The sequence below is a fragment of the Thermosynechococcus sp. M3746_W2019_013 genome (assembly GCF_015296045.1).
Lineage (GTDB): Bacteria > Cyanobacteriota > Cyanobacteriia > Thermosynechococcales > Thermosynechococcaceae > Thermosynechococcus.
The window spans coordinates 54,849-96,002 of the sequence record NZ_DVDW01000051.1; the positions used below are offsets into that span (position 1 = coordinate 54,849).

30 protein-coding genes (1 of these 30 cut by a window edge) are annotated in these 41,154 nt (G+C 54.6%); 14 read left to right on the plus strand and 16 right to left on the minus strand.

Features of this window, described 5'->3' with window-relative positions; translation table 11 throughout:
• The 3 genes in view from IGQ16_RS09555 to gyrA are tightly spaced (at most 49 nt apart) and all read right to left on the minus strand, a layout consistent with a single transcriptional unit that may run on beyond the window.
• Window positions 1-639, minus strand: partial view of a class I SAM-dependent methyltransferase gene (locus tag IGQ16_RS09555; protein WP_024124237.1) — the 5' portion only. Its footprint begins 444 nt before the window's first position; 639 of the gene's 1,083 nt are visible here — the first part of the coding sequence; its start codon is at window positions 637-639; the stop codon falls past the left edge of the window.
• 49 nt (window positions 640-688) lie between these two features.
• Window positions 689-1,678: a hopanoid-associated sugar epimerase gene (gene hpnA, locus IGQ16_RS09560; protein ID WP_297061222.1), complete on the minus strand. Its 990-nt coding sequence runs from the start codon at window positions 1,676-1,678 to the stop codon at window positions 689-691.
• Window positions 1,675-4,236, minus strand: coding sequence for a DNA gyrase subunit A (gyrA, locus tag IGQ16_RS09565; RefSeq protein ID WP_297061223.1), 2,562 nt, complete (start codon window positions 4,234-4,236; stop codon window positions 1,675-1,677). Before gyrA ends, hpnA begins: the two co-directional genes overlap by 4 nt.
• Window positions 4,237-4,613: 377 nt before the next feature.
• Here gyrA and IGQ16_RS09570 point away from each other — a divergent pair, with 377 nt between their 5' ends.
• The 11 genes from IGQ16_RS09570 to IGQ16_RS09620 all read left to right on the plus strand — a co-directional run bounded on the left by IGQ16_RS09570 (window position 4,614) and on the right by IGQ16_RS09620 (window position 19,678).
• Window positions 4,614-9,239, plus strand: coding sequence for a glutamate synthase-related protein (locus tag IGQ16_RS09570; protein ID WP_297061226.1), 4,626 nt, complete (start codon window positions 4,614-4,616; stop codon window positions 9,237-9,239).
• A gap of 56 nt (window positions 9,240-9,295) precedes the next feature.
• Window positions 9,296-12,484, plus strand: a complete 3,189-nt coding sequence (locus tag IGQ16_RS09575; RefSeq protein WP_297061229.1) for an ATP-binding protein — start codon at window positions 9,296-9,298, stop codon at window positions 12,482-12,484.
• Window positions 12,484-12,918: an urease accessory protein UreE gene (gene ureE / locus IGQ16_RS09580; protein ID WP_297061231.1), complete on the plus strand. Its 435-nt coding sequence runs from the start codon at window positions 12,484-12,486 to the stop codon at window positions 12,916-12,918. Before IGQ16_RS09575 ends, ureE begins: the two co-directional genes overlap by 1 nt.
• Window positions 12,908-13,603 (plus strand): urease accessory protein UreF, encoded by a 696-nt coding sequence (locus IGQ16_RS09585; RefSeq protein ID WP_297040635.1) that lies wholly within the window; start codon window positions 12,908-12,910, stop codon window positions 13,601-13,603. The genes ureE and IGQ16_RS09585 overlap by 11 nt, the downstream gene beginning before the upstream one ends.
• Before the next feature lie 11 nt (window positions 13,604-13,614).
• Entirely contained in the window at window positions 13,615-14,790 is a 1,176-nt protein-coding gene (locus IGQ16_RS09590) for a molybdopterin molybdotransferase MoeA (RefSeq protein ID WP_024124230.1), read from the plus strand.
• Between the two features lie 5 nt (window positions 14,791-14,795).
• Entirely contained in the window at window positions 14,796-15,761 is a 966-nt protein-coding gene (moaA, locus tag IGQ16_RS09595) for a GTP 3',8-cyclase MoaA (RefSeq protein ID WP_024124229.1), read from the plus strand.
• A 4-nt stretch (window positions 15,762-15,765) separates the two neighbouring features.
• Window positions 15,766-16,824 (plus strand): cyclic pyranopterin monophosphate synthase MoaC, encoded by a 1,059-nt coding sequence (moaC, locus tag IGQ16_RS09600; RefSeq protein ID WP_024124228.1) that lies wholly within the window; start codon window positions 15,766-15,768, stop codon window positions 16,822-16,824.
• Window positions 16,808-17,071, plus strand: coding sequence for a molybdopterin converting factor subunit 1 (moaD, locus tag IGQ16_RS09605; RefSeq protein WP_041428977.1), 264 nt, complete (start codon window positions 16,808-16,810; stop codon window positions 17,069-17,071). Before moaC ends, moaD begins: the two co-directional genes overlap by 17 nt.
• A 7-nt stretch (window positions 17,072-17,078) precedes the next feature.
• Window positions 17,079-17,525 (plus strand): molybdenum cofactor biosynthesis protein MoaE, encoded by a 447-nt coding sequence (locus IGQ16_RS09610; protein WP_024124226.1) that lies wholly within the window; start codon window positions 17,079-17,081, stop codon window positions 17,523-17,525.
• Window positions 17,526-17,733: 208 nt separating this feature from the next.
• Window positions 17,734-18,645 carry a LysR family transcriptional regulator gene (locus tag IGQ16_RS09615; protein ID WP_024124225.1) on the plus strand — a complete coding sequence of 304 codons (912 nt, stop codon included), beginning with the start codon at window positions 17,734-17,736 and terminating at the stop codon, window positions 18,643-18,645.
• Complete coding sequence (locus tag IGQ16_RS09620) at window positions 18,626-19,678, plus strand: anthranilate phosphoribosyltransferase family protein (RefSeq protein WP_297061234.1); 1,053 nt, start codon at window positions 18,626-18,628, stop codon at window positions 19,676-19,678. Before IGQ16_RS09615 ends, IGQ16_RS09620 begins: the two co-directional genes overlap by 20 nt.
• A 119-nt stretch (window positions 19,679-19,797) precedes the next feature.
• On the opposite strand, the gene IGQ16_RS09625 is transcribed toward IGQ16_RS09620, so the two are convergent.
• The 10 genes from IGQ16_RS09625 to bchB all read right to left on the minus strand — a co-directional run bounded on the left by IGQ16_RS09625 (window position 19,798) and on the right by bchB (window position 32,894).
• Window positions 19,798-20,253, minus strand: a complete 456-nt coding sequence (locus tag IGQ16_RS09625) for a nitrate reductase associated protein (RefSeq protein ID WP_297061236.1) — start codon at window positions 20,251-20,253, stop codon at window positions 19,798-19,800.
• Between the two features lie 33 nt (window positions 20,254-20,286).
• Window positions 20,287-22,458, minus strand: a complete 2,172-nt coding sequence (locus IGQ16_RS09630; protein ID WP_297061239.1) for a molybdopterin oxidoreductase family protein — start codon at window positions 22,456-22,458, stop codon at window positions 20,287-20,289.
• Window positions 22,459-22,465: 7 nt separating this feature from the next.
• Complete coding sequence (locus IGQ16_RS09635) at window positions 22,466-23,281, minus strand: nitrate ABC transporter ATP-binding protein (RefSeq protein WP_297061242.1); 816 nt, start codon at window positions 23,279-23,281, stop codon at window positions 22,466-22,468.
• 28 nt (window positions 23,282-23,309) lie between these two features.
• The gene (locus IGQ16_RS09640) at window positions 23,310-25,304 is read right to left on the minus strand and encodes a nitrate ABC transporter ATP-binding protein (protein ID WP_297061245.1); all 1,995 of its coding nucleotides are present in this window, start codon (window positions 25,302-25,304) and stop codon (window positions 23,310-23,312) included.
• A gap of 63 nt (window positions 25,305-25,367) precedes the next feature.
• Window positions 25,368-26,213, minus strand: a complete 846-nt coding sequence (ntrB, locus tag IGQ16_RS09645) for a nitrate ABC transporter permease (protein ID WP_297061247.1) — start codon at window positions 26,211-26,213, stop codon at window positions 25,368-25,370.
• A 25-nt stretch (window positions 26,214-26,238) separates the two neighbouring features.
• Entirely contained in the window at window positions 26,239-27,558 is a 1,320-nt protein-coding gene (locus tag IGQ16_RS09650) for a CmpA/NrtA family ABC transporter substrate-binding protein (protein ID WP_297061250.1), read from the minus strand.
• Between the two features lie 73 nt (window positions 27,559-27,631).
• A complete protein-coding gene (locus tag IGQ16_RS09655) occupies window positions 27,632-29,191 on the minus strand; it encodes a ferredoxin--nitrite reductase (RefSeq protein ID WP_024124217.1) in 1,560 nt (519 codons plus the stop codon).
• A gap of 372 nt (window positions 29,192-29,563) precedes the next feature.
• The gene (ahcY, locus tag IGQ16_RS09660) at window positions 29,564-30,838 is read right to left on the minus strand and encodes an adenosylhomocysteinase (protein ID WP_367116127.1); all 1,275 of its coding nucleotides are present in this window, start codon (window positions 30,836-30,838) and stop codon (window positions 29,564-29,566) included.
• A gap of 65 nt (window positions 30,839-30,903) precedes the next feature.
• Window positions 30,904-31,284 carry a hypothetical protein gene (locus IGQ16_RS09665; protein ID WP_024124215.1) on the minus strand — a complete coding sequence of 127 codons (381 nt, stop codon included), beginning with the start codon at window positions 31,282-31,284 and terminating at the stop codon, window positions 30,904-30,906.
• An 83-nt stretch (window positions 31,285-31,367) separates the two neighbouring features.
• A complete protein-coding gene (bchB, locus tag IGQ16_RS09670; RefSeq protein WP_297061253.1) occupies window positions 31,368-32,894 on the minus strand; it encodes a ferredoxin:protochlorophyllide reductase (ATP-dependent) subunit B in 1,527 nt (508 codons plus the stop codon).
• A 198-nt stretch (window positions 32,895-33,092) separates the two neighbouring features.
• Between bchB and IGQ16_RS09675 the strand changes: the two genes are divergently transcribed.
• Both IGQ16_RS09675 and gatB read left to right on the plus strand, forming a co-directional pair.
• Window positions 33,093-34,241: a citrate synthase gene (locus IGQ16_RS09675; RefSeq protein ID WP_297061256.1), complete on the plus strand. Its 1,149-nt coding sequence runs from the start codon at window positions 33,093-33,095 to the stop codon at window positions 34,239-34,241.
• A 128-nt stretch (window positions 34,242-34,369) separates the two neighbouring features.
• Window positions 34,370-35,890, plus strand: coding sequence for an Asp-tRNA(Asn)/Glu-tRNA(Gln) amidotransferase subunit GatB (gene gatB, locus IGQ16_RS09680; protein ID WP_297061278.1), 1,521 nt, complete (start codon window positions 34,370-34,372; stop codon window positions 35,888-35,890).
• Here the strand turns inward: gatB and IGQ16_RS09685 are convergent.
• Genes IGQ16_RS09685 through IGQ16_RS09695 form a run of 3 tightly spaced genes read right to left on the minus strand, consistent with a single transcriptional unit; the run spans window position 35,846 to window position 40,270 of the window.
• Window positions 35,846-37,390: an NAD(P)H-hydrate dehydratase gene (locus tag IGQ16_RS09685; RefSeq protein ID WP_297061259.1), complete on the minus strand. Its 1,545-nt coding sequence runs from the start codon at window positions 37,388-37,390 to the stop codon at window positions 35,846-35,848. The genes gatB and IGQ16_RS09685 overlap by 45 nt on opposite strands.
• On the minus strand, window positions 37,387-38,526 hold the full coding sequence (locus tag IGQ16_RS09690) for an anhydro-N-acetylmuramic acid kinase (protein ID WP_041428972.1): 1,140 nt from the start codon (window positions 38,524-38,526) through the stop codon (window positions 37,387-37,389). The genes IGQ16_RS09685 and IGQ16_RS09690 overlap by 4 nt, the downstream gene beginning before the upstream one ends.
• A 19-nt stretch (window positions 38,527-38,545) precedes the next feature.
• Window positions 38,546-40,270 (minus strand): ABC transporter permease subunit, encoded by a 1,725-nt coding sequence (locus IGQ16_RS09695; protein WP_297061265.1) that lies wholly within the window; start codon window positions 40,268-40,270, stop codon window positions 38,546-38,548.
• Window positions 40,271-40,419: 149 nt separating this feature from the next.
• Between IGQ16_RS09695 and IGQ16_RS09700 the strand changes: the two genes are divergently transcribed.
• Window positions 40,420-41,154 (plus strand): pyruvate kinase (locus tag IGQ16_RS09700; RefSeq protein WP_297061268.1); only part of this gene is annotated, 735 nt, incomplete at its 3' end.

Here is a 41,154-nt window from a genome sequence, read left to right on the forward strand (position 1 = left end):
TGGGAAAGCGTAGCGCAGTTGTTTTAGGGTGCGACCGGTGCCACAGGCAACATCGAGAATGCGCAGGGGTGGCGCGGGGGGATGAGCAACAAAATGTTGGGCAATGGGGGCAATCACCCGCCGCCGCATTGCATCTGCCGTGCCACCAAAGAGCAGTTCCACTTGGACATCGTAGAGGTTGGCGGAGGTTTCACTGAGGTAGCCATCGGTTTGGTAGTGGAAGTTCTGCCGATAGTACTGCGGATAGTCCTCAAGGCGCAGGTTTTTAGCAAACTCCTGAAATTGGCGCGATCGCGCCCGCTGCCACATCTGCGGCAAGTCTAGCAACAGCAGGGGATAAAAGCGGAGGAACTCTTCCCAAGGGGCATCAAAGAGCAGGGCAGCAGGATAGAAACCTGCGGCGGCGTCCTGCCAATCTTGCTGGAGTAGAGTTTCGTAGCGTTCCTTGAGCCAGGCTTGCAATTCGGGGCTGAGGGGTTGCGTCCGTTCTTCCGTGGGAAAGACCGTATTCAAAAGCCGCGCACTCAGGGTTTTGTGGGCGATCGCAAAAATGTTTTTACCCCATTGCAGGGCTTGATAGCTACTGTGAAGCGTCTCTTCCACAAAGGGCAACTGAGAGGCAAAGGGCGCAACCAACATAGCTCTTAACTAAACTTCATAATTTCCATTCCCCACTATATCGCAAACCCTAGGGGCAGTACCCCCGTTCGCGGTACCAAGTCACAGCGTCCCGCAGTGCCTCATCAATCGGCGTCTGGGGCAAACCCAATTCAGCCACAGCTTTGCGGGCATCGTAAAACATTTTTTGCTGGGCCATGCGCACCCCATCCACAGGAATCGCGGGGGGTTTGCCCAAAGCCCCCAGCACCACTTCATCCAACCAAGCCACCACTAAGGGAATCCCAATGGGAATTTCGCCAAGGGGGCGCGGCAGCCCAGTCATCGCGGCTAATCGTCCCAGAATGTCTGCCAGCGTTAGGTTTTGGTGACCGAGGATGTAGCGTTCACCCGTTTTGCCTTTTTCTAAGGCCAAAAGATGACCGATCGCCACATCCCGCACATGGATCAGGTTCAACCCCGTGTTGACGTAAAAGGGCATCTGTCGCCGTAAAAAGCGCAGGATGATTTCACCGGTGGGGGTGGGCTTTGCATCCCCAGCACCAATGGGGGTACTGGGGTTGACAATCACAATATCTTGGCCTTGGGAGATTGCCTCGTGAGCCACCTGCTCTGCCCAGTACTTGGAGCGCTTGTACTCGCTGATCAGCTTTTCGGGGGGGCTTTGGTAGGCTTCGGTGGTGGGTTGGCCACTGGGATCAACACCAATGGCGGCGACGGAACTGGTGTAAACCGTGCGCTCAATACCAGCCTCACGGGCAGCGGCCAAGATGCGACGGGTGCCCTCCACATTAACGGCATAGAGAAGGCGGCGATCGCGCCGCCACAGACTGTAATGGGCTGCAACATGGAAGAGCACTTGGCACCCCTCCATCAAGGTGACGAGGTCGCTAGTGCATAAATCCCCTTGCACCAGCTCCACATCCCATGGCTTGAGATGATCGGCCCGCTGCGGTTGTCGCACCAGGGCACGGACACGATAGCCCCCTTCTGCGAGAACCTGAGCCACATGGGTACCGACAAAGCCACTGGCACCCGTGAGAAAGGCGGTAGTGCTCAATCTGCCGCTGCCTCCATGCTACCGGGGGGCAGGACCGCTGCCGTGACAATTGCATCCTCCTCATCTAGCCGTTGCAGACGGACGCCCGTGGCCGATCGCGACTGTGAGGAAATGTCCATCACCTTTTGGCGAATGATGATGCCGCGACTGGTAACAATCATCAGTTCATCCTCGGCATTGACAATCCGCAGCGCCGCCAGTTGATCCTCATTGCTTTTGGCTTTGAACTTGGTGGCGGTAATGCCCATGCCAGCGCGGTTTTGCAGCCGGAACTGTTGCACCGGTACCCGCTTGCCGTAGCCATTGGTGGTGATCACCAGTACCCAAGGGCCTTCACTGTGAACGACTGTTTCCTCAGCATCTTCACTCTCGGCACGGTCATCCTCAGGGGTGGCGGCAAAACGGTTGGCGATCGCCGCCGGTAGAATATCCATCCCCACCAGTTCATCCCCCGGCCGCAGGCTCATGGATTTGACCCCCCGGGTGGCACGGCCAAGGGGGCGCAGTTGATCGTGACTGGCGCGAAAATGAATCGCCATGCCCTGGCGCGAGCCGATGATAATGGTGTCCTCTTCGCGGGTACGGCGCACCCACCGCAGTTGATCTCCCTCTTCAAGGGAAATCGCAATCAGGCCATTGGCGCGGATATTACTAAAGGCCGCCAGTGGTGTTTTCTTAATGAAGCCCTTACGGGTGAGCATCACGAGATACTCATCTTCACTAAATTCTTGGACAGCAATGACGGAGGTAATTTTTTCCTCGCGGGGAATGGGTAGCAGTTGAACAATGGGGGTGCCGCGGGCTTGGCGGGAGCCACTGGGAATTTGGTAGGCGGGCAAGGCATAGACTAAACCGCGATCGCTAAAGAAAAGAATGCGATCGTGATCATTACAGCTAAAGAAGTGCTCAACGGCATCATCTTCCTTAATCTCTGCTCCTTTGCGTCCCCGGCCATCGCGACTTTGGGCTTCAAAGGTATCCACCGGCATCCGCTTGATGTAGCCCTGCTGGGTAACGAGAATGACGGATTTATCGTTGGCAATTAAATCGGTGTCGCTAATCTCCCCATCCGCTTGTACAATTCGCGATCGCCGCGGCGTGGCATACTTGGCCTTGAGTTCTGTCACTTCTTTTTCAATAATCTCCAGTACCCGCTGCCGATGGGCCAAAATATCCCGGTAATCGGCAATTTGCCGCTGCAGCTCCGCATGCTCCCGCTCAATTTTTTCCGCCTCTAGGGCGGTGAGGCGCCGCAGTTGCATCTGTAAAATGGCATCGGCTTGGGCCTCACTGAGGGCATAGGTTTGCATCAATTGCTGGCGAGCAAGGGCAGTGTCACTGGCGCTGCGAATGAGTTGAATCACGGCATCGAGATTGGCCAGCGCCACCAGCAATCCTTGGAGCAGGTGATCCCGTTCTTCGGCCTTGCGCAGGGCATAGCGGGTACGGCGGGCGATCGCCTCTTCGCGGAAACGAAGGAACACCTCTAAACTGCGCTTGAGGGTCAGCAGTTGCGGCTCGCCGTTGACGATCGCCAGCATATTGGCCCCAAAATTGACCTGTAGCGGCGTTTGCTTGTAAAGATTGTTCAGCACCACGCGGGGGTAGGCATCCCGCTTTAGCTCAATCACCACCCGAATCCCATCGCGATCGCTTTCGTCGCGCAGATCGGCAATGCCCTCAATTTTTTTCTCATTGACCAACTCGGCAATTTTTTCCATCAGTGCTGCCTTGTTGGTTTGGTAGGGTAACTCCGTAACGATAATGGCCTCACGGGGTTGGCGACCCGGCGCTTCAAGGGTTTCAATCGTGGCCACTGCCCGCAGCGTAATCGAACCGCGACCGGTGGTGTAGGCCTCTTCAATCCCCCCTTGGCCGAGGATATGCCCCCCGGTGGGAAAATCAGGTCCCGGAATGTAGTGCATTAGCTCGCGATCGCTGATCTGAGGATGATGGATTAGGGCCACCAGCCCATCCACCAGTTCCCCCAAGTTATGGGGCGGGATATTCGTGGCCATCCCCACGGCAATGCCGGAGGTCCCATTGAGCAGCAACTGGGGAATGCGTGCCGGTAAAACCAGGGGTTCCTGCTGGGAGCCATCAAAGTTATCCACAAAGTCCACGGTTTCCTGCTCAATGTCCTGCAACAGGGCTTCCGTGGCCAGGGCTTGCAGCCGACACTCGGTGTACCGCATTGCCGCCGGTGGATCGTTGTCAATGGAGCCAAAGTTGCCATGACCCTCAATGAGGGGGTGACGCATGGAGAAGTCCTGAGCCATCCGCACCAGGGCATCATAGACCGCCGAATCGCCGTGGGGGTGATATTTCCCTAGCACTTCCCCCACCACACGGGCACATTTGCGAAAGGGGCGATCGCTGGTCAGCCCCAACTCGTGCATTGCATAAAGAATCCGGCGGTGGACCGGTTTGAGACCATCGCGGGCATCGGGAAGGGCACGCCCAACAATGACGCTCATGGCATATTCAAGGTAGGAGCGCGAAATTTCCTCCCGTAACTCAGTGGGAATGATCCGAGAAGAATCAGCAGCAAAGCTCATGGGCGTGTTCTACCAAGCAATTGATCTGGAAGCCTTGTTGTTCAGGTGGAAAATTTAATGATATCACGCTCGCCCGAAGCCAACCTCAACCCCTCTCTGCTGCGGCATTCTAGCCCTCAAGTCCGCCGCGGCGAGCGCTGGTTTTGCTGGGCCGATAGCCAAACCTTAACAATCTCTTGCTTTGGCGTTTCTGGATCCAAAAGAAACCCCTATAATAGCGAAAGACCCTATACGTTGCTCCATTGCCAGCACTCTCTAATCCCTAACTGTCGCCTTGGCTCACCCGTGGGAGTCGTGGCGTTTTTCAGTCCCTAGAGCAGGTTGCTGTTGCCAAGACAACGTTTGAATCCCTCAGTCGATTGAACGCTTTCAGACCCATGCAACAATCCACCTTTGCTTCCTCCGTGCATCAAGTTGGTTACCATGGACAGCCTTGGCTTGTGGCCGAGCGAGATGCCTGTGGTGTGGGTTTTGTTGCCCATCGCAAGGGGGTGGCCAGTCACCGCATCTTGACCCAAGCCCTTGAGGGATTGACCTGCCTTGAACACCGGGGGGGCTGTAGTGCCGATCGCGATTCCGGGGATGGCGCTGGCATCATGACGGCGATTCCGTGGGAATTGTTGCCGGAGTTTGGTGTGCCGCGACAGCGGATTGGGGTGGCGATGATCTTTTTACCCCAAGGGGCGGCAACAGCAGTGGCCAAAGCCATTGTTGAAAAAGTCCTCAGTGAAAATGAGCTGCGCCTGTTGGGCTGGCGACCTGTGCCCGTGAACCCCAGTGTGTTGGGGGTGCAAGCAAAACAAACTCAGCCTCAGATTGAGCAGCTTTTTGTGGCTTCGAGCAAAGCCAGTGGCGATGAACTGGAGCGGCAACTCTATTTGACCCGCAAGCGCATTGAGCGCGCGATCGCCCAAACGAAAGCCGACTGGCAACGGGACTTTTATATTTGTTCCTTCTCGACCCGCACGATTGTCTATAAGGGCATGGTGCGATCGGTGGTGCTGGCCCAGTTTTACGACGATCTACGCAACCCGAAGTACATTACCCCCTTTGCTTTGTATCACCGGCGCTTTAGTACCAACACAATGCCCAAGTGGGCCTTGGCGCAACCAATGCGGATGCTGGGGCACAATGGCGAAATCAATACCCTCCTAGGGAATATTAACTGGATGCGGGCGCGCTCTGCTCAATTGAGCCATCCCTACTGGGGAGATGCCTTTGCCGACCTGCTGCCCATTGTTAATGCCGAAAACAGCGACTCCGCGAACCTCGACAACGTTCTTGAACTGCTGGTGCAATCGGGACGACAGCCCTTGCAGGCAATGATGATGCTGGTTCCCGAGGCCTATCAAAATCAGCCCGATTTGGCGGATCACCCAGAGGTGGTGGACTTTTATGAATACTACGGCGGCCTTCAAGAGGCTTGGGATGGTCCTGCCTTGGTGGCCTTTTCCGATGGCAAAATTGTCGGCGCCACCCTCGATCGCAATGGCCTGCGACCCGCCCGCTACACCCTCACCAGTGATGACCTAGTGATTGTGGCTTCGGAGGCGGGCAGTATTCAAATTGACGAAGCAACGGTGATTGAAAAAGGCCGTCTAGGTCCCGGGCAGATGATTGCCGTTGACTTGGAGCACCAAGAACTGCTCACCAACTGGCAAATCAAGCAGCGGGTGGCACAGCAGCAGCCCTACGGTGAATGGCTGAAAACCTATCGCCAAGAGCTTACTCCCCAACCCTACGGCGAAGCCCCCACACTTGATCCGCAAACCTGCCTGCAACAGCAAATGGCCTTTGGCTTCAGTGCCGAAGATGTGGAAATGATCATTGAGGCCATGGCGAAGGACGGCAAGGAACCCACCTTCTGCATGGGGGACGACATTCCCTTGGCGGTGCTGTCTCAGCAACCCCACTTGCTCTACGACTACTTCAAACAGCGCTTTGCCCAAGTGACCAATCCCGCCATTGATCCGCTGCGGGAAAAACTGGTGATGTCACTGGTGACTCGCCTTGGTAAGCGAGGGAATCTGCTCGTTGAAAGCCCGGAACATGCTCGCCTCCTGCAACTCAATTCACCCCTGATCAACGAGGCGGAGCTAGAGGAAATTCTCAAGGCCCCCTTTGGCACCACTCGCCTTTCAACGCAGTTTGCGATCGCCGGGGGGCCTGCGGCGCTTGAGGCTGCTGTGGATCGGCTCTGCGCACAGGCCGCCGCTGCAGTGGCAGCAGGTGCCGAAATCCTGGTGCTCAGCGATCGCCACAACCTTGCCGGCGAACCCCATCTTCTGGATGCGGACACCTCCTACATTCCGCCCCTATTGGCCGTCGGTGCAGTGCACCACCACTTGATTGCCCAGGGCATTCGCCGGCGGGTCTCCCTGGTGGTGGAAACCGCCCAATGCTGGAGTACCCATCACTTTGCCTGTCTGATTGGCTATGGGGCGGGGGCAGTGTGTCCCTACCTGAGCTGGGAAACGATTCGCCAGTGGTGGCATAGCGATCGCACCCAAAGCTTGATGGCCAAGGGCAAACTACCGCAGCTGACGCTGCAACAGGTGCAGGCCAACTATCGCAAAGCAGTCGAGGAGGGACTCCTAAAAATCCTCTCCAAGATGGGCATCTCTTTGATTGCTAGTTACCGCGGTGCCCAAATTTTTGAGGCCATTGGCATTGGCGATGACCTGCTCAAGAAGGCCTTCGTTGGCACCACGTCGCGGGTGGGGGGTCTTACCCTCCAAGACTTGGCTCAAGAAACAATTGCCTTTCACCACAAGGCCTTCCCCGAACTCACCGCCAAGAAACTGGAGAACTTTGGCTTTGTCCAATTCCGTCCCGGTGGCGAGTACCACATGAATAATCCGGAGATGGCCAAGGCACTCCACAAGGCGGTGAGTAGCAATAGCTATGACCATTACGAGGTCTATCGTCGCCAACTCACCGGTCGGGTACCCACAGCACTGCGGGATCTATTAGACTTCCAAAGCGATCGCCCCAGTATTCCCCTAGAGGAGGTTGAACCCGCCAGTGAAATTGTCAAACGCTTCTGTACGGGGGGGATGTCTTTGGGGGCCCTCTCGCGGGAAGCGCATGAGGTGCTAGCGATCGCCATGAACCGCCTCGGCGCCAAATCCAACTCCGGCGAGGGCGGTGAAGATCCCATTCGTTTTCAAGTGCTCACGGATGTGGATGCCCAGGGGCACTCTCCCCAATTTCCCCATCTGCGGGGCTTGCGCAATGGCGATACCGCTAGCTCAGCAATTAAACAGGTAGCCTCCGGTCGCTTTGGCGTCACCCCCGAGTATTTGATCAATGCCCAGCAAATTGAAATTAAGATTGCCCAGGGGGCGAAACCGGGGGAAGGGGGGCAACTGCCGGGCAGCAAAGTCAGCCCCTACATTGCCATGCTGCGGCGCTCCAAGCCGGGGGTGTCTTTGATCTCACCGCCGCCCCACCACGACATTTACTCCATTGAGGATTTGGCGCAACTCATCTTTGATCTGCATCAGATCAACCCCCAAGCGCAAGTCTCTGTGAAGCTGGTGGCCGAAATTGGTATTGGTACGATTGCTGCTGGGGTCGCCAAGGCCAACGCCGATGTGATTCAAATTTCCGGTCACGATGGTGGCACTGGCGCGTCACCCCTAAGTTCGATTAAGCATGCCGGCAGTCCCTGGGAACTGGGCCTAACGGAGGTGCACCGCGTTCTCCTAGAAAACCAACTGCGCGATCGCGTGATTCTGCGGGTGGATGGTGGCCTCAAGTGTGGCTGGGATGTGGTCATGGGAGCCCTGATGGGTGCCGAGGAATTTGGGTTTGGTTCGGTGGCCATGATTGCTGAGGGCTGTATCATGGCACGGATTTGCCACACCAATAACTGCCCCGTGGGGGTGGCTACTCAAAAAGAGGACCTGCGCAAGCGTTTCCCCGGCCTCCCTGAGCATGTGGTGAACTTTTTCCTCTTTATTGCTGAAGAGGTGCGCTCCATTCTGGCAAAACTGGGCTATCGCACCCTCAATGAGATCATTGGCCGCGCCGATTTACTGGTGCCGCGGCAGGATGTCACCCTGACCAAGACTGGCCCCCTGAATTTGGCTTGCCTCACAAAGCTGCCCGATACGCGGAGCGATCGCCGCTGGTTGCAGCACGAAACCGTGCACAGTAACGGTGCCGTGCTCGATGATGAAATTTTGGCACGCCCAGAGGTGCAAGCCGCCATTGAGAAGCAGCAAACCGTTGAACTAGAGCTGCCCATTGTCAACACCGATCGCACCGTGGGGGCACGCATTGCCGGTGTCATTGCCAAAAAGTACGGCAACACTGGTTTTGAAGGTCAGATTACCCTCAACTTCCGAGGCAGTGCTGGCCAAAGCTTTGGGGCCTTCAATTTGCCGGGGATGATTCTGAACCTCACCGGCGAGGCCAACGATTACGTGGGCAAGGGAATGCACGGGGGTGAAATCATTATCAAGCCCCCTGCCAATGCCCCTTACGCAGCTGCGGACAACGTCATTATTGGCAATACCTGCCTCTATGGCGCCACGGGTGGGTTCCTCTTTGCCAATGGCCGTGCTGGTGAGCGCTTTGCTGTTCGCAACTCCAAGGCCTATGCGGTTGTGGAGGGCACAGGGGATCACTGTTGTGAATACATGACCGGTGGGGTGGTTGTGGTCTTGGGTACCACGGGTCGCAATGTGGCTGCCGGTATGACAGGGGGCTTGGCCTACGTTTTGGATGAAGCCGGTAACTTCCCCGCCAAGGTCAACCCTGAAATTGTCAAGCTGCAGCGGGTCACCTCTGCCATTGGCGCCGCTCAACTCAAGCAACTCATTATTGCCCACCACGAGCGCACGGGCAGTGCCAAGGCGGCCATGATTCTCGAGCGATGGGAGCAGTATTTGCCCCTCTTTTGGCAGGTGGTGCCGCCCTCGGAAGCCAATACACCGGAGGTGGTGGGGGAGGCAGCACCCCAGACGGATAGTAAAGTCCTGAGTCCCCTTTCCTAAAGCCTTGCTCTTTTCTAGCTAGCCTAAAATAAAAAAAACATAGGGGGGCGATCGCCATGCTCAGCAAGCTATCCTTTCGCCATAAGCTTTTGCTGGGAACGCTATTGCCCATCGTGGTCATCTACACTGGCCTCTTTCTCTACATTCGCTCGCGGGTCATCCGCCGCAGTACCGCTGACTATGAAGCGTGGCAGCGGGAATTAGCGTCACTCTATGCCCAGCAATTTAGCAATGCTCTACAGGAAATCACGGGGCTGGCAACCACCAGTGCCAATGCCTTAGAAGCGTTTCCTGCCGTCCGTGAGGAGGAGCTGTATTCATTTCTGCGTCGCAATCTCAAAATCAGCCGTTTAGCCTATGGGACAGCAATCGCTTTCACCCCCTACAGCTTCTCCCCTCGCAAACGCTTATTTGCCCCCTACGTCTACAGAGACATACATCGCAACAGACTGGTACAAAAGGACACTGGGCGCATCTACGACTACACCCAGGTCAGATGGGACTGGTACAGGGAAGCTATCCGCACTGGCCAACCGCAATGGAGTGATCCCTACTTTGATGCAGGGGCAGGTAATGCCTGGATGGTGACCTATGCCGTTCCCTTTTACCGCCAGGGGCAAATTCGCGGTGTTGCCACGGTGGATGTGGCACTGCCAACGCTGCAACAGGAAATCGATATCCAAGGGCTACGGCAGGCGCAGTTTTTTGTTCTGGATCGCAAGGGACGGATTATCTTCCACGGGGATCCTCAGCTCATTGGCCAGTCAATCCTCTACATTGCCAAGGAGTACAACCGCAGTGATCTGGCGGCTTTGGCTAAAGCGATGATCAGTGGCCACAGTGGCCATCTTTGGATGACTGATTGGGTCTCCAATGAGCAGCAATGGTTTTTTTACACCCCAATTCCCGAAGTTGGTTGGAGCCTGGCCATCCGGGTGAGGGAAGAGGCGCTGCTGGATTTTATTCATCAAGAAACATGGGCAGGTCTGCTGATACTCGTCGTCTCCTTTGGTTTGATTAGTCTGGTGACTTTGGGGGTTACCGGCTATATGGTGCGCCCAATTCAGAGGTTGGCTGCCGCTGCTCACAAAATTGCCCTCGGCAATCTGGACATTGCAGAGGAGGTAGATACCCACAGCCAAGATGAGTTGGGGAACCTCGGTCGCACCTTTGTGGATATGGCGGCACAACTCCAGGAGAGTTTTGATGAACTCCACCACTTTAATCAGCGGCTTGAAGAAAAGGTGAAGCAGCGTACTGCTGCCCTTGAGGCCGCCAACCAACAACTGAGCGAAAAAGAACGGGTGCTCCATGATCACAATGTTGCCCTTGTTCAGCTCAGCCAATCTCCCCATGTACAGCAGGGGCACTTTCGCATGGCCTTGCAGGAGATTATTCAGGTCACGGCAACAACACTGCGCGTCCAGCGGGCTTCGGCATGGGAACTCCAGGGCGATCGCCTGAAGTGTGTTGTGCAGTATGACCCCGCCGCCAATAACCATTCTCAACCCACGTACCTCACCCATTCCCCCTATCCGGAGTACCTAAAACTGCTGCGTACGGGTGAACCCCTCGTCGTCAATGATTTACTCACGGATCCGCGCACCCACGAACTGCGGGAGTATGCCAGAGTGCAACGGGTGTATTCCCGCATTGATGCCCCGATCATCTTCAATGGCCAATTATTGGGAGTGATCTGTGTTGAGAGTATTGGTGAGCATCGGGTTTGGCTAGTGGAGGAACGCAGTTTTGTCTCCAATGTCGCTGATATTGTGACCATTGCCCTTGCTGCTCATCAACGCCATCAAGCGGAGCGGGAGCTGCTCAAGGCTAAGGAAGCCGCGGAGGCCGCCAATAAAGCCAAAAGTATTTTCCTGGCCAATATGAGCCATGAACTGCGCACCCCCCTCAATGCCATTCTCGGCTTTAGTCAAATTTTGCTCAGCGATCGCACCCTTGCACCGCAGCATCGCCAAACCCTTGAAAAGATTAATCGCAGTGGCGAACACCTGCTGGGTTTGATTAACGATGTCCTAGACATGGCCAAAATTGAGGCTGGACGGATGATACTTCAGAAAACCACCTTTGATTTGCGGCGGATGCTGCGGGATCTGGAAGAGATGCTGAAGGTGCGAGCTGAAGCCAAGGGGTTACGTCTGGTCTTTGATTTGCCTGCTAATCTGCCTGTGGCGGTGACGACCGATGAAATGAAGCTCCGCCAGGTGTTAGTCAACCTCCTGGGAAATGGCATTAAATTCACCAAGGAGGGGAGCGTCTGCCTCAAGGTCAGCTATCCAGCCCCAGATCCCCCTCGCCTTGCCTTTGAAGTCAGTGATACAGGTATTGGCATGACTCCGCAGGAGTTGAAGATGCTTTTTCAGCCCTTTGTCCAAACCGATAGCAGTAAAAAAGTCAGCGAAGGTACCGGTCTGGGGTTGGCCATTAGCCGCCAGTTTGTGCAATTGATGGGGGGGAATATTCAGGTGCGTAGCACCAAGGGGAAAGGCAGCCACTTCTACTTCGAAGTGCCAATTGACCTTGGAGATCCCCGATCGCTACAGCAGGAAAAGGCACAAGCTATTGTTGGCCTGCGATCGCCCACCTCAGAAGTCCGCATTCTGGTGGTGGATGATATTCCTGAAAATCGCCAACTCCTCACTCAACTCCTAGAACCGGTCGGATTTCGTTGTCGCGAAGCTAGCAATGGTCAAGAGGCAGTGGAGATCTGGCGAGCATGGCAGCCCCATGCCATTCTCATGGATATTCGGATGCCCGTCATGGACGGTAAAACGGCCACGCGACAGATCAAGAAAGAAGTGGGCGATCGCCTGCGGCGCGGCGAAGTCGTCTGCTCCCCGAAAATTCTTGCCGTTACCGCCAGTAGCTTTGAGCAGGACAAACAGGAACTGCTGAATCTTGGTTGTGATGACTATATTGCCAAGCCCTTCCATCCGCAAACGATTTTTGAACAACTCGCCGCCCAGTTGCACCTAGAGTATGCCTACGAGGATGCTCTATCCCCCCCAAGTGCCCCCCCTCCTCAGGGACTTGATCCAGCCGCCTTAATGGTGATGCCTCGCCCTTGGATTGCTGAACTCCAAGCCGCCGCCAAAAAGCTCAATGCCAAACGTATTCGCGAACTGATTGCTGAGATCCCACCCGAAGAAGCCGCCTTGATTGCCGGCCTGCAGCAACTAGTGAAAACATTCCGCTTTGATAAGATTGTTGAATTAACGCTGATTTAATGTTCACACTGACGCAACTTTGCCCTACACCATTGGAAAATGCCCGTCAGTTGCACCTCTCATTGACCGCAGAGGAACGGTGTTGCAGTCGTCTCCATTGCCACAGTGATGAGGGGGAGTCACTGTATCTGAAGCTGCCCCGTCAAATCACCCTAGAGCCGGGCGATCGCCTTCGGGACGAGGACGGCACGGTGGTAGTCACAGTTCACGCCAAACCCGAACCCACGCTAAAGGTGATGGCTACCACTCCCCTTGACCTTCTACAGGCCGCTTACCATCTCGGGAATCGCCACGTCCCCTTGGAAATTCACGCCGATTATCTTCGCTTGGGCGCAGATTCCGTGTTGCAAACCATGCTTGAACAGCGGGGCTTGACGGTGACGTTTGAAGTCGCTCCCTTTTGTCCCGAACGCGGTGCCTACCATGCTCACTGATTCAGCGCTTTTAGCCTTGCTTCAGTGGGCGAGTCCGGCTCTACCGATTGGCGGCTTTAACTACTCCGAGGGCTTGGAGACTCTCATTGCCCAAGGCAAGATCACCTCAGCAGCAGCCCTACAGGACTGGCTAAGCTTTGAACTGGCCTTTGGCAGTGCCCACTTGGAAACAGTAGTCATGGTGCGGGTCTATCGAGCGATCGCCAAGGGTGATTTTGACGCCGTTCACCAGTGGAATGCATGGCTCTCGGCTGCCCGCGAAAGTGCCGAACTGCGCGCCCAAAATTGGCAAATGGGAACAGCATTGATCAACCTTGTCGCTGCCCTCGGTCGCTTACCCCCCGAACTTCAGACTGGCCAGCCCTACCCTTGGAATACCAGTGTTGCCTTTTGTATTGCCGCTGCCCTTGCAGACATTCCCCTAGAAAACGCACTTTTAGGCTATCTCCACAGTTGGGTCACCACCCTGATCAATGCAACGGTGAAACTGATTCCCCTTGGTCAGACAGCAGGGCAAGTACTTCTGCGCCAACTTCAGCCGCAAATTCAGCAGACGGTACAGCAAAGCTTAAATGTGACTGACCATCACTTAGACGATAACTTAAACTTAGAAAGCTGTACGTTGGGCTTAGCCCTCGCCAGTATGCAGCACGAAACGCTCTACTGCCGCCTATTTCGGAGTTAATTGTCTAGCCCATGATTTCCGTTGAAACAGCCGTTGACCTTATTCAGCAGCATTTGCCCGCTTGGGGCACAGAGATCATTTCCTTGACTGAGCCTTGGTACAGCAGACTGGCGGTAGCGATTACCAGCGATCGCCCCTACCCGCCCATTGACCGCATCATGGTGGATGGCATTGCCCTTAACTGGGCAGCCTATCAGTCTGGTCAGCGTGCTTTTCCGATTCTGGGGGTGGTTCCCGCGGGTGAAGTACCGCCAACACTCACGGATACGCAAGCCTGTTTTGAAGTTATGACCGGTGCGGCCTTGCCCCAAGGCTGTGATCTGGTGATTCCCTATGAAGCCCTAGAGATTCGCGACGGTGTTGCCCATATCCTACGTGCGGCAGCGTGGTCGTCCTATCAATTTGTCCACCGCTGTGGCAGTGATGCTGCTGCCGGTCAACCCGTTTTGGCCGCTGGTACCCCTTTGCACAGTCCAGCGTGGGGCATTCTTGCCTCTGTGGGACAGACCGAAGTGTGTGTTCAGCGCACCCCCCGCACCCAAATCATTGCTACAGGCAATGAACTGATTGCGCCCCACGAAACACCCCAGCCCCATCAGCTGCGACTCTCCAATGCCTATGCTTTGATGGCCGCCCTCAAGCACCAAGGCTATACCCAAGTCAGCATCACCCATTTGCCCGATGATCCAGTACAACTGGCAACCCACTATTGCCAAGCGAGCCAAGACTACGACCTTCTGATTTACTGCGGTGGCGTTTCCAAGGGTAAGTTTGACTATCTGCCACAACTCTGGCGCAATCAAGGTGTCCAGCAGTATATCCACGGTGTTGCCCAGCGTCCTGGAAAGCCTCTCTGGTTTGGCGTGGATCACCGCCAGCAAACGGCCGTATTTGGTTTGCCGGGGAACCCGGTTTCCAGTTTGGTATGTTTACACCGCTATCTATTGGACATTCCGCCCCTCTATGCCCGCTTGGCTGCTCCCTTCTACTTTGAGAAACCCTTAACCTACTTTTTACCCGTTAAACTAGAAACTACAAAAACCGCTGAGCTGATTGCCCACCCTCGGCCGATGCAAAATTCTGGTGATTTTTTGGTTTTGGCTGATAGCGATGGATTTTTAGAACTGCCTGCCTCTCAAGAAGCCTTTGCCGCGGGCGAGTGCTATCGCTATTTTCCGTGGAGTTAGGAGTCATGGTTGTAACCGGGGCCATTCCTAGACAACATCTGCGGGATACCCAAGGGCGCTCAATTCGCAAGTTACGCCTCTCAGTTACGGATCGCTGTAATTTGCGGTGTACCTACTGCATGCCCCTAGATGCAGCCTTCATGCCTACCCAGACCTACCTCACCCCAATTGAGTATGCCACGATTGTAGCTGAACTGGTGGAACTGGGGATTGAATCGGTGCGGCTGACAGGCGGCGAGCCACTGTTGCGAGCGGAGTTTCCTGAGATTGTGGCCGCTTTGGTAGCAGTGGGTGTACCGGAACTGCGCTTAACCACCAATGGCATTCGCCTTATTCCCTTTTTGCCCCTGCTTGATCGCTATGGTGTACGACGTTTAAATATTAGCCTTGATAGCTTAGACCCCCAGACCTTTGCAGCAATTAGCCATGGCCACCATTTGGAAGCAGTCAAGGAAGCAATTGCCACCGCTGCTGACCAAGGGTTTCAAGTCAAGCTAAACATGGTTGTGATGGCGGGCGTCAATGATCACGAGTTGGTGCCAATGGTGGAGTACGCCAAAGCCTTAGGGGTTGAGGTGCGTTTTTTGGAACTGATGCGCATTGGCCATGCCTGCCACTTGGGGAGTGATCGCTTTGTTAGTGCCGCCACCATGATTGAGCACCTGCGCCAGTACTACGATTTGCGTCCTGTCCCTCGTCCTCAAGATTCCACCTCGTTTAACTTTGAGACCGCCTGTGGGGCTCAGATTGGCTTCATTGCTTCAGAATCGCAGCCCTTTTGTGGCCACTGCTCTCGCTGGCGATTGTCGGCAGATGGTGTCTTAAGGGCGTGTCTATTTAAAGAAGCGGGGGTTTCCCTGCGGGGCTTGAGCAAAGCTGAACGCTATGCTGCCTATGGGCAAGTGTTAGGAATGAAACCCAGCCTGCGCAGCGCAGAAGTTCACCATGCGATGCACCAAATTGGAGGCTAAGAGAATGCTCTCCCACATCAATGAGAACCAGCAACCTCAGATGGTGGATATTAGCGAGAAATCGGTAAGCGATCGCCGGGCGGTGGCAGAAGCCCTCGTTGAATTGCCGCCTGTCTTTCAGGCCTATAGGGAAGGGGAGGAGCTCTTCCTGAAAAAAGGGCCGGTGCTGCAAACGGCAATTATTGCCGGCACAATGGCGGTGAAACGTACCGCCGCAGCCATTCCCTTTTGCCACCCGCTACCCATTACCAGCTGTCGTTTTGAAACCCACATTGACTCCCTGGAGAGTGGCCTTCGGATTCGCCTGCGCTGTGAAGTCAAAACCCGCGATCGCACCGGGGTGGAAATGGAAAGTCTGCATGGAGTGACGATTGCAGCCCTAACAATTTATGACATGTGCAAAGCCCTCAGTCCCCAAATTGGGATTCGGGAGGTGCGCCTTCTGGCCAAAAGTGGTGGCAAGAAAACCCTAGGTCAATATCCCCTCTTTGGTCTTGTGCTCACCGGCGGCCAAAGTCAGCGCATGGGACAGGATAAAGCTCTTCTTGACTATTACGGCCAACCCCATGCCCAATACCTCTACAACTTGTTGGCACAATACTGTGAACAGGTCTTTCTTTCAGCCCGAACCAATCAATGGCAGGGAACGCCCCTTGCTGATCTGCCCACTCTCCCAGACACCCTTCCCCAGATTGGGCCAATTGCCGGTCTCTTAACTGCCTTGCGCGCCTATCCCGAAGTGAACTGGTTCGTGGTGGCCTGTGACTTACCCTATTTGACCGCGGAAACCCTTGCTCCCCTACTGCACCACTACCGCGAAGATGTGGTGGCCACTTGCTATCACCATCCCCAAGAGGGCTTCCCAGAGCCACTGTGTGCGATTTATACCCCCCAAGCTCTGCCAGTGTTTGAAGCTGCCTATGCAGAGGAGATCTACTGCCCTGTGAAAATTCTCCAGCGATCGCCCTGCCAGTGCATCACCCCACCTCAGCCGACGATTACTGCCAACATCAACACCCCCGAAGAGTATCTTGAAGCTCTACACCATGTCCGACGCCCCTAAAACACCTAGAACAATTTACTTGCGCTACTTTGCCCAGCTGCGGGAGCAAAGCGCACGGGAACAGGAGGAGCGAGTGACCACTGCCCAAACCTATGGTGAGCTATACCAAGAACTAAAGACCCAGTACGGGTTTACCCTTGATCTGGCTCAGATTAAGGTTGCGGCTAATGATACGTTTGTGGCACTGGATCAACCCCTACGAGCTGGAGATGAGGTCGTCTTTATTCCCCCCGTTGCTGGGGGTTAACTAACCGATGGTGATTCAGCAGTTTTCTCTAACTAATACACCCCTAGAGCCAGCCCAGCTGTGGCAGCCCCTTGCCAGCTTGAGGGCCGGTGCCTTTGTTAGCTTTGAGGGCTGGGTACGCAATCACAATCACGGCAAGATCGTCACTGCCCTAGAATATGAGGTCTATCCCGCCTTGGCCCTCAAGGAAGGGGACCAAGTTCTAGCAGAAGCCATTGAGAAATTTGACTTGCTGGGGGCGATCGCCTGCCATCGCTATGGAAGACTCACTCTTGGCGAGATTGCTGTCTGGGTAGGGGTAACGGCACCTCATCGCAAACAAGCCTTTGCTGGTGCGGCCTACATCATTGATGAAATCAAACACCGCCTGCCCATTTGGAAAAAGGAATACTATTTAGATGAGCCAGCGGTTTGGGTATCTTGTCGTAACCATTGCCATTCCAGTGCTCTTTAAATCCTCTTTAACGGGAAAAGTCATTCCCATGGCAGCAGCAAATAAACATAAATAAACATAAACAGTGAGGAAATCTCAGGTTATCCCTTCTGAAGGTTGATGTGCTACACAGAATCGAGAATTTTCCAAAGCTGTATCACTGAATACCCTTTTCTATGTAGGAATCGCATAGCATTGGGGGCGGTTAAACCATTGAGGCACAGAGGGAATGTTGCGACTGGATCAGTTGCAATCCTTTTTGGCTATTGCTGAAACAGGAAGCTTTCAGGCGGCAGCGCGACGGTGTGGAGTGACACAGCCAACAATTAGTCGGCAAATTCAGGCCTTAGAACAATGTTTTGGGATGCAACTCTTGCACCGCTCGAACCCAGTCAAATTGACAGTGGCAGGAGATCTCTTTTTGCACCGCGCTCAGCGCATTTGCCAAGAGTGGCGGGCAGCCAATGCTGAACTCAAAGCCATGCAAAATGGCCAGCAGCAGGAACTCTGCATTGCTGCTATTCACTCCATTTGCCGCTACTTTTTGCCCGGACTGTTACCAGCGTTTTGCCAAGCGTTTCCCAAAATGCAGTTGCGAGTAACAGCCCTGGGGAGCGATCGCGCCCTCAAGGTTCTCCAAGACGGACTAGTGGATTTAGCCATTGTCATGGGCGATCGCCACCTTTTAAAACAGTCTGAGTGGGTAGTTGAACTCCTCTACAGTGAGCCAGTGCAAGTGCTAATGGCTGCTGAACACCCCCTCGCGGTTAACGAAACCTTGCCATGGCAACTATTGGCCACTTTTCCCCATGTAGTGTTCAAAGACGGCTATGGCATGCGCCGCTTAGTCAACGAAGAATTTAGCCGTCGAGGCCTGTCTTGGCAACCTGCCCTAGAACTCAACACTCCTGAGGCTTTTATTGCGGTGATTCGCGAAAGTGAAATGGTGGCTTTGCTACCGCGCTCAGCTCTCCAGGAAGCTCTCGAGGATCCCACCCTAGTGATTCGTGATTTGGCGGCACCCCCACCGCCGCGGCAAGTGTTGGCCATTACCACCCGCGATCGCCTGACCTTACCTCCTGTTGCCCAATTGCTCAAATTGATCCGCGAGCAGGCTGCCCATGAGTCTTGTCTTTCGTGATTTGCTAAAAAAAGTTGGCAGTGGCGCCCATACCCATAAAGACCTAACCCGCGCTGAGGCAGCCTTAGCTTTGCAACTGATGCTGGAGCAAGTGGCAACCCCTGCCCAAATTGGGGCGTTTCTGATTGCCCATCGGATTAAGCGACCCACCCCAGAAGAGATGGCGGGAATGCTCGACACATACAACAAGCTGGGTCCCAAGATTCCTGCCGTTGAGACCAGTAGCCCTGTCATGATCCTGAGTCAGCCCTATGATGGTCGCGATCGCACCTTTCCGCTCAGCCCCTTGACAGCACTGGTTCTGGCCGCTGCTGGGATACCAGTACTCCAACATGGGGGCGATCGCATGCCCACGAAGGAGGGAACTCCCCTGCTGACGTTATGGCAATGCCTAGGGGTGGACTGGTCGACACTTACCCTAGGGCAAGTTGCCCATTGCCTAGCGCAAACCAACTTAGGCTTTGTCTACCTGCCGCGACACTTTCCTGCTGCCCAAGGACTAGTCCCCTACCGTGAGCAAATTGGTAAACGCCCCCCGATTGCCACACTGGAATTAATCTGGAATCCCTACCAAGGTCAAAGCCACCTCGTGGCAGGGTTTGTCCATCCACCAACTGAAACAATCATGCGCGATGCCCTCCACCTCCACGGCATTCAGGAATTTACCACCGTCAAAGGCCTTGAAGGCAGTTGTGATTTGCCCCGTGAACGGACCGCAATTATTGGCCTTGCTCGTAAGGGCGATAACCCTTGGCAGCGCTTGCATCTACATCCCCAAGACTACAGGATGGCCGGCAGGAATGTCCCATGGCCAAAGAACACAACAACCGCTGCCCAGATGATGGCTGCTGTTTTAGAGCCAGAGGAGCAGCCCCTGACCACCTCTGTCCTCTGGAATAGTGGCTTTTACCTGTGGCAGGGGGGCAAAGCCAATAGTCTGGATGAGGGAATAGCGCTAAGCAGTGAATTGCTCTGCAGTGGTGCTGTAGCTCAACAGTTGCATCGGTTGCAAACTACCTTGGAAAAATTCTAGGGATCTGCCAATTGACGATGCTTGAACTCCAACTCATCACAGCGTCATCCTTGGGTCCTGACTTACTCCTGTGCTCCGATAGTTTCCTGAAACAGTCTGACTGCAACTTTGCCAAGACCTCAGACCAGACCAAATTCCTGTAACGCTGGCCAAAAATTGCGATTTTCATGACCCGGCTGGCTGAGTTTAAGGAGAGCAAAGCGTTGCAGAGGCGTCAAGGCCGCCCATTTTTCTACCGTCAGGCTATGGTGGGGTACCTTCGTCAGTTGTTGTTGAATTACCTCTGGCAGTTTAGTGGTGATATTCCAAGGGTAGGGCTGAGAAATTTCTAAGTCACTGGGGGGACTGCCATGATTTTTGGTCACCCAATCTCGCAGTTGCTGGCGATAGTTTGCCTGATCTTCAGGGGTATCGCAGGGGGTCACCACTAGCCATTGTCGCTGCTTGTGGGAGAGCTGCAACCAGTGGAGCAACTTGAGCTTAACCCCACACACATCCAGTTTGTAGCGGACAATCATGGGTATACAGCGCAATGAAGATGCAAATTCAGCTTCAAAATCAAAGAAGTAAGACATCGATAACCACAGCTCTCCACAAAGAATTAGATTCTACGACTGCTCAAGGGCAATTCCATTTTCCTGCACCAGGGAGATATGGGGGCTCTGCTGCAATTTTACGGGCAACACCTGCACGGCACAGGCTTTGAGTTCTGGCTGCTGTGAGATTGGACAGGCAATTGGGTGAGTAAGTTGGTTGACCTCACCACTCTTGGCAAAGAGAAAGCCCCAGTGCATGGGCACAAAAAGCGTCCCCGGACGAATGGCTTCGGTTATGGTTACGGGTAGGCATACTTGACCGCGGCGCGATCGCACTTCTACCCAATCCCCCTCCTTGAGGTCTAAGGTGGCGGCATCTTCGGGGTGCATTTCCACAAAGGGATTGGGGTGCATTTTTTGAATTTTGGGGATGCGACCGGTGCGGGTTTGGGTGTGCCAGTGGCCATAAAGACGACCAGTGGTCAGGGTAAATCTATAGACTTTGTCGGTGGGTTCAGCTACGCCTTGACTGTGGGCAAGGCAAAAGACTGCCCGTTGATTGGCGGTGTGAAATCGCCGGTCTGTATAGAGGCGCTTGGGTTTGCGAGCTTCTTCATCGCTCATCCCCACAGGACAGGGCCACTGCAAGGGCCCTAAACGGGCGAGGCGCTCGTGGCTCAGACCCGATTGATCGCAGGGACGACCGGCAGTAAGTTGGACAAATTCAGCATAGACGTCAGCGGCAGTGGCAAAGGAAAAGAGACGTTCGTACCCCAAGCGGCGACCCACCTCAGCAAAAATTTCCCAGTCGGGTCGAGCAAGACCGGGGGGCGAGCGAAAGGCGGGGGAAAGGGTAACGCGACGTTCGGAGTTGGTCATGACACCCGTTTTCTCGCTCCATTGAGCTGCAGGCAAAATCAGATGCGCATAGGCTGCCGTTTCAGTGGGAAAGTAGGCATCCTGATAGACAGTAAAGGGAGATTTGAGAAAGGCTGCCTTGGCGCGCTCTAAATGGGGAAAACTGACCGCAGGATTCGTGGCAGCAATCCACAATAAGCCAACCTCTCCTCGTTCTAAGCCTTCCACAATTTGCCATGCGGTGCGACCAGGGCGATCGCTAAGTTGCCCCCGCGGTAGTCCCCAAAAATCCTCCACCTCTTGGCGATGCTGGGGATTGGTGACTTGGCGATAGCCGGGCAACAAATGGCTCAAACCGCCGGCTTCGCGTCCCCCCATGGCGTTGGGTTGCCCTGTCAGTGAAAAGGGTCCGCTCCCCGGGCGACCCATTTGCCCCGTCAGCAGGTGCAGGTTAATCAGACAGCGAGCTTTAGCTGTTCCTTCAGCGGATTGGTTAATGCCCATTGACCAAAGGGAAAGCACCGCTTGGGCGTGACCCCAATAGCGAGCCGCCTGCTCTAGATCGCCTTGAGCAATGCCACAGCGTTCTGCCACCCAGTGCGGCGGGTAGGCCGCCAGGAGCTTCACATAGTCGGCAAAACCTTCGGTACACTCTTCAATGAACTGGGCATCTACGTGTCCCCATTCCAGCAGCAGATGACCAATGCCGTGGAGCAAATCAATATCTGTGCCTGGGCGGATGGCCAGGTGGAGATCCGCGACTTCCGCTGTGGGGGTCCGCCGTGGGTCGACCACAATCAGCTTGACGCCCGCATCTCGCTTGTGGTGATTGCGCAGGCGGTTAAAGACGATGGGGTGGCACTCAGCGGTATTGGTGCCAATGAGAAAGGCACATTCGGTGGCCTCCAAATCGTCGTAGCAACAGGGGGGACCATCTGCGCCGAAGCTGGCTGTGTAGGCTGAGACCGCCGAGGACATACACAGTCGGGAGTTAGCATCGAAGTTGTTGGTCCCGAGGCACCCCTTCAGGAGTTTTTGTGCCACGTAGTAGTCCTCGGTTTGAAATTGCCCCGAACCGTACATACAAATCGCATCGGCTCCCTGTTCACAGCGCACCCCCTGGAGGCGTTTCACAAGGCGAGTCAGGGCTTCATCCCAAGAAATCACCGTAAAGGGGTGATCGAGTCGCTCCCGCCAGAGGGGATAGGCCAAGCGATCGCGATCAAGGGCTTCCATAATAGTTGCCCCCTTCACACAGACCATACCCTGGGACGAGGGATGCTGGCGATCGCCACGAATTTTGTAGGCTCCCTTGCCTTGGGGCACAGCCTCTAGGCCACAGCCTACACCACAGTAAGGACATAGCGAGGACACTGGGGTAAGCATACTTTACTTATTGCCCAAAGCGAGTATACAGAAAGTCAAGCACCTGGTTACGCAGATCGTAGTACTGCGGGTTTTCAAGAAGCCGCGATCGCCGGCGGGGGCGTGGAAAGGGAACCTCGACAATCTCACCGATGTGGGCAGCAGGGCCATTGGTCATCATCACCACCCGATCCGCAAGGTAGAGTGCCTCATCAATGTCGTGGGTAATCATAAGTACCGTCAGCCGGTGGCTGCGCCAAATTTTTAGGAGTTCATCCTGCAACTCTTCCTTCGTGATGGCATCGAGGGCACCAAAGGGCTCGTCTAGCAGCAGTACCTCCGGTTGAATCGCCAAGGCACGGGCGATCGCCACCCGTTGCTTCATCCCCCCCGACAGTTGAGCGGGGCGTTTGTGGGCCGCCGGCGTCAGGCCCACCAGTTCCAAGTATTCCTCGACGATTTGGCGACGGTGTTGGCGCGTCTTCTGGGGATAGACCGACTTCACTGCCAGTTCAACGTTTTCGTAGGCTGTCAACCAAGGCAGCAGCGCATAATTTTGAAACACCATCATGCGATCCGGCCCCGGACGGCGCACGGGCACCCCATTGAGGCTCACTTCTCCCTGGGTGGGGGTTGTAAAACCAGCAACTATGTTCAAGAGGGTGGTTTTGCCACAGCCAGAATGGCCAATAAAACAGACAAACTCACCACTGCGCACCTCAAGGTGAATATTCTCCAGCACCACATGGGTACCATTGGCACTAGGGTAAGACTTGCTCACCCCTTCAATGCGCAGGTGTTGGGTAGCAGTCAGCTTTGGATCAAGGCGATAGAGAGTTTCCATAGGTTCTCGGCGTCAAGGACAACAAAACTTAAACGGCAACAACCGCTTGGAGGTCAATCGTCTGAATATTGAGAGCACGGCGGAGGGTCGTCGCTTCAATGTAGCTGAGAGGGTCATTGGGATCAAAAAACAGACCATCAAAGAGGGCAAAGGGGCAACAATCCGGTTCATTATCTAGCATCCTTAGCGCTCGCGCTGCCGCCCCAAAGAGATCCACCCGCCAGACCTGTTCGACGATTTCCAGCCAGTTCTTCGGGAAGGGAGTGAGTTGCCAGCGAGCTAACTGGGTGATGATCCACAGGGCTTCCAAGCGCCCAGGAAAGGGGGAGCGATCTACATAGAACTGGTGAAACCGGGGTTGAAAGGCAGTAGCTATGCCCTCCCCCCGCTCCAGGGGCTGAACAAAACCCGCATAGGCATCCGCCGGTGTACAGCCCACATACTCTGGCCGACAAAGCAGTTGGGCAATTTCAGGGCGATGCTTGATTGTATCGCAATATTCACAGGCCTCTATCAATGCTTTGATCAGTGCCTGGTGTTGCTGCGGGTTGGCCTGCACCCAGTCGGGACGCAGACCCAAAACTTTTTCCGGGTGCCCCGGCCAAATATCCAAATCCGTAGCAACAATCACCCCAATCCCCTCGCGCACTGCATGGGAGTTCCAGGGCTGACCAACACAAAAGCCACTGATGTGACCGGCCTTGAGGTGATAAACCATTTGCGGCGGGGGCAGTACCAGCAATTCCACGTCTTGGTCAGGGTCAATGCCTGCGGCGGCAAGCCAGTACCGCAGCAGGAGGTTGTGCATTGAGGCGGCATGGACAACCCCGAAACAGGGGCGATCGCCGGTGCGCTGAATGTAGGCTCGCAAGTCCTCAGCGGTTTTTACTCCCTGTGCCCAGAGCTTGCGACTAAAGGTGATGGCATTGCCATTGCGACTCAGGACCAAAGAGGTCATCAGCGGTTGTGAAGGCTGACCGTTTAGCCCCAAGGTCATGGCTAAGGGCATTGCCGCCAACATTTGCCCCCCCGTCAAGCGACCCGTGATCACCCCCATCACCAAGTCTTGCCAGCTTTCTTCACGGTGCAGCGTCACATGGTCAAGGTTGTACTTGGCAAAAAAGCCCATTTCCTTGGCAACAATGAGGGGGGCGCTGTCCATGAGGGGAATAAAGCCAAGGGTCAGTTCTCCAGGGGTAGTTGGCCCAATGGCCGGTACCGCCAAGGAAGAACGGCGGCGTTTCTGCTGATTGAGAAAGGCAATCATCTCATTGCGCAGGCCATAATAGCTGGGATGATTCAAAACATCATGGCGATTGCGGGGGCGGGCAAAAGGAATTTTCAGAATTTGGCCGATGTGGGCTTCAGGGCCATTGGTGAGCAGCACCACCCGATCTGAGAGGAGCAATGCCTCATCCACATCATGGGTCACCATAATGCAAGTGGTTTCGCTGCTTTGGCACACCTGCATTAACTCATCCTGCAAGGAGCCTCGGGTCAAAGCATCGAGGGCACCAAAGGGCTCGTCTAGCAGCAGTACCTCCGGTTGAATCGCCAAGGCGCGGGCGATCGCCACCCGTTGCTTCATCCCCCCCGACAGTTGGGCGGGGAATTTCTCGCGAGCTTTACTAAGGTGCACCTGTTCTAGGGCCGCCTCTACCCGCTGTCGTTGCTCTGCCTTGCTCAAATGCCCCAGCACCGCCGCCACTGCCAGGGCCACATTTTGGTACACGGTTTTCCAAGGCAGCAGGGAATAGTTTTGAAACACCACCATGCGATCTGGACCGGGTTCCGTCACCTGCCGCCCGGCCATCACCACACCACCACTGGTGGCCCGCTGAAACCCAGCAATAATGTTTAGAAGTGTCGATTTGCCACAACCAGAGTGCCCCACCAAGGAGATAAATTCCCCTTTTTGGACCTCCAGTTGGATATTTTTAAGGGCAATGTAGCGATCGCCCCCGGGCAGTTCAAAGACCTGATCCACATGGTCAATTTCAAGAAACGGTAAAGACTTGGCCATAGGGCTAAAAACCTAATGCTTGACAGTAGGAGAAAAGGGGAGAGGATGAGTTAGATGAGGAGGCTAGGAATGCGGCTCTTCACCGTGGCTAAGCAGGCGGCCCACAAAGGCCACTGAGCGATCCAGCACCAAGCCGACAATGCCGACATAAATCACAGCAACGATAATTTCACTAACCAGAGAACTGTTCCAGGCATCCCAAATAAAGAAGCCAATACCGACACCGCCAATGAGCATCTCCGCTGCCACAATGGCCAACCAGGATAGCCCGATGCCAATCCGCAGCCCCGTAAACACATAGGGTACCGTTGCGGGCACCAGAATATTTAGGAAATATTCCTTGCGAGACAGCCGCAAGACCCGCGCTACATTTTTGTAATCCTTGGGAACTTGCTGCACACCGACAATTGTGTTGATAATAATTGGCCAAATGGCGGTAATGAAAATCACAAAAATTGCTGCCGGTTCATTGTCCCGTAAAGCCGCCAAGGAGATGGGCAACCACGCCAGGGGCGGCACCGGACGCAACACCTGCAAAATGGGATCCACAGCATCGTAGAGCACCCGGCTAGAGCCAATCAACATTCCCAGAGCCACACCCGTGATTGCCGCCAAGGAAAAGCCAATCGCCACTCGCCGCAGACTCGAGAGAATTTGCCACCCCAACCCTACATCCGTGCCGCTACCTTTGTAGAAGGGATCAACAATGAGCTCCCAAGTTTCGGCAATGACGTTGAGGGGGCTGGGTAAGCGCAGTAGCCCCGTCATACAGACAAACTGCCAAATGACTAGAAAACACAGCACCCCCAAACTGCCCAGCACTACCTTGCGCAATACTGGCGATCGTTGCAGTTTTTTAACCCAGCGCCGTTGCCCAGATTGACCTAAACCTAGAGAACGAATTGCCATTGTCGTCTACCCTGCTGCTGTAGATCTAAACTTTCTTCAGACTCAAACTACTCAAATAGGCTTGGGGATTTTGGGGGTCAAAGGCGACCCCATCAAAAAAGGTTTCTACTCCGCGGGAAGTGGTGGTCGGAATTTCCGCTGCCAGTACCCCGATGGCCTTAGCGGCCTCCCGCCATAGATCCTCACGGTTCACCTGCTGAATTAGGGCTTTGGTATCCGTCTGCGCCGGTAAATAGCCCCAGCGTATATCCTCCGTCAAGAACCACAACTCATGACTTTGGTAGGGATAGGAAGCATTGTCCCGCCAGTATTTTTGCATCAGGTTCTTATCCTCTAGGGTGCGACCATTGCCAAAATCAAACTTGCCGAGGGAGCGATCCAAAATGTCTTCCACGGGCACCTTAAACCACTCCCGCTTCGAGAGAATTTGTGCCATTTCCGGTTTGTTTGCATCCTGATCACACCACCGCTGGGCTTCCATAACCGCCATGAGCAGGGCTTTGGTAGCCTTTGGATGTTTATCGACCCAATCCGCGCGCAATGCCAAGGATTTTTCAGGGTGGTCTTTCCACAACTCCCCGGTGGTAACGGCCCCCCAACCCACCTTCTGATTGACGGTTTGCAAGGGCCACGGCTCACCGACACAAAACGCCTCCATCGTCCCTGTTTTGAGATTGGCTACCATTTGCGGTGGGGGGACCACAATTACAGACACGTCTTTTTCAGGATCAATGCCACCGGCAGCCAACCAGTAGCGCATCCACAGGTCGTGAGTGCCCCCCGGAAAGGTTACCGCAACTTTGATGTTCTCCTCTTGGTTGCGGGTGCGGCGTTCAGCTCGGGCTTTAGCAAAGGCTTCTTTGAGGGGACTGCTATCGGTGCTAACATCGAGCCCTTTGTAAGTATTGGCCAAGAGAATCCCCTGACCATTGGTGTTTAACCGTGCCAGAATGTACATGGGTACTTTTTTGCCACCGGTAATGGTTCCAGCCGTCATCAGGTAGGGCATCGGTGTGAGGATATGGGCACCGTCAATGCCGCCTCCGCCAGAACCCAAGACCAAGTTGTCGCGGGTCACGCCCCAGGAGGCCTGCTTAATTACCTCCACATCGGGCATCCCGTACTTGGCAAAAAAGCCCTTTTCCTTGGCAATAATTAGAGGAGCCGCGTCCGTGAGGGCAATAAAGCCAAGTTTTGCACCCGTCACCTCTGGGGTTTCTGCTATGGTGGTGGGTTGGACAACGTCACTAGTTTGCTGGCTGTTGCTACAGGCGTGGGAAATTAATGTTGCAGCTGCTGTGGCGGCAGTGGTTATCAGAAAGCGACGCCGCGAAAAATTTGCCATCGATTTACAACTCCTTCAGTTTTTAGGGAATCAATAGAGTCAATGCAGTCAATAGCGGAGAATGCAGACAGTGTTAGGAAACCATCATGGCCACCGCCAGGGTGGGTACGGGAGGCACTTCCAACCCCCTTGGTTTTGCCCCAAATTGCTCAATTAGCAGTTGCCGCAGTACTTCAGGCAGTTCATCACAAGGAATCCCTTTTTTGATACAGGTGCCCAGCTTGGCATCCTTACCAACCTTGCCGCCCATGTACAAATCCACGGCATCCACAGTTTCGCCATTGCGGCGGGTTTTCGTGCCCATGAGGCCAATGTCGGCCACTTGGGGTTGACCACAGGAGTTGGGACAGCCGGTCCAATGAATACGCACTGGTTGGGCAAGTACCAGTTGTTGATCTAACCAGCGGGCAAGGGCAAGGGCACGATTTTTGGTTTCAATGAGGGCGAAGTTGCAGAATTGTGCGCCAGTACAGGAAACAAGGGCTCGCTCTAGGGAGGGGGGTTCCGGCCGAAACTTGCCAAGGAGGGGTTCCCGCAGCAAGCTCGGCAAAACGGCATCGGTCACATGGGGAATGATCACGTTTTGCTCCACCGTGAGGCGCACTTCTGACTGACCATACACTTGGGCAATCCGGGCTAGTTCGCAGAAGTCAGGGGCATAGAGCCGCCCCACGGGAACGTGCAATCCCACATAGTTTAAGCGCCGCTGCTTTTGGCGATGGACCCCCAAATGATCCTGCTTGTCCCAGGCGATTTCATCCTTGGGGGCGGCACTTAGAAGTGCAAAGGGAAGCTTGGCGGCAACGGCGGCCCGGAATTTTTCCATGCCCCACTCGTCAATGAGCCATCTGAGCCGCGCCTTTTGGCGATTTCCCCGCAGGCCATGGTCACGAAAAATTTCCAGGATGGCACGGCAGAGGTACACCACAGCCTCATCGGGAGGCACCCATGCATCCAGGGGTACAGCAGCCGTGCACCGGCGGGCAGAGAGGAGACCCCCCACCAAGACGTTGAAGCCCAAACGCCCTTGCCGATAGGCAGGTACAAAGGCAATGTCGTTAATCTCGGCGTGGACGGAGTTATCCCGACCGCCCTCAATGGCAATGTTAAATTTGCGCGGCAAGTTGCTAAATTCAGGGTTTCCCTGACCATTGTTGGTAATCATGGCCTGCAACTTCATCAGTAGGGGGCGGGTGTCAATGAGTTCGGCCGCATCAATGCCCGCCACGGGGGAGCCAGTTAGATTGCGCACATTGTCCATCCCCGACTGAACTGAGGTGAGGCCACAGGCGCGGAGTTGCTCGAGGACTTGCGGGATATCCTCAATGGGTAGGCCGCGAATCTGAATATTTTGGCGGGTGGTAATGTCACCGCTGCCGTTCTCGCCGTAGCGATCCACAATTTCGCCGAGGGTTCGCAGTTGCTGACTGGTGAGAATACCGTTGGGCACCCGCAGCCGCATCATGAACTTGCCAGGGGTGACGGGACGAAAGAAAATCCCTAACCACTTGAGACGGACATCGCGATCGGCTTCAGGAATGTTTTCCCAACCGATGGCTGCAAACTTTTCTAACTCCTGTTTAACCGCCAAGCCATCTTTTTCTTTTTTAATGGCTTCGATTTTGTTGCTCACGATTGTTGCCCTTGTCTTTAATAGGTTCTTTGAAAGCTAACTTTAGCCACATCAATCGTGAATATTTGTAAATATTGCTACACTTGTTTTTTCAATATGCATTTTTCGTATCATCAAGATACTCAGGGTGTATCTAGCGCTAAATTCAGGGCGGGGGCTAAATCTGCTCAAAAACTAAAACAGTCAAAATCAATGTATGACAAGACTAGATTGGTTGAATTGGTTGAGGTAGCCCGTTTTTAGAAACAGGCTATTGCTGATCATAAATTGACAATCATTCAAGAAAAAAATAAAAAGCTGCACCCTTATAGATTCAGCGAGGATGCAGCAGAAAATGCTTTATTACGGATTATTACGGATCGGCCGGTGTGTCTAAGTGCCAGAGGTCCAAGAGTTCATGTACTCCACCTGTTCAGGGGTGAGGGTGTCAATGGCAATGCCCATGGCTTGGAGTTTTAAACGGGCAATTTCCTGATCCACTACTGCAGGAATGGGGTGGATGCCGGCAGCCAGGTGACCTTTGTTTTTAACGAGATATTCACAGCCAAGGGCTTGGTTGGCAAAGCTCATATCCATGACACTGGCGGGGTGGCCTTCGGCAGCCGCAAGGTTAATCAGGCGGCCTTCACCCAAAACAATGATGGATTTGCCACTAGGGAGAATGTATTCCTCGGTGAAGTTGCGGACGACACGGACTTCCTTGGCAAGCGTTTTCAGGGTGGCGAGGTCAATTTCGATGTCAAAGTGACCGGAATTAGCAACCATTGCTCCATCTTTCATGACGGCAAAGTGCTCTGCCCGAATGACATGTTTATTCCCCGTCACGGTGATGAAAATATCCCCCAGGGGTGCAGCTTCGAGCATGGGCATGACGCGGAAGCCATCCATAACCGCTTCAATGGCGCGCACGGGATCGATTTCGGTGACAATCACATTGGCACCCATGCCCCGTGCCCGCAGAGCTGTCCCTTTACCGCACCAGCCATAGCCAGCTACGACAACGGTTTTGCCGGCAAGGAGAATGTTTGTTGCCCGAATAATGCCATCTAGGGTGGATTGACCCGTGCCGTAGCGGTTATCAAAGAAGTGTTTGGTGTCAGCATCGTTGACGTTAATGGCAGGGAAAGTCAGGACGCCATCGCGGAACATGGCCTTGAGGCGGACAATCCCGGTGGTGGTTTCTTCGGTGGTGCCAATAATCTCGCTGAGCTGGTGCTGGCGCTCCTTGACGAGGGTGGCAACCACATCACAGCCGTCATCAATGATGATGTTGGGGCGGTGATCAAGGGCAATGTTGACGTGGCGCCTGTAGGTGGTGGTGTCTTCCCCTTTCTGGGCAAAGACCGGGATGCCGTAGTTCACTACCAAGCTAGCGGCCACATCGTCTTGGGTGGAGAGGGGATTACTGGCAATGAGCACTGCATCGGCTCCTCCGGCCTTGAGGGCGATCGCCAGATTAGCGGTTTCTGTGGTCACATGGCAGCAGGCGGCCAAGCGAATACCTGCAAAGGGCTTTTCTTTCTCAAAGCGATCGCGAATTTGGCGCAGTACTGGCATTTCCCGACTGGCCCATTCAATCCGTTGCTGCCCTAAAGGGGCAAGGCTCAAGTCTTTGACATCGTGACGAACAGGGGCTTCAGATTTTATGGGAGAAGACACCATACTGCGGTTCCTGAAAAAGGCTACGGCTCCCCATTATACGCAAGAATTGCCTAGGGGGAATTCTTCCGCAAGGCCCAACTGGTAACCGTACCACCGGGAACAATGGGCAAATTCACGGTGGCAATTTCCAAAAGATACCCTTTGCGATTGCGAAACTGAAAGGTGCAGATATCCACCCCCACCCGTTGGCAGGCCATCAGTTCGCTATAGCCCTGACTGAGCAGATAGGCCACAGTTGGTGTTGTCATTGTTGGATTCGCCATTGCTGGATTGACCACGGGTTGCCAACCACGCTCAATGAGACGTTGACGGACATCGGCATAACTCATGCCTTGGCGTAAACGCGGTACCCGCTGGGCAAGGGCACTCGGCGCAAAGCCCACCCCTGCTGCCAGTAAAGCAAGGGCAATGATGCGTTTGAGCAATACCATAGCAATTGGTGATAACAATTGGTGGTTAGATGCCAACTGTTATACGCTGCAACGGTCAGGTTCATACAGGGTTGAGGATGGACTTAAGCCCCCACGGCTTCTTTGGCGGCGTAGAGGACGTCCACAGTAATCTCGCTAATCCCCCGTTCGCGAGCAAATTTTTCAGTGTTGCGCTTTACCTTGCCGCGCACAAAGCCCGGAATCTTGTTCAATTCCGCTAGCCCATCCGCTGTCCATGTCAAATCCGAGTCGGCGGAGAGTCCTTTGTGAATCACTTCCTTGGTATCATGGCCACCAAAAATCTCTAGCAGGTGGTCTTCCATGCCCAAGGTGAAGGAGTTGTAGATTAAGTCTACCAGTTGATTGGTGCCCTCGTAGCCCAAGAAGGGCCGATAGCCCACGGGAAAGTCTTGGATGTGGATGGGGGCAGCAATGACACCACAGGGAATGTTGAGGCGTTTGCCCACATGGCGTTCCATTTGCGTGCCAAAGATAGCAGCAGGTTCAACGCGGGCGATCGCGTCCCCAACCGCTGTGTGGTCATCGGTAATCAGTACCTCGTCACAAAAGCCCGCCACCTCTGCCCGGAACCAATCGGCGTCGTATTTACAGTAGGTGCCTGCCCAAACAACGTGGATACCCATTTCCCGACTGAGAATTTTTGTCATCGCTGCTGCATGGGTATTGTCCCCAAAAACAACCGCCTTTTTACCAGTGAGGTTTTGGCAATCAATGGAGCGGGAGAACCAAGCGGCTTGGGACACCTCCTGTGTTTGCTGCTGGATAAAGGCTTCATAGTTCACATTTGCCCCCTGAGCATTGAGCACCCCTTGAATGGCACGGATACAACGGGCGGTTTCTACCACACCCATTGGCGTAATGCGGACGCTCGGCTGGCCAAATTCCCTTTCTAGGTATTGGGCGGTGAGGCCACCAATTTCCCGATAGGGGACGAGGTTAAACCACGCTTGGGGGAGTCGCGCCAGATCCTGGACGCTGGCCGCCGCAGGAATCACCAAATTCACCTGAATGCCAAGCTCGGCCATCAGTTGCTTTAGTTCGCGGCAATCGTGCTGGTTGTGGAAGCCGAGGGTGGTGATGCCGATGATGTTGACGCTAGGGGTGGGGGTTTTGCTTGTCACTAAGGTGCTTTGGCGGCGGGCTTTGTCAATATAAAACTGAACGATTTGCTCAAGGGTGCGATCGGCGGCCTGCAATTCGTTGACGCGATAGTGATTGACATCCGCTAAGAGAACATCGGCAGTCGTGCTGAGGCTGGCGCGCTGGACAAAGTTTTGCAAGTCTTCTTGCAGAATGCTGGAGGTACAAGTGGGGGTGAGCACAATTAAATCAGGGTGCTCTTCAGTGTCTTTGCGGGTGATATTGTCCACGACTTTTTCTTGGGAGCCGCGTGCTAAGACATGGCGGTCCACAATACTGGCGGTGACAGGTGTAAAGTCGCGCTCTCGTTCGAGCATTGATCGCATGACGTTGAAGTAGTCATCCCCAAGGGGCGCGTGCATAATGCTGTGAACATTTTTGAAGGAACTGGCAATCCGCAGAGTACCAATGTGGGCAGGCCCTGCATACATCCAGTAGGCAAGTTTCATCGCGTCAACTCCTGGGGCAAAGGTGTTTTGATGTCCGATCGCGATCGTAGCGAGGCTCTTTCCCTAGCTCACCAACACGTTGCAAAACTTGAAGGAAGTGGGAAAGCCGCTTAACATACCAACATCTTTCCTCTCTCCCGTAAAATTGATAAATACTGCAATTCCAACTTAGTTTGCCCCTTTTAAGGACACCCACGCATGGTTGCTTGCGAATTTAGCCCCGGTCTTGACGGTATTCCCGTTGCTCAATCGGCCATTAGCTATGTGGATGGCCAAGCAGGCATTCTTGAGTATCGCGGTGTCCCGATTCAGGAACTAGCGGAGAAAAGCACGTTTTTGGAAACCGCCTTTCTCTTGATTTGGGGCTACTGGCCGAACAAGGAGGAGTTGGCGGCCTTTGAGCACGATATTACCTACCACCGCCGCGTTAAATATCGCATTCGCGACATGATGAAATGCTTTCCCGAAAGTGGCCACCCCATGGATGCGCTGCAGGCCTCGGCGGGAGCCTTGGGATTGTTCTATTCACGGCGGGCACTCGACGATCCAGAGTACATTCGGGCAGCGGTGATTCGCCTTCTGGCAAAAATTCCAACGATGGTGGCGGCCTTTCAACTGATCCGCAAGGGAAATGATCCAGTCATGCCCTGTGATGAACTGGACTATGCGGCCAATTTTCTCTATATGCTGAATGAGCGGCGGCCGGATCCCTTTGCAGCGCGGGTATTTGATATTTGCTTGATTCTCCACGCGGAGCACACGATGAATGCCTCTACCTTCTCGGCGCGGGTGACGGCCTCGACGTTGACAGACCCTTACGCCGTGGTTGCTTCAGCGGTGGGTACGCTGGCAGGGCCACTCCACGGGGGCGCCAATGAAGATGTGATCAATATGCTCGAAGAAATCGGCAGTGTCGAGAATGTTCGTCCCTATGTGGAAAAGTGTATCCAAAATAAGATCAAAATTGCTGGGTTTGGCCACCGTGTGTATAAGGTCAAAGATCCCCGCGCCACGATTTTGCAAAAGTTGGCGGAGCAGTTGTTTGATAAGTTCGGCGGCGATCGCTACTACGACATTGCCCTGAAACTGGAGGAAGTGGTGGGCGAATACCTCAGCTACAAGGGAATTTATCCCAATGTAGACTTTTACTCTGGTCTTGTCTATCGGCGGTTGGGAATTCCCAGTGATTTGTTTACGCCGGTGTTTGCGATCGCCCGCGTCGCCGGTTGGCTAGCCCACTGGAAGGAACAACTGGAGGCCAACCGTATCTATCGCCCCACCCAAGTCTATACGGGTGCTCACAATCAGCCCTATGTGCCCATGGAGGAACGGAATCATCGCCCCTAACTCTTGATCTGCAATTCCTGACTAAGCTGCTTTATAGTGACGGTACCCCTGTGGAGTTTCTGATGGCAAAGGCAAAATCAAATCAACGGCAAGCATCAAAAGCGTCGCAAGCCACTCAATCAACCCCGATGCAGCAGGCAGCAACCGTTGCCCCTGAACCCCCCCCTGTAGATGCTGCTAGTTTCACCTACGAGGCGGTGATTGGCCTAGAGATTCACTGCCAACTAAGTACCCAAACAAAAATTTTCTCCTCTAGCTCGACCCAGTTTGGAGCACCCCCAAATACCAACATTGATCCAGTGTGTTTGGGTTTGCCGGGGACGCTCCCTGTGTTGAATGAAAAGGTTCTCGAGTATGCCGTAAAGGCAGGTTTAGCCCTCAATTGTCAGATTGCCCCCTACAGCAAGTTCGATCGCAAGCAGTATTTTTATCCCGACTTGCCGAAGAACTATCAAATCTCGCAGTACGATCTGCCCATTGCCCAGCATGGCTATCTGGAGATTGAACTGGTGGACGACAAGGGGATGCCCCGCCGTAAAAAAATTGGCATTACTCGCCTGCACATGGAGGAAGATGCCGGCAAGTTGGTGCATGCGGGGAGCGATCGCCTGTCTGGCTCCACTTACTCCCTAGTGGACTTGAATCGAGCAGGGGTGCCCCTTGTGGAGATTGTCTCCGAGCCAGATCTGCGCACCGGTCAAGAGGCGGCAGAATATGCCCAAGAACTGCGGCGCATTCTTCGTTACTTGGGGGTTTGTGATGGCAATATGCAGGAGGGCTCGCTGCGCTGTGATGTCAATATCTCCGTGCGGCCAGTGGGCAGCAAGACCTTTGGCACAAAGGTGGAGATTAAAAACATGAACTCCTTTAGTGCCATCCAACGTGCCATTGACTATGAAATTGAGCGACAAGTGGCTGCCCTCAAAGCGGGGGAACCCATCGTTCAAGAAACCCGGCTCTGGGATGAGGCCACGCAAGAAACGCGAACCATGCGGGTCAAGGAAGGCTCCAGTGACTATCGCTACTTTCCTGAACCCGATCTCGGACCTATTGAGGTCAGTGCTGAGCAACTGGCGGCATGGCGCGCTGAGCTGCCCGAACTCCCTGCCCAAAAACGCCACCGCTATGAATCTGAGTGGGGATTACCGCCGCAGGATGCCCGCGTTCTCACCGATGAGCGAGCCGTTGCTGAATACTTTGAGGCAACCGTTGTCGCAGGGGCACCCCCAAAATTAGCGGCCAACTGGATCATGGGGGATATTACCGCCTATCTCAAGGAACAAAAACTGGCGATCGAGGCACTACCCCTGCAACCGGCGGCATTGGCGGAGTTGATCCAACTCATTGAGGCGGGCACCATTAGTGGCAAAATTGCCAAGGAGATCTTGCCCGAATTACTTTCCCAAGGGGGTTCTCCAAAAACCCTTGTGGAGCGCAAAGGCCTCAGCCAAATTTCTGATGTTGCCACCCTAGAGGCAATGATTGATGAGGTACTGGCAGCACATCCCAATGAACTGGAGCAATACCGCGCTGGCAAGACCAAACTTCAAGGCTTCTTTGTTGGCCAACTGATGAAAAAAAGTGGCGGGCGTGCCGATCCGAAGCTAGCAAATCAACTCTTGGCTAAAAAGCTCAACCCTGGCAGCTAGGGCGCGGCGCAGTGTCGGCAACAGGTGAGCAATCAACTGTTCGGGATAAACCCCTAGGGAGGTCGCCTGTTGTTCCGCTGCAAGGGCTGCCTGGGCATGCCACCAAACACCCCCATAGGTTGCTCTAAGCGCCTCCTGCTGTGCCAAAAGGCCGCCAATGAGTCCAGTGAGCACATCGCCACTGCCGCCCCGGGCAAGGGCAGGAGTACTGTGGGGGTTGATCCAGAGGTCACCGCTCGAAGAGGCAATGGCCGTCCGTGCCCCCTTGAGAAGCACAATGGCGTTGCTACGACTAGCGGCTGCAATCACTTGATCAAGGCGATCGCCCCCGGCGCTGACAAGGTCAGGAAAGAGCCGTCGAAATTCACCATAATGGGGGGTCAAGATTGTGCCCCTGGGCAGCGGCCATGGGGAGAGGGTCGCTAAGATGTTCAGAGCATCTGCATCCAGGAGGAGGGATTTCCCTGCCCTGAGCACTGTTTCCACCACTGAGCCTGCCTCAGGGGTTAGCCCCGGCCCACAGGCAATGGCGGAAAATTTCCCTAACTCTAGGCTCTCGGACAAGCGGGCGATCGCCCCCCTAGCTGTTTCGGGACAGCCGACAACAATGGCATCGGGGACTCGTGATAGCACAAGGGACTTCAGGGATTGGGGCACCGCCACCACGAGCATTCCCACACCCGTACAGCGGGCGGCTAGGGCACTGAGGAGAATACTGCCACCAAACTGGGCAGAGCCGCCAATGAGTAAAAGCTGACCCTGCTGATACTTGTGGGTAATAGGCGATCGCGACAGGGGCAATGCTTGCCAACAGGAAGCATCCAGGCAATATCGCCGAGGCGCAGTAGCCAAGGCTGTTTCAATCACTACTGAGGGAATATCAAAGGGGATTAAGACACCCTGTCCCACCCAAGGTTGTGCCTCCTCCACCAGTAGCCCCCGCTTCCAGAGTCCTAAACAGAGGGTGCGATCGGCCTGAATTGCGGTGCCCAACACTACCCCCGTATCACTGTGTAGCCCCGAGGGGACATCAATGCTCAGCCGCGGTTGCCCCCAAGTGTTGATCTGATTAATGGCATGGGCCAGTTCACCTGTCAGTTCCCGCTCTAGGCCAAAACCAAAGAGACCATCCACAACCAGGTCAACTTCCTGCAACGCCTCCACTCTCTCCACAAAGGGCAGACCCAGAAAGCGAGCATAGCGGGCATGATCCGCCGTCAGGGGCTTGAGCCGCTCAAAGGGCTGCCAGAGTTTCACCCGATAGCCGCGGTGCCAGAGTTCCCGCGCCACCACCAGGGCATCGCCGCCATTGTGACCAGGCCCTGCCAAGACCGCCACGCAGGGATACTGGGAGGTTGGAAAATGCTCCCGCAGATAGTGACTCAATCGCTGCCCCACCTTTTCCATTAGGGCAGGAATGGGGAAGCCGGCATCGAACATTGCCCCCTCAATTGCCTGCATTTCCGCAGTGGTGACAATCGCTGGAAATGTCGGTTTCATCGCTGTCCCAGCCAACGTTGACCCAAGGGAACTGCTTGGCGCGCCCCCGTGACCTGGGGCAAATTGCCCGGCAGGCCCAACTCATGCCAGTAGGCCAAAATGGCGAAGGCGATCGCCTCCTTTGCATCCACTGGTAGGCCAGCCGTCGCCGTGGTTTCCAGGGGAATTTCTCCTAAATGCACTTGAAGGCGCTCCCTGAGGAATCCATTGTGGGCACCGCCGCCACAGAGCAAGATCCGCTGTGGTTTTTGGGGCAAAAATTGGCCATAGCTTTCAACCATACTGCGAGCTGTAAATTCCGTTAGCGTCGCTAGAATATCCGCAGGTGCCAAACCCGTGGCATCGGCGCGGCACCGTTGCCAAAAGGGTAGACCAAAGTATTCGCGGCCAGTGGACTTCGGAGGCGACTGCTGAAAAAAGGGGTCCTGCAGCCACTGCTCCACCAGGGGCTCGATAATTTTGCCCTGCCGTGCCCATGTGCCATCAGCATCATAGGTCAATTCACCGCCCGATAACTCCGTTACGGCCAGATCAAGCAGCATATTGCCGGGACCGGTATCCCAGCCCATGACCCCTTTCCCCTCAGGATCCTCAAGCTGAGAGGGCAAGTAGGTGACATTGCCGATCCCACCGATGTTTTGCACACAACGGACTTCCGTGGGATGACCCAGCAGACACCAATCCACCCGCGGCACAAGGGGCGCCCCCTGACCACCCAAGGCAATATCCTGGGCGCGAAAGTTGGCAATGGTGGTCATGCCTGTACTCCAAGCAATCCAATCCCCCCGTCCCAGTTGCAGGCTGTAGCCTAGGCGATCGCCCGCGGGGGGGCGATGAAAGACCGTTTGACCGTGGGAGCCAATCAGCTCTGCCCGTGGATAGCCCTGTTGAACCGTTTGCGCCGCATGGGCGAAGGCCGCGGCGATCGCCTCATCCAACGCCGCCAACTCAGCCAGGGTCAAGGATTTCGCACCACAAACCTCAAGAATACGTTGCCGCAGGGCGTCTGGATAGGGCACCGTACAAAAATTTAGCACCGTTACCTGAAGGTCGCGATCGCCCCCCTGTAGCTCCACTAACACCGCGTCAATGCCATCGACAGAGGTTCCGCTCATCAGGCCAATGACACGCATCATCTGCCCCCCCAGCAGTTGATTACAACAGTTGATATTTTGTTTCCGCCAAGCGGTAGAGGGGGCGCCAAACCAGGCGGTTGGTCAAAACCACCAATAACGACATCACCGCCGTTGCTGCCATCAGTAGCGGAAAATCTCCCCGAACGCTAGCCTCGGAAATGGTGGCCCCCAAGCCAAGGGTTTGCGCCGTTTGATTTTGAAATTCCACATATTCACTGACGATGCTGGAATTCCAAGCTCCCCCCACAGCGGTAATGATGCCCGTAATCAAATAGGGAAAAATTCCGGGTAAGATTAGCGTGCGCCACCGCTGCCACCAAGGGAGTTGATAGACCACCGCTGCTTCGAATAATTCTGTGGGAATCGCTTGGGCACCGGCAATCACATTAAAGAGGATGTACCACATCGTGCCCAGCATCATCAGCGCCACAGACCCAATCTCCAAGCCCCCGCCTACATTGGCCAGGGCCAACAGCAGAACTGGAAACAAAGCCGTGGCCGGCACCGATGCTGCAATTTGAACAATGGGTTGCAAGATTTGAGCAGCACGCGGATTGCGACCGATCGCCACCCCCACAGGCACCGTCCACAGTAGCGAGAGAATGAGTGACGTCATTACCCTCAGGGTTGTCAGTACTGCCCCCAGAGTAATTTGCTGCCATTGTTGCCAACTCACCTTGAACATTTGCTGCAGAAAGGCGATCGCCCCCCAACCCACGAACACAACAGAAATCAGCAAAATGATGAGGGTGATCGGCCAGTTACCTTGGCGATTCTGGGGTGTGAAGGATTGACGGGGGTGTTTGGGGCGCAACTGCTCATCTAGTTGTTCCCAGAGGGGGGCAAAGAGGTTTTGGTGGAAGGCTCGCAACGTTGGCGATCGCCGCAGAAAATCAAGAACGAAGGATTTAGGAACATTCTCCGCCTCGACTATTTCCATCTTGAATTTTTCGCCCCAGGCAATCAGAGGGCGCCACACCAAAATATCAATAATGATGATGACTCCAATCAGAACTGCCAAGCCGTAGATCAAAGCGGCATAATCCTGTTGGTTGGCTGCTTCCGCCAGATAGGAGCCTAACCCTGGCAACGTAAAGGTTTTCTCGCCAATGGTAAAGGACTCGATCGCCATCAGGAAAAACCAGCCGCCAGCCACCGACATCACACTATTCCAGATCAGGCCAATGGCGCCCGCCGGTAAATCTAGCGTCCACACCTGCTGCCACCACCCCAAGCGATAAATTTTTGCTACCTCCCGCAGCTCCTGGGGCACGCTAGTCAAAGACTGGTAAAAGCTAAACGTCATGTTCCAAGCCATCCCCGTGTAGATGAGGATAATAGCTGCCAGTTCTACGCCCATACGGCTCCCCGGAAAGAGAGCAATGAGGGCCAGCACCACCCCCGGCAAAAATGACAGCACGGGAATCGATTGCAGAATATCCAGCAGGGGCAGCAGGATTTTTTCAGCAGTGCGGTTATAGTAGGCGATATAGGAATAGAGGATGCTAAAGACCAAGGAAATAATGTAGGCAATGAGCATCCGCAGCAGCGTCTGAGCAGTGTAACTTGGCAAGACCGCCGGACTCAGCTCAATGGTGATTGTGGGGTCATAGCGTCCTGTAAACTGAGCCGCTGTGCTGACAATCCAAAAGATCAGGGCAATCAAGGCCAAAATAATCAGACCATCTTGCCAGGTCCAAGCACGATTCAGTGTTTGATTATCGGGGGTAAGGGGGCGTGCCATCGCGGCCTCCAGCGGTTATCTCCACGAGGCAAATTATAGCCACATCCCTGTAGCCGTAAAAGTTAGTAGTGAATGCAAGCCAGGACACCACTGAATTCCCTGACCTATGTCTAAGATTTAGGAGAGCATTAAGTTAGCCCCCCGCTCCTATGCTTTTGCGTCGCACCAAAATTGTCGCTACCATTGGCCCTACCAGTCGATCGCGGGAAGTGATTCAGCAGATGCTGGCCGGTGGCATGAATGTGGCACGGTTAAATTTCTCCCACGGTGACTACAAAGATCATGCCGAAACTATTGCTCTGCTGCGACAAGTGGCCAATGAAGAAGCAACCCCCCTGACGCTACTGCAAGATTTGCAAGGTCCTAAGATTCGTGTCGGCCAGCTTCCTAAAGGGAAGATTGAATTAGTGGAAGGGGAGCAAGTCCACCTCGTGCCGCTGACTAAGGAAAAGACGCAGGGCATTGGCATTGATTATCCTTACCTTGCCGAAGAGGCGCAGCCGGGAATGCAGGTGCTTTTGGATGATGGTCTTTTGGAATTAGTGGTCGAGGCCATTGAGGGAGATCGGGTCACTTGCCGGGTGGTGCAGGGGGGCACCCTCAAAAGCCGGAAGGGGGTGAACCTACCGGATCTCAATCTGCGGTTGCCTTCCCTCACAGACAAAGATAAGCAGGATATTCAATTTGGTATTGCCCAGGGGGTTGATATTATCGCCTTGAGTTTTGTGCGCCGAGCTGAGGATCTCTGGGAGTTGCGGCAGTACTTAGCGGCTCACGGTGCCGGTGATATGCCCGTACTGGCAAAAATTGAGAAACCCCAAGCGGTGGAAAATCTCGCAGCCATTTTGGGGGTAGCCGATGCGATTATGGTTGCCCGAGGCGAT

Coding starts and splice junctions, on each gene's coding strand:
- gyrA (WP_297061223.1), bottom strand. CDS start 4,236: ATGAGCTTTGCTGCTGATTCTTCTCGGATCATTCCCACTGAGTTACGG.
- IGQ16_RS09640 (WP_297061245.1), bottom strand. CDS start 25,304: ATGGCCAAGTCTTTACCGTTTCTTGAAATTGACCATGTGGATCAGGTC.
- IGQ16_RS09690 (WP_041428972.1), bottom strand. CDS start 38,526: ATGATGCGTGTCATTGGCCTGATGAGCGGAACCTCTGTCGATGGCATT.
- IGQ16_RS09635 (WP_297061242.1), bottom strand. CDS start 23,281: ATGGAAACTCTCTATCGCCTTGATCCAAAGCTGACTGCTACCCAACAC.
- IGQ16_RS09590 (WP_024124230.1), top strand. CDS start 13,615: ATGATTTCCGTTGAAACAGCCGTTGACCTTATTCAGCAGCATTTGCCC.
- IGQ16_RS09575 (WP_297061229.1), top strand. CDS start 9,296: ATGCTCAGCAAGCTATCCTTTCGCCATAAGCTTTTGCTGGGAACGCTA.
- IGQ16_RS09675 (WP_297061256.1), top strand. CDS start 33,093: ATGGTTGCTTGCGAATTTAGCCCCGGTCTTGACGGTATTCCCGTTGCT.
- ureE (WP_297061231.1), top strand. CDS start 12,484: ATGTTCACACTGACGCAACTTTGCCCTACACCATTGGAAAATGCCCGT.
- IGQ16_RS09610 (WP_024124226.1), top strand. CDS start 17,079: ATGGTGATTCAGCAGTTTTCTCTAACTAATACACCCCTAGAGCCAGCC.
- moaA (WP_024124229.1), top strand. CDS start 14,796: ATGGTTGTAACCGGGGCCATTCCTAGACAACATCTGCGGGATACCCAA.
- IGQ16_RS09685 (WP_297061259.1), bottom strand. CDS start 37,390: ATGAAACCGACATTTCCAGCGATTGTCACCACTGCGGAAATGCAGGCA.
- IGQ16_RS09615 (WP_024124225.1), top strand. CDS start 17,734: ATGTTGCGACTGGATCAGTTGCAATCCTTTTTGGCTATTGCTGAAACA.
- bchB (WP_297061253.1), bottom strand. CDS start 32,894: ATGAAACTTGCCTACTGGATGTATGCAGGGCCTGCCCACATTGGTACT.
- IGQ16_RS09665 (WP_024124215.1), bottom strand. CDS start 31,284: ATGGTATTGCTCAAACGCATCATTGCCCTTGCTTTACTGGCAGCAGGG.
- ntrB (WP_297061247.1), bottom strand. CDS start 26,213: ATGGCAATTCGTTCTCTAGGTTTAGGTCAATCTGGGCAACGGCGCTGG.
- IGQ16_RS09585 (WP_297040635.1), top strand. CDS start 12,908: ATGCTCACTGATTCAGCGCTTTTAGCCTTGCTTCAGTGGGCGAGTCCG.
- moaC (WP_024124228.1), top strand. CDS start 15,766: ATGCTCTCCCACATCAATGAGAACCAGCAACCTCAGATGGTGGATATT.
- IGQ16_RS09570 (WP_297061226.1), top strand. CDS start 4,614: ATGCAACAATCCACCTTTGCTTCCTCCGTGCATCAAGTTGGTTACCAT.
- IGQ16_RS09695 (WP_297061265.1), bottom strand. CDS start 40,270: ATGGCACGCCCCCTTACCCCCGATAATCAAACACTGAATCGTGCTTGG.
- IGQ16_RS09620 (WP_297061234.1), top strand. CDS start 18,626: ATGAGTCTTGTCTTTCGTGATTTGCTAAAAAAAGTTGGCAGTGGCGCC.
- IGQ16_RS09650 (WP_297061250.1), bottom strand. CDS start 27,558: ATGGCAAATTTTTCGCGGCGTCGCTTTCTGATAACCACTGCCGCCACA.
- IGQ16_RS09630 (WP_297061239.1), bottom strand. CDS start 22,458: ATGCTTACCCCAGTGTCCTCGCTATGTCCTTACTGTGGTGTAGGCTGT.
- moaD (WP_041428977.1), top strand. CDS start 16,808: ATGTCCGACGCCCCTAAAACACCTAGAACAATTTACTTGCGCTACTTT.
- IGQ16_RS09625 (WP_297061236.1), bottom strand. CDS start 20,253: ATGTCTTACTTCTTTGATTTTGAAGCTGAATTTGCATCTTCATTGCGC.
- gatB (WP_297061278.1), top strand. CDS start 34,370: ATGCAGCAGGCAGCAACCGTTGCCCCTGAACCCCCCCCTGTAGATGCT.